Annotated in this window: 50 protein-coding genes, 2 tRNA genes and 1 pseudogene (2 of these 53 cut by a window edge); 32 read left to right on the top strand and 21 right to left on the bottom strand. The window is 71.0% G+C overall.

Features of this window, described 5'->3' with window-relative positions:
• The 7 genes from ENC19_RS31510 to rpmH form a co-directional block, all read right to left on the bottom strand.
• Positions 1 to 1,158 carry the 5' portion of a ParA family protein gene (locus ENC19_RS31510; RefSeq protein ID WP_164448769.1) on the bottom strand. 126 nt of this gene lie to the left of the window's left edge, so the window shows 1,158 of its 1,284 coding nt (coding positions 1-1,158); the start codon lies at positions 1,156 to 1,158; its stop codon lies off the left edge, out of view.
• Between the two features lie 348 nt (positions 1,159 to 1,506).
• Positions 1,507 to 2,187 (bottom strand): 16S rRNA (guanine(527)-N(7))-methyltransferase RsmG, encoded by a 681-nt coding sequence (gene rsmG, locus ENC19_RS20690; protein WP_166458925.1) that lies wholly within the window; start codon positions 2,185 to 2,187, stop codon positions 1,507 to 1,509.
• Between the two features lie 111 nt (positions 2,188 to 2,298).
• Positions 2,299 to 2,886, bottom strand: coding sequence for a Jag family protein (locus tag ENC19_RS20685; RefSeq protein WP_164448767.1), 588 nt, complete (start codon positions 2,884 to 2,886; stop codon positions 2,299 to 2,301).
• A 213-nt stretch (positions 2,887 to 3,099) separates the two neighbouring features.
• Entirely contained in the window at positions 3,100 to 4,086 is a 987-nt protein-coding gene (gene yidC, locus ENC19_RS20680) for a membrane protein insertase YidC (protein ID WP_164448766.1), read from the bottom strand.
• A gap of 3 nt (positions 4,087 to 4,089) precedes the next feature.
• Complete coding sequence (gene yidD, locus ENC19_RS20675; RefSeq protein WP_164448765.1) at positions 4,090 to 4,377, bottom strand: membrane protein insertion efficiency factor YidD; 288 nt, start codon at positions 4,375 to 4,377, stop codon at positions 4,090 to 4,092.
• Positions 4,374 to 4,787, bottom strand: coding sequence for a ribonuclease P protein component (gene rnpA, locus ENC19_RS20670; RefSeq protein ID WP_164448764.1), 414 nt, complete (start codon positions 4,785 to 4,787; stop codon positions 4,374 to 4,376). The genes yidD and rnpA overlap by 4 nt, the downstream gene beginning before the upstream one ends.
• 34 nt (positions 4,788 to 4,821) lie before the next feature.
• Positions 4,822 to 4,959, bottom strand: a complete 138-nt coding sequence (gene rpmH, locus ENC19_RS20665; RefSeq protein WP_013736606.1) for a 50S ribosomal protein L34 — start codon at positions 4,957 to 4,959, stop codon at positions 4,822 to 4,824.
• Positions 4,960 to 5,578: 619 nt separating this feature from the next.
• Here rpmH and dnaA point away from each other — a divergent pair.
• The 5 genes from dnaA (at position 5,579) to ENC19_RS20640 (ending at position 12,058) form a co-directional block, all read left to right on the top strand.
• On the top strand, positions 5,579 to 7,387 hold the full coding sequence (gene dnaA, locus ENC19_RS20660; protein WP_164448763.1) for a chromosomal replication initiator protein DnaA: 1,809 nt from the start codon (positions 5,579 to 5,581) through the stop codon (positions 7,385 to 7,387).
• Positions 7,388 to 8,163: 776 nt separating this feature from the next.
• A complete protein-coding gene (gene dnaN / locus ENC19_RS20655) occupies positions 8,164 to 9,297 on the top strand; it encodes a DNA polymerase III subunit beta (RefSeq protein WP_164448762.1) in 1,134 nt (377 codons plus the stop codon).
• 38 nt (positions 9,298 to 9,335) lie between these two features.
• Positions 9,336 to 10,208: a phosphogluconate dehydrogenase (NAD(+)-dependent, decarboxylating) gene (gene gnd / locus ENC19_RS20650; RefSeq protein WP_164448761.1), complete on the top strand. Its 873-nt coding sequence runs from the start codon at positions 9,336 to 9,338 to the stop codon at positions 10,206 to 10,208.
• A gap of 16 nt (positions 10,209 to 10,224) precedes the next feature.
• Positions 10,225 to 11,358, top strand: a complete 1,134-nt coding sequence (gene recF, locus ENC19_RS20645) for a DNA replication/repair protein RecF (protein ID WP_164448760.1) — start codon at positions 10,225 to 10,227, stop codon at positions 11,356 to 11,358.
• Positions 11,359 to 11,530: 172 nt separating this feature from the next.
• On the top strand, positions 11,531 to 12,058 hold the full coding sequence (locus tag ENC19_RS20640) for a DciA family protein (RefSeq protein WP_328824316.1): 528 nt from the start codon (positions 11,531 to 11,533) through the stop codon (positions 12,056 to 12,058).
• A 31-nt stretch (positions 12,059 to 12,089) separates the two neighbouring features.
• Here the strand turns inward: ENC19_RS20640 and ENC19_RS20635 are convergent, their stop codons facing one another.
• The gene (locus ENC19_RS20635) at positions 12,090 to 12,671 is read right to left on the bottom strand and encodes a hypothetical protein (protein WP_164448759.1); all 582 of its coding nucleotides are present in this window, start codon (positions 12,669 to 12,671) and stop codon (positions 12,090 to 12,092) included.
• A 537-nt stretch (positions 12,672 to 13,208) separates the two neighbouring features.
• On the opposite strand from ENC19_RS20635, the gene gyrB reads away from it, so the two are divergent.
• From gyrB to ENC19_RS20600, 8 genes and pseudogenes are all read left to right on the top strand, one after another.
• Entirely contained in the window at positions 13,209 to 15,155 is a 1,947-nt protein-coding gene (gene gyrB / locus ENC19_RS20630; protein ID WP_164448758.1) for a DNA topoisomerase (ATP-hydrolyzing) subunit B, read from the top strand.
• A 126-nt stretch (positions 15,156 to 15,281) separates the two neighbouring features.
• Entirely contained in the window at positions 15,282 to 19,058 is a 3,777-nt protein-coding gene (gene gyrA, locus ENC19_RS20625) for an intein-containing DNA gyrase subunit A (protein ID WP_164448757.1), read from the top strand.
• Between the two features lie 4 nt (positions 19,059 to 19,062).
• Positions 19,063 to 19,973: pseudogene (locus ENC19_RS20620) on the top strand (DUF3566 domain-containing protein).
• A gap of 361 nt (positions 19,974 to 20,334) precedes the next feature.
• Positions 20,335 to 20,408, top strand: a tRNA-Ile gene (locus tag ENC19_RS20615).
• A gap of 44 nt (positions 20,409 to 20,452) precedes the next feature.
• On the top strand, positions 20,453 to 20,581 hold the full coding sequence (locus ENC19_RS30465; protein ID WP_210936323.1) for a DLW-39 family protein: 129 nt from the start codon (positions 20,453 to 20,455) through the stop codon (positions 20,579 to 20,581).
• A gap of 37 nt (positions 20,582 to 20,618) precedes the next feature.
• Positions 20,619 to 20,691, top strand: a tRNA-Ala gene (locus ENC19_RS20610).
• Positions 20,692 to 21,091: 400 nt separating this feature from the next.
• Entirely contained in the window at positions 21,092 to 21,724 is a 633-nt protein-coding gene (locus ENC19_RS20605) for a carboxypeptidase-like regulatory domain-containing protein (RefSeq protein ID WP_164448756.1), read from the top strand.
• A gap of 113 nt (positions 21,725 to 21,837) precedes the next feature.
• The gene (locus ENC19_RS20600; RefSeq protein WP_166458892.1) at positions 21,838 to 22,824 is read left to right on the top strand and encodes an L-threonylcarbamoyladenylate synthase; all 987 of its coding nucleotides are present in this window, start codon (positions 21,838 to 21,840) and stop codon (positions 22,822 to 22,824) included.
• 6 nt (positions 22,825 to 22,830) lie between these two features.
• On the opposite strand, the gene ENC19_RS20595 is transcribed toward ENC19_RS20600, so the two are convergent.
• Positions 22,831 to 27,342, bottom strand: a complete 4,512-nt coding sequence (locus ENC19_RS20595; protein ID WP_164448755.1) for a cation-translocating P-type ATPase — start codon at positions 27,340 to 27,342, stop codon at positions 22,831 to 22,833.
• 150 nt (positions 27,343 to 27,492) lie between these two features.
• Here ENC19_RS20595 and ENC19_RS20590 point away from each other — a divergent pair, with 150 nt between their 5' ends.
• The 6 genes from ENC19_RS20590 to ENC19_RS20565 all read left to right on the top strand — a co-directional run bounded on the left by ENC19_RS20590 (position 27,493) and on the right by ENC19_RS20565 (position 31,676).
• Positions 27,493 to 27,753, top strand: coding sequence for a hypothetical protein (locus tag ENC19_RS20590; RefSeq protein ID WP_164448754.1), 261 nt, complete (start codon positions 27,493 to 27,495; stop codon positions 27,751 to 27,753).
• A gap of 54 nt (positions 27,754 to 27,807) precedes the next feature.
• Positions 27,808 to 29,187: an MFS transporter gene (locus tag ENC19_RS20585; RefSeq protein ID WP_235944962.1), complete on the top strand. Its 1,380-nt coding sequence runs from the start codon at positions 27,808 to 27,810 to the stop codon at positions 29,185 to 29,187.
• Positions 29,188 to 29,348: 161 nt separating this feature from the next.
• Positions 29,349 to 29,981, top strand: a complete 633-nt coding sequence (locus ENC19_RS20580) for a GAP family protein (RefSeq protein WP_164448753.1) — start codon at positions 29,349 to 29,351, stop codon at positions 29,979 to 29,981.
• A gap of 70 nt (positions 29,982 to 30,051) precedes the next feature.
• Entirely contained in the window at positions 30,052 to 30,831 is a 780-nt protein-coding gene (locus ENC19_RS20575) for an SDR family oxidoreductase (protein ID WP_164448752.1), read from the top strand.
• Positions 30,832 to 30,868: 37 nt separating this feature from the next.
• Positions 30,869 to 31,066, top strand: a complete 198-nt coding sequence (locus tag ENC19_RS20570) for a hypothetical protein (RefSeq protein WP_164448751.1) — start codon at positions 30,869 to 30,871, stop codon at positions 31,064 to 31,066.
• A 61-nt stretch (positions 31,067 to 31,127) separates the two neighbouring features.
• Complete coding sequence (locus ENC19_RS20565) at positions 31,128 to 31,676, top strand: YbaK/EbsC family protein (protein WP_164448901.1); 549 nt, start codon at positions 31,128 to 31,130, stop codon at positions 31,674 to 31,676.
• Positions 31,677 to 31,731: 55 nt separating this feature from the next.
• Here the strand turns inward: ENC19_RS20565 and ENC19_RS20560 are convergent, their stop codons facing one another.
• The 6 genes from ENC19_RS20560 to ENC19_RS31505 all read right to left on the bottom strand — a co-directional run bounded on the left by ENC19_RS20560 (position 31,732) and on the right by ENC19_RS31505 (position 37,080).
• Entirely contained in the window at positions 31,732 to 32,367 is a 636-nt protein-coding gene (locus ENC19_RS20560) for a DsbA family oxidoreductase (RefSeq protein WP_164448750.1), read from the bottom strand.
• A gap of 51 nt (positions 32,368 to 32,418) precedes the next feature.
• The gene (locus ENC19_RS20555; RefSeq protein WP_164448749.1) at positions 32,419 to 32,847 is read right to left on the bottom strand and encodes a SufE family protein; all 429 of its coding nucleotides are present in this window, start codon (positions 32,845 to 32,847) and stop codon (positions 32,419 to 32,421) included.
• A gap of 25 nt (positions 32,848 to 32,872) precedes the next feature.
• Positions 32,873 to 33,298, bottom strand: a complete 426-nt coding sequence (locus ENC19_RS20550; RefSeq protein ID WP_164448748.1) for a CBS domain-containing protein — start codon at positions 33,296 to 33,298, stop codon at positions 32,873 to 32,875.
• Positions 33,299 to 33,375: 77 nt separating this feature from the next.
• Entirely contained in the window at positions 33,376 to 35,118 is a 1,743-nt protein-coding gene (locus ENC19_RS20545; RefSeq protein ID WP_164448747.1) for a proline--tRNA ligase, read from the bottom strand.
• Positions 35,119 to 35,182: 64 nt separating this feature from the next.
• Positions 35,183 to 35,842: a response regulator gene (locus ENC19_RS20540; RefSeq protein WP_164448746.1), complete on the bottom strand. Its 660-nt coding sequence runs from the start codon at positions 35,840 to 35,842 to the stop codon at positions 35,183 to 35,185.
• Positions 35,839 to 37,080, bottom strand: coding sequence for a sensor histidine kinase (locus tag ENC19_RS31505; protein WP_164448745.1), 1,242 nt, complete (start codon positions 37,078 to 37,080; stop codon positions 35,839 to 35,841). The genes ENC19_RS20540 and ENC19_RS31505 overlap by 4 nt, the downstream gene beginning before the upstream one ends.
• Positions 37,081 to 37,211: 131 nt before the next feature.
• Between ENC19_RS31505 and ENC19_RS20530 the strand changes: the two genes are divergently transcribed.
• Positions 37,212 to 37,649, top strand: a complete 438-nt coding sequence (locus ENC19_RS20530; protein WP_164448744.1) for a hypothetical protein — start codon at positions 37,212 to 37,214, stop codon at positions 37,647 to 37,649.
• A 135-nt stretch (positions 37,650 to 37,784) separates the two neighbouring features.
• A complete protein-coding gene (locus ENC19_RS20525; protein ID WP_235944961.1) occupies positions 37,785 to 38,681 on the top strand; it encodes an alpha/beta fold hydrolase in 897 nt (298 codons plus the stop codon).
• Between the two features lie 17 nt (positions 38,682 to 38,698).
• On the opposite strand, the gene ENC19_RS20520 is transcribed toward ENC19_RS20525, so the two are convergent.
• The 3 genes from ENC19_RS20520 to ENC19_RS20510 form a co-directional block, all read right to left on the bottom strand.
• Positions 38,699 to 38,887, bottom strand: coding sequence for a DUF397 domain-containing protein (locus ENC19_RS20520; RefSeq protein WP_164448743.1), 189 nt, complete (start codon positions 38,885 to 38,887; stop codon positions 38,699 to 38,701).
• Positions 38,872 to 39,684, bottom strand: a complete 813-nt coding sequence (locus ENC19_RS20515; protein ID WP_164448742.1) for a helix-turn-helix domain-containing protein — start codon at positions 39,682 to 39,684, stop codon at positions 38,872 to 38,874. Before ENC19_RS20515 ends, ENC19_RS20520 begins: the two co-directional genes overlap by 16 nt.
• Positions 39,685 to 40,051: 367 nt before the next feature.
• Complete coding sequence (locus ENC19_RS20510; protein WP_164448741.1) at positions 40,052 to 41,278, bottom strand: COG1361 family protein; 1,227 nt, start codon at positions 41,276 to 41,278, stop codon at positions 40,052 to 40,054.
• Positions 41,279 to 41,483: 205 nt separating this feature from the next.
• Between ENC19_RS20510 and ENC19_RS20505 the strand changes: the two genes are divergently transcribed.
• Positions 41,484 to 42,251, top strand: a complete 768-nt coding sequence (locus ENC19_RS20505) for an SGNH/GDSL hydrolase family protein (RefSeq protein WP_164448740.1) — start codon at positions 41,484 to 41,486, stop codon at positions 42,249 to 42,251.
• 127 nt (positions 42,252 to 42,378) lie between these two features.
• On the top strand, positions 42,379 to 43,269 hold the full coding sequence (locus ENC19_RS20500; protein ID WP_164448739.1) for a sulfurtransferase: 891 nt from the start codon (positions 42,379 to 42,381) through the stop codon (positions 43,267 to 43,269).
• Positions 43,270 to 43,345: 76 nt separating this feature from the next.
• On the opposite strand, the gene ENC19_RS20495 is transcribed toward ENC19_RS20500, so the two are convergent.
• Positions 43,346 to 43,957 carry a TetR/AcrR family transcriptional regulator gene (locus ENC19_RS20495; RefSeq protein WP_164448738.1) on the bottom strand — a complete coding sequence of 204 codons (612 nt, stop codon included), beginning with the start codon at positions 43,955 to 43,957 and terminating at the stop codon, positions 43,346 to 43,348.
• A gap of 106 nt (positions 43,958 to 44,063) precedes the next feature.
• Here ENC19_RS20495 and ENC19_RS20490 point away from each other — a divergent pair, with 106 nt between their 5' ends.
• From ENC19_RS20490 to ENC19_RS20460, 7 genes are all read left to right on the top strand, one after another.
• Positions 44,064 to 45,215, top strand: a complete 1,152-nt coding sequence (locus ENC19_RS20490) for an FAD-dependent oxidoreductase (RefSeq protein ID WP_164448737.1) — start codon at positions 44,064 to 44,066, stop codon at positions 45,213 to 45,215.
• Between the two features lie 75 nt (positions 45,216 to 45,290).
• Positions 45,291 to 45,917: a TetR/AcrR family transcriptional regulator gene (locus tag ENC19_RS20485; RefSeq protein WP_164448736.1), complete on the top strand. Its 627-nt coding sequence runs from the start codon at positions 45,291 to 45,293 to the stop codon at positions 45,915 to 45,917.
• 126 nt (positions 45,918 to 46,043) lie between these two features.
• Entirely contained in the window at positions 46,044 to 47,411 is a 1,368-nt protein-coding gene (locus ENC19_RS20480) for an acetyl-CoA carboxylase biotin carboxylase subunit (protein WP_164448735.1), read from the top strand.
• 190 nt (positions 47,412 to 47,601) lie between these two features.
• Positions 47,602 to 48,516, top strand: coding sequence for a hydroxymethylglutaryl-CoA lyase (locus ENC19_RS20475; protein WP_164448734.1), 915 nt, complete (start codon positions 47,602 to 47,604; stop codon positions 48,514 to 48,516).
• A gap of 187 nt (positions 48,517 to 48,703) precedes the next feature.
• A complete protein-coding gene (locus tag ENC19_RS20470) occupies positions 48,704 to 50,236 on the top strand; it encodes an acyl-CoA carboxylase subunit beta (protein ID WP_164448899.1) in 1,533 nt (510 codons plus the stop codon).
• A gap of 78 nt (positions 50,237 to 50,314) precedes the next feature.
• Positions 50,315 to 51,469 carry an acyl-CoA dehydrogenase family protein gene (locus ENC19_RS20465; RefSeq protein ID WP_164448733.1) on the top strand — a complete coding sequence of 385 codons (1,155 nt, stop codon included), beginning with the start codon at positions 50,315 to 50,317 and terminating at the stop codon, positions 51,467 to 51,469.
• 168 nt (positions 51,470 to 51,637) lie between these two features.
• A complete protein-coding gene (locus ENC19_RS20460) occupies positions 51,638 to 54,121 on the top strand; it encodes an ATP-binding protein (protein ID WP_164448732.1) in 2,484 nt (827 codons plus the stop codon).
• 295 nt (positions 54,122 to 54,416) lie between these two features.
• Here ENC19_RS20460 and ENC19_RS20455 read toward each other — a convergent pair whose 3' ends face one another.
• Positions 54,417 to 54,968, bottom strand: a complete 552-nt coding sequence (locus ENC19_RS20455; RefSeq protein ID WP_309246251.1) for a MarR family winged helix-turn-helix transcriptional regulator — start codon at positions 54,966 to 54,968, stop codon at positions 54,417 to 54,419.
• Positions 54,969 to 55,071: 103 nt separating this feature from the next.
• Between ENC19_RS20455 and ENC19_RS20450 the strand changes: the two genes are divergently transcribed.
• Positions 55,072 to 55,653: a YceI family protein gene (locus ENC19_RS20450; protein WP_164448731.1), complete on the top strand. Its 582-nt coding sequence runs from the start codon at positions 55,072 to 55,074 to the stop codon at positions 55,651 to 55,653.
• 318 nt (positions 55,654 to 55,971) lie between these two features.
• A complete protein-coding gene (locus ENC19_RS20445) occupies positions 55,972 to 57,450 on the top strand; it encodes a glutamate--cysteine ligase (protein WP_164448730.1) in 1,479 nt (492 codons plus the stop codon).
• 71 nt (positions 57,451 to 57,521) lie between these two features.
• Here ENC19_RS20445 and ENC19_RS20440 read toward each other — a convergent pair whose 3' ends face one another.
• Positions 57,522 to 57,671, bottom strand: the 3' portion of a protein-coding gene (locus ENC19_RS20440) for a hypothetical protein (protein WP_164448729.1). The gene runs 1,329 nt beyond the window's last position; the window shows 150 of its 1,479 coding nt (coding positions 1,330-1,479); its start codon lies beyond the right edge, outside the window; its stop codon occupies positions 57,522 to 57,524.

Here is a 57,671-nt window from a genome sequence, read left to right as displayed (position 1 = left end):
CTCGGAGACCCGCACGTTACGCGGGATCACCGCCTCGAGCACCTTGTCTCCGAAGTGGTTCCGGACGTCCTGCTCGACCGCGTCGGCGAGCCGGGTACGGCGGTCGTACATGGTGAGCAGGATCGTGGAGACCTCAAGCTGCGGGTTGAGGTGCTGACGAACCAGGTTGATGTTGTTGATGAGCTGATTGAGCCCTTCGAGCGCGTAGTACTCACACTGGATAGGTATGAGCACCTCCTGCGCTGCCACCAACGCGTTGACGGTCAACAGACCGAGCGAGGGCGGGCAGTCGATGAACACGTAGTCGAAGTGCCCCGGGTAGGCGGTGATGGCGCGGTCCAACCGCGACTCACGGGCCACCACGGAGACCAGCTCGATCTCGGCACCGGCGAGATCGATGGTGGCCGGCACACACCAGAGGTTGGGAATGCCCTCCACCGCCTGGGTCACATCCTCCAGCGGCACACTGTTGATCAGGCAGTCGTAGACGTCGGGCACGCCGGTGTGGTGTGGCACGTTCAGCCCGGTCGAGGCGTTGCCCTGCGGGTCGAGGTCGACCACGAGCACCCGGTTGCCATGCAGGGCCAGCGCCACCGCGAGGTTGACCGTGGTCGTGGTCTTACCCACGCCGCCCTTCTGGTTCGCGACGCACATGACCCGGGTCCGGTCGGGCCGAGGCATGGTCACCTCGCCACTGGGATTCAGGATCTGCACGGCGCGCATCGCCTCCATAGCCAACGGTGGGTCATCCTCTTCGCGCGTCGGGGTTTCACGTGAAACGTACGCGGCCTCGGTCGCGGCTGTTGCGTAGGAACCATCCGCAGGTGCGGGCGTGTCGGAAGCCGGTCGAGGATCCGGCACCATCGCGGAGGTCGGGGGGTTTGCCGCCGCCGCCTCGAACCGTGCGGAGGCGGAGGTGTTCCGGCGAATCGGAATCACCCGCGCGTCCGGGGACGCGTTGATCGGGCGACCACTCGCGTCCGCTCCCTCGCCGGCCCCCGACCACGGAACACCCGACGTCGGCGCGTTACGACCGGGTTCGGGTGGGCTCTGCGACACCTCGGAGGGCCGCCAGTTCGGATATTCGGTTTCACGTGAAACAGGGTCACCCGGTGACCCGGTCACGCGCGGATCGTCGTACCTGCCGTCGTCATGCACCTGTCATCCCTGCCCGCTTCGGATGGTCGGTCCGCACCCGTCAACCGGGCCACTCGCGTGCTCTCCGCAGAGGTACCGCCCGGCGGGAGCGGTCAGGCCCCGGAGGGAAATCCATCGCCGCCCGCTCCACACTATCGACGCGCGGCCAGCCTACGGCGCACGGGCGCGGCCGGTCCACGTCGGGTTCGTAACCCGCCGGTCGCATGTTGCCCGGGGAACCGGCCAGGACCGCCCCGAAACCCCGCCCCACACGACGGGGACGGCGTGAAGACGCAGGTCAGCAGCAGGAACGACGAGCCGAAGTCAGCTGCGACAGCCGCAGCACCAGAGGCCAGGTCCCGACCCGGCTCACCGGCGACGCGAACGCGACTTCCTCGACGAGGTACGGGGAGCCGGACCGGCGGTCCGTTCCCGGACGATCTCGACCACGGTGGTCGGCGGATCCACCACGCCCGCACCACATCGGTGCAAGACGGGTCGACCACCACCGAGGCGGTGCACCGCCTCGGCATGCTCGGCGATCTCCTCCGCCGCGGAGGCACCCTTCAGGGCGAGCAGTCGACCACCCACCCCGGTCAGCGGCAGGCACCAACTCGCCAGCCGGTCCAGCGGCGCCACCGCCCGGGCGGTGACCACCTCGCCCGGCACGGCATCCGCCCTCCCGACGGCCTCCTCGGCCCGGCCGCGAAACACCCGCACCGAGTCGGTCAGTCCGAGCGCCTCCACCGCCTCCTCCAGGAAGGCGGTACGGCGAGCCAGCGGCTCGATGAGGGTCACCGCCAGGTCGGGCCGGGCGATGGCGAGCACCAGACCGGGCAGCCCGGCACCCGATCCCACGTCCAGCACGCTGGCGCGCGGCGGGATCAGCTCGGCCACCGTCGCGCAGTTCAGCAGGTGACGGTCCCAGATCCGGGGTGCCTCGCGGGGGCCGATCAGCCCGCGCACCACACCGTCGGTCGCGAGCAGCTCGGCGTACGCGGCCGCGACGTCGAGGCGTACGCCGAACAGCTGGCGAGCCGCCGGGGCCAGTTCGGGCGGTAGCACGGCAGTGCTGGGGTCCGGCGGGACAGCCGGCGGCCCGGGCGGCGTACCACCCGGGCCGGACGCGGCGCTGCCGCTGGCGTGCTGTCGAGTCACCCGTCAGTCCGCGGGACGGACGACGATGCGCCGGCTGGGCTCGACGCCCTCGGACTCGCTCTCCACCCCGTCGATCGCGTTGACCACATCGTGAACGCACTTGCGCTCGAAGGCCGACATCGGCTCCAGCCGCACCGGCTCCCCGTGCTCCTTGACCTTCTCGACGGCGTTGCGGGCAACCGCCGCCAGTTCCTTCCGCCGGTTGGCGCGGTACCCGCCCACGTCGAGCAGCAGGCGGCTCGGTGCGCCGGTCTGCCGGAACACCGCGAGCCGGGCCAGTTCCTGAAGTGCCTCCAGAGTGGCGCCGCGCTGGCCGACGAGGTTCTGCAGGCGTCCGCCGACGACCTCGACCACCGGGCGGCCGCCCGACACCAGTTCGTCGATGTCGCCGTCGTAGTCGAGGATGTCGAGCAGCCCCTCCACGTAGTCGGCCGCGATCTCGCTCTGCCGGAACAGGTCACTCTCGCCGGCGGTCTTGCTCGGTGCCGCTTCGGCGTCGGTCTCCTCCGGCTCGCCCCTGACCGGAGCCGCCGCGGTCGGCTCCTCGTCGTCCAGGGGCTGGTCGGCGCGGGGGATGCTGGTGTCGGTCACGGTGTCATCTCCGTACTCGCTCGGCCGGACCTCGGGTCCGCTGGTTTCCCGGGGCCGGCGGGACGTCGCCGGTGCCCGCGGGCACGTCTGTAGGGGCAGTCTCGCCCGTCCGCCACCGCACGGGTGACGCTTCGCGCACCTGCGCCGGCCATACGGCGGCCGCACGGCGTGCAACGGGCCGCCACCGGTCTTCCGGCGGCGGCCCGGACGTATTCAGCCCTGCCGCTTGGCGGGGCGGCCCTTCTTCGGGTTGACCGGCTTGGCACCCGGCTTCGGGCCGGCGATCTTCGGCGCGGCCGGCGGCGGTGCCGGGGTCGGCTTGCTCCGGCCGAACAACCCGCTGGTCTTTGCCGGCTGTGCGCCGTTACGCGCCGAGGTGCCCGGCTTTGCGCTGGTCGCGGTCACCGGCGGCGGGAACTTGCGCAGCACCCACTGCTGCTGCCCGAGCGTGAACAGGTTGTTGGTGACCCAGTAGATGATCACACCGATCGGGAAGATGGCGCCGGAAACCAGCAGGGACAGCGGGATGCCGTAGAGCATCAGGCGCTGGATCATGCGCTGCTGTGGGTCCTCCGCCCAACCCGTCTTGAGGATCATCTGGCGGCTGGTGAGGTAGGTGGTGCCCATCATCACCAGCACCAGGACACCGGCCATGATCTTCACGACGGTGCCGTTGGCACCGAGCTGTGCCAGCTCCGCCGCGGTCGAGCCGAACTTGCTGGCGATCGGGGCGGTGAACAGGGTCGCGTCCGAGGCGCTGTTGAACTGGTCGACCGTCCAGCCGTAGATGTCCTTGTTGTTCTTCGCCGGGTCCGGGTTCAGGCGACGCAGCACGTGGAAGAGGCCGAGGAAGACCGGGATCTGGAGGAACATCGGAAGGCAGCCCATGAGCGGGTTGGCCTTTTCCTTCCGGTAGAGCTCCATCATCTCCTTCTGGAGCGTCTCCCGGTCACCCTTGTGCTTCTCCTGGAGGGCCTTGACCTGCGGCTGGAGCGCCTGCATCGCCCGCTGCGACTTGATCTGCTTGACGAAGACCGGGAACAGGATGACCCGGACCGTGACCACCAGGAAGACGATGGCGAGGATCCACGCCCAGTTGGTGCCGAGGACCGCGCCGTCCGGAATGCCGATGGCGTCCCAGGCCGAGTGCCAGGCCAGCAGGATCCACGAGATCGCGTAGTAGATCCAGTCGAGACTCAATTCTCAGGCTCCAGTCACGTCGGCAGGTCGACGGTCGCCCGGCTCCGGCACCGGGTCGTATCCGCCAGGATGGAATGGGTGACAGCGCGACAGCCGCCGGACCGTCAGACCGGCTCCCCGGAGCGCACCGTGCCGGGCCACGGCCTCCAGGGCGTAGGCGCTGCACGACGGGTAGAACCGACAGCGGGCCGGCAACGCCGGGCTTATCCACCGACGGTACGCGATGATGGGCAGGGTCAGCACCCGGGCACCGGGCGTAGCCGGGCCGGACGGTGTCTGCTCGGCACTCATCGGGGCCGCCGTCTCCGACCGGCCCGGGCGGCCTCGAGCGCCGCGTCCAGGTCGGCGCCGAGTCGCTGGTAGGTGGCGTCGGCCGCAGCCGGCAGGGCGCGTACCACGAGGGTGCTTCCGGCCGGCAGGTCGACGAGGCGTTCGCGGGTCAGATGCCGCAACCGGCGGCGGACCCGGTTGCGGACCACCGCCGGTCCGACCGCCTTGGAAACGACGAAGCCGGCGCGGGACACTGGCGTGGAGTCTGCCTCCGCGCTGTCCCGCGCCGGCTTCGGCGCTGCGTTGTCGGATCCGGTTGTGCCCGGCACGGTCAGATGGACGGCCAGGGCACCGCGACCGGCTCGACGACCACCACGAACCGCTGCGGCGAAGTCGCTGCTGCGCCGCAGTCGTTGGGCGGCCGCCAGCACGACGTCACGTCCTCCGGAGCGGACCTGACCGGCCTCAGGCCGACAGGCGGGCGCGGCCCTTGGCGCGACGGGTCGAGATGATGGCGCGGCCGGCCCGGGTGCGCATGCGCAGCCGGAAGCCGTGGGTCTTCGCGCGCCGGCGGTTGTTCGGCTGGTAGGTGCGCTTGCTCACGTCAGGCTCTCCGTTGTCGGACGCCCCGGACGAGTGGATCGCCGGGTCGTGGTGGTCCGGGCCGCCGCTGCGGCAGCCCCGATCGGTGCTGCCCTGCGGGTGCGTGACCTCGGTTGTGCGGTGCGCGACCGCGGGCAGCGAGCACCCATCACCCTAGCAGAGGGCGTGAGAGCAGCCCCTCCAGCCTAGGCCGGGGGGCAATCAGCGTCAAACCCGGTCACGGCGGCGGTGAGCTGCGACGGGAGACGACCGAAGCGGCGGTTTTCACGGATGCCGACAGGGGCGACCCGCGCTGGCGGTTGAAGACGCGGCGACAACGCTGTTACCGTGCCCGATTGCGGTCAGCGTCGGAGTTTCGCCGATGTCGCCGGCAGGCAAGACCGGACACGGTGGTGAATCGTTCGGCACGGTGAACCCCGCTTCAGTGCCCGGCCACGGCAGGGGGCAGGTCCGACCCGCGATCGGCGGGCGGCCACAATCGGTCGGTACACAGGCTGTGGATAACTTGTGGAGAACGACCGGGTGCGGCGATCGGGTGGGTGGCGTCATCTCGCCCGCCGGTATCGGGCCACCGGAAGACGGCGGCGTCCGGGAGCAGAGGCGAGGGGGTGGCACGACGGTGGCCGGTACGACCGACCTTGCCGCGGTGTGGACGGCGACGACCGACGAACTCGCTGACGAGATCATTTCCGCGCAACAGCGGGCATACCTGCGGCTGACCCGCCTGCGCGCGATCGTCGAGGACACCGTCCTGCTCTCCGTGCCGGACGCCTTCACCCGGGACGTGATCGAGTCCCGGCTGCGCCCGGCCATCACCGAGGCGTTGACCCGCCGGCTGGGCCGACCGGTCCAGGTCGCCGTCACCGTCCGGGTACCGGAGGACGGCCGGGCCACCGGCACCGTCTACCGCAGCACTCCGGAATCGGACCCGATGGACCACGGTCCCGGCGAGTCGGCCGACCGGTCGACCGGTCCCGACAGCGGGCGGCAGCTCCCACTGATTCCCGAGCAGCCCCACCCGGGCCGGTTCGACCGGCCGGCACCGCCGGACGCACCACCCGTCGAGGACGATTCCCGTACCGCTGGCCCCGGCGGACAGGAGAGCCTCTTCGGTGCCGGGTTCGGCGAGCCCGTCCCACCGGCGGAGAGCACAGGACGGCGCGCGTCGGAGCGGTTGGGCTTCGCCGATCAGGGTGGACACCTGGACCGAGGGACCACCGGCCCGCGCGGGTACGCGTCGCGCTACGGCGACGACTCCGGCGTTTCGCCCCGCGACCAACACGTGATTCGGGCCATACCGGCCGACGGCGCCACCGACAGCGGACCCGGCCGCGGCGGTCCGGATCACCGACCGGTCGGCCGAGACGATCGGCGACTGCCCACCGGCGCGGACAGTGGCGGCAACCGGCTCAACCCGAAGTACATGTTCGAGACGTTCGTCATCGGGTCGTCCAACCGCTTCGCGCACGCCGCCTCCGTAGCGGTGGCCGAGTCACCGGCGAAGGCTTACAACCCGCTGTTCATCTACGGCAGCTCGGGACTGGGCAAGACCCACCTGCTGCACGCGATCGGCCACTACGCCACCACGCTGGGCAACGCCCGCTCGGTCCGGTACGTCTCCACCGAGGAATTCACGAACGACTTCATCAACTCGCTGCGGGACGACAAGACCAGTGCCTTCCAACGCCGCTACCGCGACGTCGACATCCTGCTGATCGACGACATCCAGTTCCTGGAGAACCGCGAGCGGACCCAGGAGGAGTTCTTCCACACGTTCAACACCCTGCACAACGCCAACAAGCAGATCGTGATCACCTCAGATCGCTCGCCCAAGCAGCTGGCGACGCTGGAGGACCGGCTGCGGACCCGGTTCGAGTGGGGCCTGCTCGCCGACATCCAGCCACCGGACCTGGAGACGCGGATCGCGATCCTGCAGAAGAAGGCCGCACAGGAGAGACTCTTCGCCCCACCGGACGTGCTGGAGTTCATCGCCTCCCGGGTGTCGAACTCGATCCGGGAACTGGAGGGGGCGCTGATCCGGGTCACCGCGTTCGCCAGCCTGACCCGGTCGAACGTGGAACTGTCGCTGGCCGAGGAGGTGCTACGGGACTTCATCCCGGACGGCACCGGGCCGGAGATCACCGCCGACCAGATCATGGTCTCCACCGCCGACTACTTCGGCGTCAGCCTGGAGGACCTGCGCGGGCACTCCCGGTCGCGGGTGCTGGTGAACGCCCGCCAGGTCGCCATGTACCTGTGTCGCGAGCTGACCGACCTGTCGCTGCCCCGGATCGGCCAGGCCTTCGGTGGGCGCGACCACACCACCGTGATGCACGCCGACCGCAAGATCCGCCAGCAGATGGCCGAACGGCGCTCGCTCTACAACCAGATCGCCGAGCTGACCAACCGGATCAAGCAGAACACCTGAGGGGTACGCCCCCCGCACGACCACGGTGAGGGTCCGGCCGATCACGGTCGGACCCTTCTTCGTGCTCACCGGGTTGACCCTCGACGAGGTATAGGCCACACGATCGAAGGCGTGTCCACACCGCGCGCCACTCGTTGTCCACAGCTTGTTGTCCACCGTCGGTGGATGAACACGCGCCGTCAACACCCAGTTACCCACAGCCTGTGGAGAAACCCTGGGGACAATGCTGTGGACCGCTGTGGACGCCTGGGGACAACCACCGCCGTTGTCCACCGCCGACCGGTCGCCTGTGGGGAAGCTGTTGAAGGTTCTGGGGATGACGGCGGACGAGACGCGCGCGGCGATCCACAGGTCTGGGGAGAAAGTCGGTGGATTACCGGTGGACAACCGGTGGACGACGGTGGACAACCGTGTGCACGGGAGCCACCTGTGGATCGCCAGGCGGGTTTTACCCCCGCTCATCCACAACGAACCCACCTGTGGAGAACGCACCTGACCTGCCCGTACTCGGGTTCTCCACAGTTTGCACAGGTGCGATGAAGACGATGAGTTATCTCTTCTGAAAGAACAAAAACCAATCATCACCGTTGGACTTCCTGTGGATCGGTCGACAGCTGCCGGACAGACCCGTCAGCAGCGACACGAACCATGGGGTCGGACACACAGCCGATACGCTCGCGCCCTAAGGTGCGAGGGGTACCCGCACGCCAGGCGGGTCGGTGGGCAGCGTCCGGCATGAGAGAGTTGACGACGTCGACGTCGACGCGGAGGCATTGATGAAGTTCCGAGTGGAGCGCGACGCGCTCGCCGAGGCCGTGGCCTGGACCGCGAAGAGCCTGCCCAACCGGCCGTCCGTACCGGTGCTGGCCGGGGTGCTGCTGCGGGTCACCGAGGGCAGTCTGCAGGTCTCCGGCTTCGACTACGAGGTCAGTAGCCAGGTGACCGTCGAGGTGCAGGGCGACGCCGACGGCGCCGCGCTGGTCTCCGGGCGGCTGCTCGCCGAGATCACCAAGGCGTTACCCGCCAAGCCCGTCGACATCGCCGCCGTCGGCGCGCATCTCGAACTGGTCTGTGGCAGCGCCCGGTTCACCCTGCCCACCATGCCGGTGGAGGATTACCCCACCCTGCCCGAGATGCCGGCCAGCGCCGGCACCGTCGATGCGGCGGCGTTCGCCGCGGCGGTGGCACAGGTGGCGGTCGCCGCGAGCCGCGACGAGACGCTGCCGATGATGACCGGCGTACGCATCGAACTGTCCGGCGGCAACCTGGCCATGCTCGCCACCGACCGGTACCGGCTGGCCCTGCGCGAGATGGAGTGGAACCCGGACGACCCGGAGATCAGCCTCAACGCGTTGGTCCCCGCCCGGACGCTCAACGACACCGCCAAGACCCTCGGCCCCCTCGGCGGCCAGGTCGTCCTGGCCCTGTCCCAGGGCGCCGCCGGCGAAGGCATGATCGGTTTCTCCGGTGGCACCCGACGCACCACCAGCCGGCTGCTCGACGGCGCCAACTACCCGCCGGTCCGCTCGCTCTTCCCGGCCAGCCACAACGCCGAGGCACGGGTGCCGGTCAGCACCCTCATCGAGGTCGTCAAGCGGGTCGCCCTGGTCGCCGAACGCGCCACCCCCGTGCTGCTCAGCTTCAGCGCCGACGGGCTGGTGGTGGAGGCCGGCGGCACCGAGGAGGCCCGGGCCAGCGAGGCCATGGAGGCCAGCTTCACCGGCGAACCGCTGACCATCGGTTTCAACCCGCAGTACCTCATCGACGGGTTGTCCAACCTCGGCACCCAGTTCGCCGTGCTGCACTTCGTCGACGCCTTCAAGCCTGCGGTCATTTCTCCCGCCGGGGAGGATGGCGAGCTCATCGGTGGGTACCGGTACCTCATCATGCCGATCCGCGTGTCCCGCTGACCGGCAGAGCCAACCGCACCCACGAAAGGTCACCAGAGATGCAGCTCGGCCTGGTAGGACTCGGCCGGATGGGCGGCAACATGCGCGAACGGCTGCGCACCGCCGGTCACGAGGTGGTCGGTCTCGACCACAACCTGGAACGCAGCGATGTCGCCAGCATGGCTGAACTGGCCGAGAAGCTGGACGCGCCACGGGCGGTCTGGGTGATGGTGCCCGCCGCCGTCACCGACGCCACCATCGACGAGGTGGCCGCCGTGCTCGACGAGGGCGACCTCATCATCGACGGCGGCAACTCGCGGTTCAGCGAGGACGCCCTGCGGGCGGAGCGGCTGCACGAACGCGGCATCGGCTACGTCGACGTGGGCGTCTCCGGCGGGGTGTGGGGCCGGCAGAACGGCTACGGCCTGATGGTCGGCGGCGCACAGGACCACGTCGACCGGCTCATGCCGATCTTCGACGCGCTCAAGCCCGACGGCGACTACGGCTTCGTGCACGCCGGGCCGGTCGGCGCCGGCCACTACGCCAAGATGGTGCACAACGGCATCGAGTACGGCCTGATGCACGCCTACGCCGAGGGCTACGAGCTGATGTCCGCCTCCGAACTGGTCACGAACGTGCCCGGTGTGATCAAGTCCTGGCGCGAGGGCACCGTGGTCCGCTCCTGGCTGCTGGACCTGCTCGACCGGGCCCTCGACGAGGACCCCGAGCTGACCCAGCTCAGCGACTACACCGAGGACACCGGCGAGGGGCGCTGGACGGTGGACGAGGCGGTCCGGCTCGCCGTGCCGCTGAACGTCATCACCGCCTCGCTGTTCGCCCGGTTCTCCTCCCGGCAGGAGGACTCTCCGGCGCTCAAGGCCGTCTCCGCACTGCGGCAGCAGTTCGGCGGGCACGCCGTACGCAAGCCCTGACCGGCGCCGCGGCCCCGTGTACGTCCGCCGGCTCGAACTTGTCGACTTCCGCTCCTACGAGCGGATCGACGTCGACCTCGAACCGGGCCCGAACGTCCTGATCGGCGCCAACGGCGTCGGCAAGACGAACCTGGTGGAGGCGCTGGGCTACGTCGCGACACTCGACTCCCACCGCGTCGCCACCGACGCCCCGCTGGTGCGGATGGGCGCCGCCGCCGCGGTGATCCGCTGCGCGGTGGTGCACGACGGCCGCGAACTCCTGGTGGAGCTGGAGATCGTCCCGGGCAAGGCCAACCGGGCCCGCCTCGGCCGCTCCCCGGCCCGCCGGGCCCGCGACGTGCTGGGCGCGCTACGGCTGGTCCTGTTCGCCCCGGAAGACCTCGAACTGGTCCGGGGCGACCCGGCGGAGCGCCGCCGCTACCTCGACGACCTGCTGGTGCTGCGCCAACCCCGCTACGCCGGGGTGCGCGCCGACTACGAGCGGGTGGTCAAACAACGCAACGCGCTGCTGCGCACCGCGTACCTCGCCCGAAAGACCGGCGGATCGCGGGGCGGCGACCTGTCCACCCTCGCCGTCTGGGACACCCACCTGGCCCGACACGGCGCCGAGCTGCTCGCCGGGCGGCTGGAACTGGTCGCCGCCCTCGCGCCCCACGTGACCAAGGCGTACGACGCGGTGGCCGCGGGCCGGGGCGCGGCGGGAATCAGCTACCGGCCCTCGGTGGACCTCGTCGAACCGACCACCGACCGGGACGCCCTCGCGGCGGTGCTCACCAGCGCGTTGGCGGAGTCCCGCCCCGCCGAGATCGAACGTGGCACCACCCTGGTCGGCCCACACCGCGACGACCTCACCCTCACCCTCGGCCCGCTGCCGGCCAAGGGCTACGCCAGCCACGGCGAATCCTGGTCGTACGCGCTGGCGTTGCGGCTGGCCGGCTACGACCTGCTGCGCGACGACGGCATCGAGCCGGTCCTGGTGCTCGACGACGTCTTCGCCGAACTGGACGCCGGCCGGCGGGACCGGCTCGCCGAACTGGTCGGCGGCGCCAGTCAACTGCTGGTGACCTGTGCGGTCGCCGACGACGTGCCAGCCGCCCTGCGGGGCGCCCGGTACGAGGTGACGGAGGGGGCGGTACGTCGTGCCGACTGAACCACCGCAGCCGGACAGCGCGCCCCCGGGGCAGCCGCGTGGGTCGACTGGGCGACGCGGTGCGCGTACCGCGGGAAAGGGCGGCACCGGCGACGGCGGCCGAACCGACAAGCCCGCCGGCCGCCCGACGGAGCCGACAGCCGCAGCGCCCACGGCGGCGTCCGGCGACACCGTGCCGGTGACCGACGGCGGCGAGGGTGTCACCGGGCCGCAGTTGGCCCGCGCGGTGCTGGACGCGGCGAAGGCGCGGCGCGAAGCCGCCGGCCGTCCCCGGCGGCGCACCGCGACCGGTGCCGGCGACGGTGAGCGTCGGTTGCGCGGCTACTCCGGCCCCGGCCCGGACCCCCGCGATCCGCAACCCCTCGGTGCCGTGCTCAACCGGCTGGTGAAGGCCCGGGGTTGGCAACAGCCGGCCGCCGAGGCCACCGTCTTCGGTGCCTGGGAACGGGTCGTCGGCGCGGAGGTCGCCCAGCACAGCCGGCCGGTGAAGCTGGAGAACGGCGAACTGACCGTCGAGGCCCGCTCCACGGCCTGGGCGACGCAGCTACGGCTGCTCGCCGGCTCGCTGTTGCAGCAGATCGCCCGCGAGATCGGCCACAACGTGGTTCGCAAACTTCACATTCACGGCCCGGCGGCGCCCTCCTGGTCACGTGGCCCGCGCCGGGTACGTGGCCGGGGCCCCCGCGACACCTACGGCTGACCGGCCAGCCCGCCCGGTGCCGGCGCGACCGCTACGACTGCGCCGCCCGGCGAGGCGCCGCCGACTCGGCGTAGATGGCGAAGCCGTTGTCGGCGCAGCGCCGGTAGAAGGCGGCGAGCACGCTCAGCTCCGCGCAGGTGAAGGTCCACTGGGGCGCGGCACCGCTGTCGTCGCGCAGCGCGTCCAGCCGGCTGTCCAGCCACCGCAGCTGCTGCTCGGCCAGGCGACCGTCGGCCAGCAGCGAGCGCAGCACCGTACCCACCGAGTCGAAGGTGACCGCCTCACCGTGCGGACGGTGCGCGGCGACGAAACGTTCGATGCCGCCCGCGATCCAACCGCACCCGTCCGGGTCGATCACCGGATCCTCGTCCTCGGCGGCCGCGTCTGTGGCGTACAGCACACCATCGAGGCCGAGGATCAGATCCACCACCTCCGTGTACGCGGTGGCCCGGACCGTGCCTGTCTTCGCGATCAGCTCGGCGAGCGCGGCGGTCGGCGCCGAGATTCCCGGCACCTCGACGATGTCGCCGAAGTCGACGAACTCGGCCGGCGCGACCGGGTCGTAGAAGCGGCCGGTCCGCGGCCACTGAACCGCGACGTTGTCCAGCCCCATCTGGTGTCACCTCTCAAGGCACGGGCGAGTGGATCGGGTCGATCGTCCGGTTCCAACGGTGAAAGATCAAGGCCGCTCCGGCAACCCGAGGGTCGAGGATCGCCCGTCCCGGGTCGTACCGACCATTACCGCCCAGCGCTCACCGCCGCGCCCGGCAGCGCCGTCACGCGACAGATCCGTTGATCATGCCGTGGCGTGTAGGGGGAGTCGCGGACAGCGCGATTCGGCCCGCTACGGAGATCTGAGCCGCTGCGAAGGGGTGCCGAGTGGTGGTTCTATCGCCCGCGCACAGTAAGATTGGCGTGAGACGAAGACCCGGTGCGGAGTGACGGGTCACGGGTCCGGTGCGGGCCCGCGATCATCCGTCCGACTCGGGTCGAGCCGATCGCGATCCGCGGGCGACCGCGGCGACCGGCGCGTTCGACCCGTACCCCGGATTTGTCCCCGGTGCCGGTCCGCGTGCCGACGTCGTGTCTGTCCGCCGAACCCGCGTTCGACGTGCCCTGTGGCGCGCCGGGCGCGAGAAAGTGGCCGAGGGTGGCAGCGCAGGACAATCAGCAGTACGGCGCCGAGTCGATCACCGTTCTCGAGGGGCTGGAGGCGGTCCGCAAGCGGCCCGGTATGTACATCGGGTCCACCGGCGAACGCGGCCTGCACCACCTCGTGTGGGAGGTCGTCGACAACGCGGTGGACGAGGCGCTGGCCGGCTACTGCGACACCATCGACGTGGTGCTGCTCGCCGACGGCGGCGTCCGGGTCACCGACAACGGCCGGGGATTCCCGGTCGACCTGCATCCCAAGCTCAAGAAGCCGGGTGTCGAGGTGGCCCTGACCGTCCTGCACGCGGGCGGCAAGTTCGACGGCAAGGCGTACGCGGTCTCCGGCGGTCTGCACGGCGTCGGCGTCAGCGTGGTCAACGCCCTCTCCACCCGGATGGCGGTGGAGATCCACAAGGACGGCTTCGTGTGGCGGCAGCAGTACCACCACTCCAAGCCGACCACCCTGGAGAAGGGCGAGCCGACCGACCGCACCGGCTCGGCGGTCTCCTTCTGGCCCGACCCGAACGTCTTCGAGACCGTCGACTTCGACCTCCAGACGATCTACCGCCGGCTCCAGGAGATGGCGTTCCTGACCCGTGGCCTCACCATCCACCTGCTGGACGAGCGGGTCGCGGAGGGCGAGGAGGGCAAGCTCCGCGAGGTCACCTTCAAGTACGACGGCGGCATCGCCGACTTCGTCCGCCACCTCAACGCCTCGAAGACCCCGATCCACAAGACGGTGATCGAGTACGGGGCCGAGGAGGAGGGCATGTCACTCGAGATCGCCATGCAGTGGAACGAGTCGTACGGCGAGTCGGTCTACACCTTCGCGAACAACATCAACACGCACGAGGGCGGCACCCACGAGGAGGGCTTCCGGGCCGCGTTGACGAGCGTCGTCAACCGCTACGGTGCGGAAAAGAAGCTGCTCAAGGGCGACGAGAAGCTCTCCGGCGAGGACATCCGCGAGGGCCTCGCCGCGATCATCTCGGTCAAGCTGACCAACCCGCAGTTCGAGGGCCAGACCAAGACCAAGCTCGGCAACACGCCGGTCAAGAGCTTCGTCCAGCGGGTCTGCAACGACCGGCTGGTCGACTGGCTGGACCGCAACCCCGCCGAAGCGAAGATCATCATCACCAAGGCCTCCCAGGCCGCCCGCGCCCGGATCGCCGCCCAACAGGCCCGCAAGCTGGCCCGACGCAAGTCGCTGCTGGAGTCCGGCTCGATGCCGGGCAAGCTGGCCGACTGCCAGTCCACCGACCCGCGCGAGTCCGAGGTGTTCATCGTCGAGGGTGACTCGGCCGGCGGCTCGGCCAAGCAGGGACGCGACCCGCGTACCCAGGCGATCCTGCCGATCCGCGGCAAGATCCTGAACGTGGAGAAGGCCCGGATCGACCGGGTGCTGAAGAACAACGAGGTGCAGGCGCTGATCACCGCGTTGGGCACCGGCATCCACGACGACTTCGACATCGAGAAGCTGCGGTACCACAAGATCGTGCTGATGGCCGACGCCGACGTCGACGGCCAGCACATCCAGACGCTGCTGCTCACCCTGCTGTTCCGCTTCATGCGCCCACTTGTGGAACTGGGCCACGTCTACCTGGCCGCCCCCCCGCTCTACAAGATCAAGTGGAACCGGAAGGGCGACGACGCGCAGTACGCGTACTCCGACCGGGAGCGCGACGGGCTGATCGCGCTGCGCCAGCAGAAGAAGGCGAGCGCCAAGCCGGACGACATCCAGCGGTTCAAGGGTCTCGGCGAGATGAACTACCCGGAGCTGTGGGAGACCACGATGAACCCGGCCACCCGTACGCTGCGCCAGGTGACCCTGGACGACGCGGCAACCGCCGACGAGCTGTTCAGCGTGCTGATGGGCGAGGACGTGGAGGCGCGCCGCTCGTTTATCCAGCGCAACGCCAAGGACGTGCGCTTCCTGGACATCTGACGGACGCCGTACCGGGCCGGAGCGTTCCGGCCCGGTACGGGTCCACAGAGTTATCCACAGCTTGGCCGGTATCCACAGCCGTTATCCACAGCGCAAAAGCGACACTCAGTCTGATAAGGGTTAACAGTGACCGATTCCCCCGAGTCCACACCTGACACGCCCGAGGTCCCCGAGCCGCTGGCCGCCGTCGTCTCGCGCGACCGGATCGAGCCGGTCGGGCTCGAGGTGGAGATGCAGCGCTCGTACCTCGACTACGCGATGAGCGTCATCGTCGGGCGGGCGCTGCCGGACGTCCGGGACGGGCTCAAGCCGGTCCACCGCAAGATCCTGTACGCCATGTTCGACTCCGGCTACCGGCCGGACCGGGGCTACGTGAAGTGCTCCCGGGTCGTCGGCGACGTGATGGGCCAGTTCCACCCGCACGGCGACTCGCCCATCTACGACGCGCTGGTCCGGATGGCCCAGCCCTGGTCACTGCGCTACCCCCTGGTCGACGGCAACGGCAACTTCGGCTCGCCCGGAAATGATCCGGCTGCGGCCATGAGATATTGCGTTACGGCAGATGCCCGTATTCGTACCGCAATGGGAAGCGTGCGGATCGGCGACGTGGTGCCGGGCGCCGCGTCGAGCAGCGAGACCGACATCGACCTCAAGGTCCGCGACCGCAACGGCGACCTGGTCCACGCCTCGAAGTTCTTCCACTCCGGCGAGCACCCGACGCTGCGGCTGCGTACCCGCGAGGGGTACGAGCTGACCGGCACCCACAACCACCCGGTGCTCTGCCTGGTGGACGTGGCCGGCGTGCCGACCCTGCTCTGGAAGCTGCTCGCCGAGATCTCCCCCGGTGACCGGGTGGTGCTCCAGCGCAGCGTGCCGGACGAGATCGGCTACCCGATGCTTGAGCACGTCGAAGCCGCCGTTCTCGCCGGTGCTTATGTCAGTGAGGGCTGGACATCTGCTGATCGCGTCGGCTTCGACAACTGCGATCGGGAGTTCTTTGTCCGCGTCCTGGCGGCTTACGACCTCGCCGTGGGTGGTCGACGTTGGGTCGGAACCGAAACGACCATCACCGGCAAGACGCTGCACAAGCTACGCGGCTGGATTTCCGACTTTTCGGGATCGATCCTCGGTGAGTTGGTTGGCGCGCGCAGCGCTGACAAGTTCGTGCCGGAGTTCGTCTGGCAGGGTCCGGCGGCCATCAAGCGGGCCTTCCTCCAGGCGATCTTCGAAGGTGACGGCTCGTCCTCGCTGCTGCCGCGCCACACCATCCAGATCTCGTACTCCACCCGCAGCGAGCGGCTCGCCCGCGAGGTGCAGCAGTTGCTGCTGGAGTTCGGCGTGATCAGCCGGCAGTGCCGGTACGACGACGGCGAGATCAAGGTTGTCGTCACCAACCGCCGGGACGCGCGGATCTTCGCCGCCCAGGTCGGTTTCCTCGGTCGCAAGCAGGCCAAGCTGGAGTCCGAACTGGCCTCGGTGCCGGCGAGCAGCACCGCCCTCTCCAGCGATCACGTGCCGTTGGTCGGCGACTTCATCCGCGAGCACGGCGCCAGCCGGTGGACCGAGCGGGACTGGCTGCGCCGGCACAACGTGGACCGGGTCGAGCGGTGGGAGCGGGACCGCGACGAGATCGCCGCTCGGATCACCAACGTCGAGGTGCTCGACGTGGTCGAGCCGCTTGTCGACGGGCGTTTCTACTACGCCGAGGTGGCCGAGGTAGCGGACGCCGGTGTGCAGCCGGTCTACAGCATCCGGGTCGACACCGACGACCACTCGTTCGTCTCCGACGGGTTCGTCAGCCACAACACCGAGTGCAAGCTCGACCCCCTCGCGATGGAGATGCTGCGGGACATCGACGAGGACACCGTCGACCTGCAGGACAACTACGACGGCCGGGCCAAGGAGCCCACCATCCTGCCGTCGCGGATCCCGAACCTGCTGGTCAACGGGTCCGAGGGCATCGCGGTCGGCATGGCCACCAAGATCCCGCCGCACAATCTGCGCGAGATCGGCGCGGCGGTGCAGTGGTGCCTGGAGAACCCGGAGGCCGACGAGGCCACCACTCTCGAAGCCCTACTGGAGATCGTCAAGGGCCCGGACTTCCCCACCCACGGTCTGATCGTCGGACAGTCGGGGATCCAGGACGCGTACCGCACGGGTCGCGGCTCGATCCGGATGCGGGCCGTGGTCGAGGTGGAGGAGGACAAGCGGGGTCGGCCGGCGCTGGTGGTCAGCGAGCTGCCGTACCAGGTGAACCCGGACAACCTGGCCGAGCGGATGGCGGAGCTGATCAAGGAGGGCAAGCTCGGCGGGATCGCCGACATCCGCGACGAGTCCTCCGGGCGTACCGGCATGCGGATCGTGCTGGTGCTCAAGCGCGACGCGGTTGCCAAGGTGGTGCTGAACAACCTCTACAAGCACACCCAGCTCCAGGAGACCTTCGGCGCCAACATGCTGGCGCTGGTCGACGGGGTGCCACGCACGCTGAACCTGGCGAAGTTCATCCGCTACTACGTCGAGCACCAGATCGAGGTGATCCGGCGGCGGACGGCGTTCCGGCTGCGTAAGGCGGAGGAGCGGGCGCACATTCTGCGCGGCCTGGCCAAGGCGCTGGACGCGCTCGACGAGGTGATCGCCCTGATCCGGCGCTCGCCGACGGTGGAGGACGCCCGGCAGGGTCTGATCCGGCTGCTGGAGATCGACGAGATCCAGGCGACCGCGATCCTGGACATGCAGCTGCGCCGGCTCGCCGCGCTGGAGCGGCAGAAGCTCCTCGACGAGTTGGCCAAGCTGGAGGTGGAGATCGCCGACCTCAAGGACATCCTGGCCAAGCCGGAGCGGCAGCGTCGGATCGTCTCGGAGGAGTTGGGGGAGATCGTCGCCAAGTGGGGCGACGAGCGACGCACCAAGATCATTCCGTTCGACGGTGAGGTCTCGATGGAGGACCTCATCGCGCGGGAGGACGTGGTCGTCACCATCACCCGGACCGGGTACGCCAAGCGAACCAAGGTTGATCTCTATCGCTCGCAGCGGCGGGGCGGCAAGGGTGTCAGTGGCGCCTCGTTGCGGCAGGACGACATCGTCAGCCACTTCTTCGTCTGCTCGACGCACGACTGGATGCTGTTCTTCACGAACAAGGGGCGGGTGTACCGGGCCAAGGCGTACGAGCTTCCGGAGGCCAGTAGGGTGGCCAAGGGTCAGCACGTGGCCAACCTGCTCGCCTTCCAACCGGACGAGCAGATCGCACAGATCATCGAGATCCCGAACTACCAGGTGGCTCCCTACCTGGTCCTGGCGACGAAGAACGGTCTGGTGAAGAAGACGCGGCTTGAGGAGTTCGACTCCAACCGGTCCGGCGGCATCATCGCGATCAACCTGCGCGATGAGGACGAGCTGGTCGGTGCTGCGCTCGCCGGCCCCACCGACGACCTGCTGCTGGTCTCCAAGAACGCCCAGGCGATCCGGTTCAACGCCACGGACGAGGCCCTGCGCCCGATGGGTCGGGCGACCTCCGGCGTGATCGGCATGCGCTTCAGCGAGGAAGATGAGCTGTTGGCCATGGAGGTCGTCCGGGAGGGTCTGGACGTTCTCGTGGCCACGAACGGCGGGTACGCGAAACGTACCCCGATCGAGGAATACCCGGTGCAGGGCCGGGGAGGTAAGGGTGTGCTGACTGCGAAGATCACCGAGCGACGCGGTGGTCTGGTCGGCGCTGTCGTGATCGACCCGGACGATGAGCTGTTCGCTATCACCAGCAACGGTGGCGTCATCCGGACTCCGGTGAAGCCTGTACGCCGTACGCGTGACCGGAACACAATGGGGGTCAAGCTGATGGACCTTCCGGACGGCGTGACTATCGTGGCGATTGCTCGAAATGCCGACGAGCCTGACGAACAGGACTAGTTGAATGACGGAGACACAGGCGAAGTCGGGGAACGCGGGGACCTCGGCCAACCCGGTCGACGAGGAGGCCGCGAAGAGCGGCACGCCAACGACCGGCCGCGCGGCCGTGGGTCGGGCCACCGTCCCTGCCGACGCGCCTGCCCCGAAATTCACCCGGGCTCCCGGTATGGCCCCGCCACCCGACAAGCCGACGGAGGGGCCGGAGGGCGACGACGCCGAGGCGAAGTCGACCGACGGGGGCAGCGCCACGGAGGCCAGCACAAGCCCCCTCGGCAAGCCGTCACCTACCCAGTCCGCGGCTGTTCCTGCCGGCAAGCCTTCGGCGGGCACCACCGGGGTTCTGCCTGCGGCCAGCACCGGCACGACCGGCACCCAGCCCCGGGTGACCGGGGTCGGTCCGAAGCCGGACGCGACCCGGTCGTTCGGGCTCGGCCGCCCGGCCAACGGTGGCGGGCTGCCGCCGGGGTCAGCTCCGCGGTGGGTGCCGCACGGGTCGGTGAGGCGGTACGCGCGGCGCGTACCTCGGTCAGCTCGGCCGCCTCGCGCGGGCCGCGCCGGGCCCGGCTGAACCTCAAGCGGATCGACCCGTGGTCGGTGATGAAGTTCGCCTTCGCGGTGTCGGTGGTGCTGTTCATCGTCATCGTCGTGGCGACCTCGGTGCTGTACCTGGCGTTGGACGCGATGGGCGTGTTCAGCAGCGTGAACGACAGCCTCGGTGACCTGGTCAACGCGGGTGGCGGGCAGGGCACGGAGGGCTTCCAGATCACCGCACGTGGTGTGATCTTCAGCTCGGCGTTGATCGGCTTGGTGAACGTCGTGCTGTTCACCGCGCTGGCCACCCTCGGTGCGTTCGTCTACAACGTCTGCGCCGACTTGGTGGGCGGCATCGAGCTGACCCTCGCCGAGCGGGACTGACCCGATCGTCGACGCCGGCCCGCGCCGCCCTCTACGGCGATGCGGGCCGGCGTTTCCGTACCCGTAGCGCCCGCTCTGCCGGTGCGGACGCCGCATACCGACGTCTCCGGCGGCCAGGTCCGCACGGGGTCGGCGGCTGGGTCCGACGTGGGATGCCGCATGCGGGGGTCTGCGGCGGCCGGGATCGCGCGGGATGCCGCATCCGGCGGGAGGGGTCCGCCGGGGGGCGTGCGCACGGTTAACCCGGTGTACCGGGTCCTGCTACTCGGGTAGGTTCAGGGGGCGGCGTGGGGTGGCTGGTGGGCCTGGCCCCGATTTGGGGGGCGCTGGGCGGATGGGTTAACCTTGCTCGTCGCTACGCGGGGCTATAGCTCAGTCGGTTAGAGCGCAGAGCTGATAACTCTGAGGTCGCTGGTTCGATTCCAGCTAGCCCCACCGCACATGGTCCGACGGCACGTCGAGCGTGAGGGGCAGCCCCGATGTTCAAGAAGCTGTTGATCCTGGTCGGTGTCGTCGGCGTGGCCGCGGTGGTGGCCAAGAAGGTCAAGGAAGCCAACGACGAGCGCGCCCTCTGGCACGAGGCGACCACCTCGCCGGACCTGCGCTGACACCGTCCGCTCCGACCTGCGGCACCAGCGCCGCGCCGGGGCCCTAGCTCAACTGGCAGAGCACTGCCTTTGCAAGGCAGGGGTTAGGGGTTCGAGTCCCCTGGGCTCCACGCATCTTTCTGGCCTGCTGTATGTGGCGATATCTGGTCTCATGTGAACCATCGGGCTTTCTGAGCTGGTGGGGCGGGTACACGACCACCACGAGCGGGTGACGCGCACGGCCGTCCGTCCGCCGTGCTGGTTTCGGTGGAGGATCTGGCCCGAGGTGTAGAGGTCTCCGCTGGGCAGCGGAGACCATTCGCGTCCGTCGCGCCTAGGCCACTGAGCCCTCCCCCGCCAGTAGCTCTGGCGAGGTGCGGTTCGAGCAGGCGGCGCCTTCCAAAAGCATTGACGGGTGGCATTCTCTTGGCTAAGTTGATCTTTCCATGACGTATTGACGCGGGGGCTCGGATGTCTGTCGATTCAACGTTGGGTGCACGCACCCGTTCAACTCGCCGCAGGCTCGTCGGGATGGCCGCCTCCCTGCTTCTGCTCGCCACCGGCTCGACTCTGATGGCGTCGCCGGCGTCGGCGGCTGTCGAGGCGAAGGTGCCCGGTCCGCCAGTAGTCGACTTCCCGGACGGGAACAGCGTTTCCGCAGGTGGTCAGCTTGCCATCCGGTTCGGCGTGAGCGGTGAGCGACCGGTGACCCGGTTTCGGTACAGCGTCGGCAACACCACCCTGGGCAGCGAGGTGCCGGCTGCGCAGGACGGAACAGCCACTGTGACGATCGACGTAGGCAACGTGACCGGTGAGCGTCCGGTGTACGCGGTGTCGGTCGACCGCAGAGGTCGGATCAGCCCCATGACGCAGGGCGCCTTCACGGTCTACGCCGTCTGGAGCCTCCAGGGCCGAGCCATTGACGCGAACACCTGGTTGCCGGTGGAGGGGGCGACGATCCGACTGGAGCCGGCTGGGGTAGAAATTGTCACCGGCCCGGACGGCATCTTCCAAGTCGCCGTCGACCCGGGCCTCTACACCCTCACCGGCACCTACGCCGGCCCGCCCAGCCTCTCGGGCAGCAGCCAGCCGTTGGAACTCGACGGTCAGGGACTGTGGTTCGACCTGCTCCTGTTTCCGGATGACCAACAACCGCTGCGATGAGGGTTCCCTCTCTGCGGGAGGAGCCGACGTTGTCAGCGCTGAAATCAGCGAGCGGTGGTCCGGGGTGACGCAGGGCAGGTGGTCGGCGGCAGGCTAGCGTCGGAGGGGTGAGCATGGGATCTCCTCGTGTCCTGCCTGCCGATGGTGACCTCGGCGAGGCGTCTGCCGTGTTGCGTACGGGTGGCTTGGTGGCCTTTCCGACGGAGACGGTCTACGGGCTGGGTGCGAACGCGTTGGACGCGCGGGCGGCGGCCCGGATTTTCGAGGCCAAGCAGCGGCCGAGTTTCGATCCGCTGATCACCCATCTCGCCGACGCGGCGGACCTGGAGCCGCTTGTGGGGCCGGTGTCGCCGGCCGTGGCGGCGTTGGCCGCCCGGTTCTGGCCGGGGCCGTTGACCCTGATCGTGGATCGACCGGCCGAGATTCCGCCGATCGTGACCTCCGGGCTGGACAGCATGGCGGTGCGGGTACCGGATCACGAGCACGCTCGGCGGCTGATCGCCGCTGCCGGGGTTCCGGTGGCCGCGCCTAGCGCGAACCGGTTCGGCCAGCTCAGTCCCACCCGTGCCGAGCACGTGGTGCGTGGGCTGGGTGCGGCCGTGGACATGGTGCTCGATGGCGGGCCGACCCGCTGTGGGATCGAGTCGACGATCGTGGACGCCCGGGGGGATCATCCGGTGGTGCTGCGGCTCGGTGCGTTGCCGGTCGAGGAGTTGGAGAAGGTGACCGGGCCGGTGACGGTGCGGCCAGGTAGCTCGGGGCAGCCGGTCGCACCGGGCACCTTGGCCGCGCACTACGCGCCGCGTACGCCGTTGCGGCTGGTGTCCGGCGCGGGGCCGGTGGGTGCGGGGCGCGGGTATCTGGCGTTCCGGGACCGGCCGGCGGGCGACTGGGCGGCGGTGGAGGTGCTCTCCGCCTCCGGTGACCTGACCGAGGCGGCGGCCCGCCTCTTCGACGCGCTGCATCGACTGGACGCCGCCCGGGTGACCGAGATTGTCGCGGAGCCGGTACCGGACACCGGTGTGGGGCGGGCGGTCAACGACCGGCTGCGCCGCGCCGCAGCCACCTGGGATCCCGCCGCCCACGAGCAACAGGTCTGACGCGGGTCACCCGGGGTGCGCAGCGGCTTCCCGTCCGCTGTCGGTCGGCCAGCCGACGTGCGGCTGGTCGTCCGCTCGCCCGCCGTCGACTCCGTCGCCGTCGTCCCGCTGGTCGCCGGCCTGCTCGCCTTCGGCCTGCTCGCCTTCGGATTGCGGGAAGCGTGCGACGAGGCGGGTGAGGGCGCCGTTGGCGAGGGTGGCGCCGAGCGCGGATCCGGTGGCGATGGTCCAGCCGACCGGTCCCAGCGGGGTGCAGCCGAAGAACTGGCTCAGTCCGGGGGTCTGCACGACCGCGGCCAGCACGCCGAAGGACGCGGCGGTGGAGGCGAGCACGGTCGGGCTGGTGCCGCCGGCCAGCACGGTCTGGCCGAGCTGGGTGCCCACCAGGGAGACCAGGGCGACGGTGCCGGCGCGTCGCCGGGTGCCGGTGTAGCGGGCGAGTGTCCAGCCGGTGGTCGCACCGAGGGTGGTGGCGGCGGCCCGCAACCCGATCTCCCGGGTCATGGTCTGACCGAGTGAGCTGTCCGGTCCTTCGCGGAGCAGCCCGTCGGCGTGGTCGCCGGCGGGCGGCCGCACGGCGATGGCCAGTGCGGGTGCCAGGTCGGTGAGCAGGTTGACCAGCAGCAGTTGGCGTCCGTTGAGCGCGGCTCGGCCGGTGGCGGCGGCGGTCAGCACGCTGAACGCGATCTCGCCGAGGTTGCCGCCGACGAGGATGCTCAGCGCGTGGCGGACCGAGGACCACATCGCCCGCCCTTCGACCAGGGTGGCGATGATGGTCTCCAGCCGGTCGTCGGTGACCACCAGGTCGGCGGCGGCACGCGCCGCCGGGGTGCCCCGTTGGCCGAGGGCGATGCCCACGTCGGCCAGCCGGATGGCGGGGGCGTCGTTGGCGCCGTCGCCGGTCATCGCGACGGTCCGACCGCACTTCTGCAACGCCTGGATGATGCGGACCTTGTGGGCCGGGGTGCAGCGGGCGACCACGTCGGTGCCGGCCAGCCGCTCGGCGAGGGCATTGTCGTCGAGTTCATCGAGTTCGGTGGCGGTGACCACCCGTTGGGCGTCGCCGTCGCTGATGGTGGCGGCGATCGCCTCGGCCGTTGCCGGATGGTCGCCGGTGATCATGATGGTGTGCACGCCCGCCTGCCGGATCCGGCGGACGGCCGGCGCGGCGCTGGCGCGTACTCCGTCGGCGATGGCCAGGAACCCGGTGAAGACCAGGCCGCGTACGCCCTCGTCGGTGATGTCCGGGTCGGTGACGGTGCACTCGGCGACGGCGAGGATCCGGTGTCCCGCACCGGCGCGTTCGCCGAGCAACCGGTGCAGTTCGGCGCGGCCGGCGTCGTCGAGCGGTTCGTCGCGTCCGGCGACGCGGTTCGCGGTGCAGCGGGGCAGGACCGCCTCCGGTGCGCCCTTGACGCTGAGCAGGAACCCACCGTCGGTTCTTCCGACGCTGGCGTGGTAGCCGCGCGACGGTTCGAACGGGAGACCACCGACGGCCCGCCAGCCGGCCGCCCCGTCGTGTTCCTCGACACCGGCGGCGCGGGCGCCCCGCAGCACCGCCCGGTCGGTCTGCATGGAGAGTTCCTCGGGGTCGTCGGCCGCCGGGGTGGCCCGCAACGCCGCGGCCAGGGTGCGTCGCAACCGGTCGTCGAGGTGTTCCAGCGGGGAGTACGAGCCGGCGTCACCCACCCCGGCCAGCATCAGGTGCCCCTCGGTGAGGGTGCCGGTCTTGTCGAAGCAGAGCACGTCGACCCGGCCCAGCGCCTCGATGGTGCGCGGGTTGCGGACCAGCGCACCGTGTTCGGCGAGTCGTCGGGCGGCGGCCAGTTGGGCGGCGCTGACCAGGAACGGCAGTCCCTCGGGCACCGAGGCGACGGCCAGGTTCGCGGCGGTCGCGGCCGTCTGGGCCAGCGGTACGCCCCGCAGCAGCCCGGCGCCGGCCACCGCGACCGCCGACCCGGCGGCGAGTGGGATGGCGGTGCGGGTCAGCTTGCCCAGGCGGGCCTCGACCCCGCTGACCGGTGGTGCCTGCCCGGCCAGGGAGAGGCTGCGTCCGGCCTCGGTGTCCGCGCCGGTGGCCACGACCACGGCGTCGCCCCGGCCGGCGGCGATGCTGGTTCCCTCGTAGACCATCGAGGAGCGCTCGGCCACGGCGGCGGCGACCACCGGTTGGTCGGTCTTGGCGACCGGCAGGGACTCACCGGTCAGGGAGGACTCGTCGGCTTCCAGTCCGACGGAGGTCAACACCCGGCAGTCGGCGGGTACGGCGTCGCCGGATTCGAGCACGATCACGTCGCCGGGGACGAGGTCGTCGGCGGGTACCACCCGTTCGACGCCGTCGCGGCGGACCCGGGCGGTCACCGCTGAGCGGGACAGCAGCTCGGCCAGCGACTTCTCCGTGTTGCGCTGGTGTACCGCGCCGACCAGCGCGGACGCTCCGACGACCCCGCCGACCAGGGCGGCGTCGACGAGGGAGCCGAAGCTGGCGGAGAGCACCGCTCCGGCGGCGAGCACCGGGGTGAGCGGGTTGGCGAGTTCGTCGACGAAGGCGCGGAGCAGCCCGCCGGGGCCGGCGGCCTGACCCGGGCGAGCGGAGTGTCGCCGTTCGGCCTCGGTCTCGGTCAACCCGTCGCGGCCGGTGCCGAGTTGGTCGATGACGGTGGGCACCGGCATCAGATGCCAGGCGGTGATCGCGGGTGCGGGCGCGACGTTCGTCTCGGTCAACCGACCGGCCCGCCACACACCGTGTGCGAAGGCCAGCGCCGCCGCACCGTTGACCGAGGCGAGCGCACGGCCGGGCAGCAGGGCCGGGTCGGCGGTGAAGGCACCGAGGGCGCCGAGGCCGGTGCCGGCCAGTCCGATGCGCAAGTTCTGTGCGGTCATCCGCCGGGCCACCCCGGCCGCTTCGATGAGCAGGGAGACGACCCGCAGGTCGGTACCGACCAGCAGGTGTGCCCCCCAGGGCGGTGGATCGTCGGGGTCGGCGAGGCCCAGGCCGCAGTCGGCAGCGGCGAGAGCGCTGCGGTCGCCGCTGACGAGCATCACCACCGCGCCCTCCCGTTGCAGGGCGCGTACCGACTCGGTGAGCTGGTCGTCGCCGGGCATCAGCGCGTCGGCGGAGGCGTACCGCTGCGGGTCGTCGCCGGCCACGACGAGTCGCAGGCCGGCCTGTCGGGCGACGGTCGGCAGGGCTTCGACACCGGGTGCCGGCTCCGGCTCGACCCGCAGCACGGCCGTGAGGGCGTCGGCCCGGGCCAGGCCGAGCAGGGTGCCGCCGCGTGCGCGGAGCCGTCGGCTGTCGTCGGTGTCGCCGGGGTCGTGCACGTCGAGCCGGTCCAGCGGGCCGAGCCGCCAACCGTCGAGCTGGTGTACGTCGTGCGGTGCGGCCGGTTCGAAGAGGGTGAACGCCTGGGCGGCGACCTGGGACGTGTCGACTCCGGGTAGCGGGGCCAGGTCGGCCAGGACGCCCCGGTCGGAGCCGAGGATCCGGGCGTCGAGTACCAGCGTGTCGATGCGGTCGAGTTCGCGCAGCACGCTGCGGTCCATCGCGATGACGCCGCGTCGGGCGAGGATCCGGCCGAGTTGGGCCGCGTACCCCTCGCGTCCGCTGCCGGGCGCCTTGGGCAGCGCGGACAGGCCCAGGGCGGCGGCTCGTTTCGGGCCGACCACGGGCGTCGCGGCGGCGAAGGCGGCCGCGCCGCCGGCGAGCATCCGGTTGATGTACCGCTCGACGGAGCCGTCGGGCTTCGGGCAGGGCCGCTCGTAGTCGGGGGTACGCGCGACGGCGCGGTCCGGGTCGCCGGTGAGCCGGGGTTCGGCCTTCTCCCAGGCACGCAGCTGGGCCAGCCCCTCACCCCACTGCACGATCCGTTGTGCGCCGTCGAGCACTATTCCCGTCCAGCCGCCGGTGAGGCCCTGCACCACCGCCTCGGCGAGTGGGAAGAGGACTTCGGCGCGGGGGTCGCGGCGTAGTCCGAGGCCGGCGAGGGCGTGCAGCTTCGGGTGCAGGTCGATGGCGGTGAGCAGTCCGGAGACCTCGCCGGGGACCGGGGTGACGGGCAGGATCCGGGTGGCCGCGGAGATGGTCAGGCCGAGCGCGTCGGAGGCGAGGGCGCCGAGGGTACGCGGGGTCCGTGGACCCTCCTCGGGTGGGTGCGGCGGTGGGATCTCCGGATCCGGTTCGTGTGGGCAGGTCCGTTCGACGCGGGAGATGGTGGCGACCAGCTCCCGTACCTTCGGTCCCGGTGTGTCGACGGCGACGACCACGCGGCCGGAGGGGGCGTTGACCCGCGCCCAGGTGACTCCCGGCATTCGTTCCAACGCCGTCTCGACCTGACGGGCGAGGGTGTCGCCGCCGTCCTGGCAGACACCGTGGACCTCGATGTGGTGCCGGCCGGGACGGGACCACACCCGCCGGCTGGTCAGCCCGGCCGCCCGGGCCAGCCGGGTCGCGGTGGCACCGACGCGGTGGGAGGCGGCTTCCACCACCGGAGGTACTCCGACGGCGCCAAACCGCATTTCGCCTCCCACCGTTCGTGCCCGGCGGCCTGGCTTCCCGGCCGGACGTCCCTTATGCCCCTCGGAGCTGGGAAAAGTTTCCTGCCCGGCCGGGCATGGACGGCTGCGGCGGAGGAATCCGAGGTGGGCGTCATCGGTAGGGGAGGCGAGATGAGTGCGCTGACACGACAACTCAGTGGGACCCGGGAGACGTTGCAGGCGTTCACCCGCCGGGTGAACGTGCCGTGGCTGGGGGAGGTGGCGGTGCCGCCCCCTGACAAGCTGACCTACTACGCCGGCATCGGGGTGCTGACCGCGTTCCAGGTGATCGAGTGGCCCTTGGCGCTGGTGATCACGGCCGGGCACCTGCTGGCCGACCAGCACCTGTCCGGTCTGGCCAAAGGGCTAGGCGAGGCGCTGGAGTCGGCCTGAGGTAAGCCGCGTCACCCTTGACCTGAAGGCGGGTTGAGGTCCGAGGCTTGCCCCATGCTGATCGCCCCGTCCCCGGTCCCCGCCGAGTCGCTGTTCGCCCCTCGACTGCGAGCCATGACGGTGGGCAGCGTGGCGCTCGTCTCGTTGCTGGCGTTCGAGGCGTTGGCGGTCGGCACCGCCATGCCCACGGTCGCCCGGGCCCTGGACGGTCTCGCGTTGTACGGGATCGCCTTCGGTGGTCCGTTCGCGGCCGGCGTGGTGGCGATGGTGCTCTCCGGAATCTGGTGTGACCGTCGTGGTCCGCGTGCGCCCATGTGGGCAGGTCTCGCCGGGTTCGTCGCCGGGTTGCTGCTCGCCGGCGCGGCCACCGACATGGCGACGCTGGTGGTGGGTCGGATCGTGCAGGGCTTCGGTTCGGGCCTGCTGTCGGTGGCGTTGTACGTGATCGTCGCGCAGGCGTACCCGGAGCGGTTGCACCGCCGCATCTTCGCCGCGTTCGCTGCGGCCTGGGTGGTTCCGTCGCTTGTCGGTCCGGTGGTGGCGGGGTTGGTCGTGGAGCACGTCGGCTGGCGGTGGGTGTTCCTGGCGGTGCCGGTGGTGGCGGTGCCGGCGGTGCTGTTGATCCATCCGGGGCTGCGGTCGATCGGGGTGGCCGGTCCGGTCCGCCGCTCCGTCGGGGCGCTGGCGCGGATCGGCTGGGCCTGCGGGGCGGGGGTGAGCGCCGCTCTGTTGCACATCGGGGGTCAGCAGCGTGGCGTCGCCGCCGCGTCGCTGGTCGGGCTCGCCTTGGTCGGCATGCTGGGCTGCGTTCCGCGACTGCTGCCGGCCGGGTTCCTGCGTGCCGGTCGCGGCCTGCCCACCGTGGTCGGGCTGCGCGGGCTGGCCTCGGCCGCGTTCGTCGGTGCCGAGGTGGTGATCCCGTTGATGCTGTCGCGGGAGCGGGGATTCACGCCGACGGCGGCGGGGCTGGTGCTGACCACCGGGGCGCTGTCCTGGTCGCTCGGCTCGTGGTTGCAGGCGCGGATCCGGTCACCCCGGTCCCGGGGCACCCTGCCGAGGGCCGGCCTCACCTGCATCACGGCCGGTACCGCGGTGGTGGGCGGCTGCGTCGTCCCGGCGGTGCCGGTATGGGTGGGCATTCTCGGCTGGGCGGTCGCCGGGCTCGGCATGGGTCTGCTCTTTCCGTCGCTGTCGGCGCTCACCCTCGAATTGTCGGCTCCCGGCGAGCAGGGGCGTAACAGCTCGTCGCTGCAACTGTGCGACTCGCTCGCGTCGGCGACGGTGCTGGCGCTGACCGGTGCGGTGCTCGCCGCCGGGGCGGCACCGGGCCGCTTCGACTACGGGCTGACTCTCGCCGTGGCGGCCGGACTCGCCCTGGTTGGTGCGCTGCTCGCCGGTCGGGTCGTGCCGGCGCCGCGTCCGGTCTCGGTCTGACGGCCGGGTGCCTGCCGATCGGTGTCGGTCCGACCGGGCCGGGTGTCTGCCGGGAGCGGTGTCGGTCTGACCGGACCGGGTGCCTGCTGACCGGGCCGGGTGGTGGGCGGATTGTGGAAGTGGCGGTGCGCGGTCGGGGTAGCCGGCAGGATGGGCTGGCGATGACCTTCCTGACGCTGCTGCCGTTGGCTGTGGTGATGGTCGCCGGCACGCAACTGGTGGCGGCGGTCTTCTTCGCCTCGTCCGACCGGCCACGGGCTGCCTCGCTGGGCTATCTGGCGGGTGCGGCGCTCGTCGTCCTCGGTGGCACGACGCTGGCCTGGCTGGCGGTCCACCTATTCAAGATCAATTTCACCGGTGCGGGTCGGGGCACCGTCGAGCGGTGGATCGACTGGTTCGTGCTGGCGCTGCTCGCGGTGCTGGCGGTGGTGGTGTTCCTGCGCCGGCACGCGGGGCCGCCTCGGTGGATGGGTCAGCTCCAGCACGCTGGCCCCGGGTACGCGGCGAAGGTGGGTCTGCTGCTGTTCCTGGGGATGCCCTCCGACGACCTGACCATGGCCACCGTCGGAGCCAGCGCCGCTCGGCACGATCTGCCGTGGTGGCACCTGCTGCCCTTCGTGCTGCTCACGTTGGCCCTGCTCGCCCTTCCGCTGCTGGCGTTGCTGCTGCTCGGTCGCCGGGCGGCGGCCGTGCTGCCGCGTCTGCGGGACTGGGCGAACAGCCATTCCTGGCTGGTCAGCGAGGCGGTCATCGGGCTCTTCGTGGTGATCACCGTGCTCGACCTGGCGAAGTGAGTCCGCTCACAGCCGGTCACGTCGAGGACGGCTCGTTCCGTCGAGCGGGCAGGTGACGAGGGAGGTCGACATGCGCGTACTGGTGACCGGGGCGGGCGGCACGCTGGGCCGGGAGGTGCTGCCCCGGCTGGTCGACGCGGGCTACGAGGTGCGGGCCACCAGCCGCCGGCCGCGTACCGGATCGGGGGTGCGGTGGGTGGTGGCGGACCTGGCCACCGGCGACGGGATCGCCGCGGCGGTGACCGACGTGGACGCGGTGCTGCACCTGGCGTCCTCGCCGACCCGGCGAACCCACCAGATCGACGTGCTCGGCACCCGCCGTCTGGTCGATGCCGCCGCCGATGCCGGAGTGCAGCACCTGGTGTACGTCTCGATCGTCGGCGTGGACCGGGTGCCCTACTCGTACTACCGGCACAAGCTGGTCGCAGAGCGGGTCATCGCCGACGGCACGGTGCCGTGGACGGTGCTGCGGGCCACCCAGTTCTTCCCGTTCGTCGACGAGTTGCTGCGGCTGTCCAGCAAACTCGGCCCGGTCATCGGTGACCGGGCGGTGCTGGCCCAGCCGGTCGACGCCGGCGAGGTGGCGGACAAGCTGGTCGAGCTGCTCCGGGCCGGAGCACGCGGCGGCATCGTCGAGTACGGCGGCCCCGAGGTGCAGCGCTTCGACGCTGCGGTGCGGGCCTGGCGGCAGGCGCGCGGCTCCCGTCGCCCGATGCTGCCGATCCGTTTCCCCGGCCGACTCGGCCGGGAACTGCGCGGCGGTGGCCTGGTCACCGACGCCCGACCGGCGGGCCGGCGGACCTGGGCCGACTACCTGTCCGACACGTACGGGCGAACAGCGGCGCGATGACACCTGCTCGGGTTCACGTTCGCCCTACCGTCGAGCCATGCTCACGTTCGTCATCACCAGTCTCCTGTACGTCTGCGGGTTCGTCTTCCTCTACGGCGTGATCCGACTCGCGGTGCGGCACGCGATGGAGGACATCGAGGTGCGCCGGGTCCAGGCCGCGCGGGCGGAGGAGATGGCCGCCTCCCGGGACCGGGCGATGCTGGAACGACACGGCTTCCTGACCAGCGAGGGCTGAGTTGCCGGCCTCCGGTCCCCGGTCCGCGTCGCCGGCTGCGGATGCGACGATCACAGGCGTGATGGGAACGCTGAAGACCGAGCCCGCCCGCACCCGCGCCGACCTGTTGGCCGCGCCGGTCGCCGCCGCGCTGGACCGGTGGCCGGCCGACGCGCCGGTGGACGTCGACGCGGTGCTGGTCGCGCCGATCGACGCCGACCTCGCCGACACCGCGGCGTTCTGCGCCGCGTACGACGTCGGGCTGGACGAGTCGGCCAACTGCGTGGTCGTGGCCGGTAAGCGCGAGGGAGTGACCCGGTACGCGGCCTGCCTGGTGCTCGCCACCACCCGGGCGGACGTGAACGGGGTGGCGCGCCGGGCGCTGGACGTCCGCAAGGCGAGCTTCGCGCCGATGGCCGACGCGGTGGAGTTGACCGGCATGGAGTACGGCGGGATCACCCCGATCGGGCTGCCGTTGCAGTGGCCGATCCTGGTCGACGCGCGGGTGGTGACCACGCCGTACGTGGTGATCGGGTCGGGCGTACGGCACAGCAAGATCGCGCTGCCGGGTGCGGCGCTGGCCGCGCTGCCCGGCGCGCGGGTGGTGGAGGACCTGGCCAGACCGGCCTGACCGTCGACCGGAATCGATGTCGTTGCACGTGAAACATCAACGACGTCGATGGCTGTCAGTGTGTGGCGGCCTCGCGCTGCGCCACCTCGGCAAGAGCGGCGAGCAGGGTTTCCGGTTCCTGCGCCCCGGTGACGCCGTACCTGCCGGCGAGCACGAAGGTGGGCACGCTCGTCACCCCGAGCTGCCGGGCGGCGGCCAGCTCGGCCCGCAACTCGGCCACCCCTTCGTCGGAGTCGAGGAAGCGGCGGGCCTCGTCGCCGTCCAGCCCGACGGTCGCGGCCACCCCGGCCAGCGCCTCCCGCGAGCCGATGTCGACGCCGTCGGTGAAGTGGGCCCGGTGCAGAGCCTCGACCAGCTCACCGTCCCGGTCCCGCTGACCGGCCCAGTTGGTCAGCCGGTGCGCGTCGAAGGTGTTCGCCGCGATCGCCCGGTCGAAGCGCAGGTCCAGACCCACGCTCGCGCCCACCTCGGCGACCCGGGCGACCATCTGCCGGGCCTGCTCCGGGCCACCGAACTTCTCGGCCAGCACGTCGAGCGTCGGACGCGGCGTCGGGACCGGCGACGGGTCCAGCTGGAACGGCCGGTGCCGGACGGTCACCGTGCCGTCGTACGACGCGAGTGCCTGCGCCAGTCGGCGGCGGCCGATCCAGCACCAGGGGCAGACCACGTCGGCGTAGATGTCGATCTCCATGACCGGGAACAACCCGCTGACCGGCAGGTCTGTTCCCGACTGCCGCCCGGCTCACGCCGTCTGTTCGCGCACCTGCCGCTTGAGCCGGGCGAGGATGGCGGTGCCGCCGCGTACCCGCAGCGGGCTGATCGCCTGCGCCAGACCCATCCGCTGGTACAGGTCGTCCGGGACGGCGAGGACCTGTTCCGGGGTGGCACCGGCCAGCCCTTCGGCGAGGATGCCGGCGAACGCCCGGGTGGTGGGTGCCTCCGGCGGGCAGTCGAACAGGGTGTCGACGGTGCCCTCGGACGTCACCTCGGCGCGCAGGAAGAACGGGGTCTGGCACTCCACGACCTGCTCCATGCCCTCGTGCCCGGGATGCCCGGCGGGCAGCGGCGGCACGGCGTCGGAGTACTCCAGCAGCATCTCCAGCACCACGTCACGTGGCGCGGCGGCGAACTCGTCGACGATCTCGGCCAGCTTGCTCGGCATCTCGGGCATCCCGCCAGGCTACCGGCGGCCTTCCTCACACCGTGGGCGACTGCTCGCTGATCTCGCCGAGCGCCGAGGTGGGGTCGAGCTGCATGGCGAGGTCGCCGAGGGAGACGATGCCGACCAGCTTGCGCTCGTTGTCGCAGACCAGCACGCGCCGAATGCCGCGCTCACGCATCAGCGACGCGGCCTCACCCGCGGTGCAGAACTGCTCGATCATGACAACCTCGCGGGTGACGATCGAACCGATGGTGGTGGTGCTGGCGTCGGCGTTCTCCGCCACCGCGCGTACCACGATGTCGCGGTCGGTCAGGATGCCGGCCAGGTTCGCGCCGTCGGTGACGACGACGTCGCCGATGTCGGCCTCCTTCATCACCCTGGCCGCCTCGTCGAGGGTGGTCTCCGCCGGCAGGTAGATCACCTGCCTGGTCATCACGTCAGCGACCCGGTAACCGGTCATCAGAGAGCCCTCCAGAGCAACGTTGAGCCGATCGGGATGCGTTACCCCGTCACCTGACGGCTACACCATGTTTCCGCTTACCCGTGCAACAGTTTCTCCAGCACGTCCGCCACGGGTAGCTCGGTGCGCTCCCCCGTCGCCCGGTCGCGCACCTCGACGTACCCGTCGGCCAGGCGGCGTCCGACCACGACGGTGCGGGGGATGCCGATCAGCTCGGCGTCGGTGAACTTCACCCCGGCGGAGACGGCGGTCCGGTCGTCGACAAGCACCCGCAGCCCCGCTTCGGCGAGCCGGGCGCCGAGGTCGAGCGCGGCGTCGAGCTGCGGACCCTTGCCGGCGGCCACCAGATGGACGTCGCACGGCGCGACCGACGTCGGCCACACCAGGCCCCGATCGTCGTGGTGCTGCTCGGCGATCGCCGCCACCGCCCGGGACACCCCGATGCCGTAGCAGCCCATGGTGGGCCGGACCGGCTTGCCCTGTGGACCGAGCACGTCCACCGCGAAGGCGTCGGTGTAGCGGCGACCGAGTTGGAAGATGTGTCCGATCTCGATGCCCCGGCGCATGGTCAACCGGCCGGTGGCACAGGCCGGGCAGGGGTCACCGGGACGTACCTCGGCGGCCTCGACCGTGCCGTCCGGGGTGAAGTCCCGGCCGCACACCACGTTCGTGGCGTGCCGGCCCGGCTCGTTCGCCCCGGTCAGCCAGGCCGTGCCCGGCACGACCCGGGGATCGACCAGGTAGCGGACGCCGAGCTTGCCGAGGATCTGCGGTCCGAGGTAGCCCCGCACCAGCTCGGGATGCTCGTCCCAGGCGTCGAAGACGTCCACCGTGGCCGGTGCCAGCGCGGCGGCCAGCCGTTTCAGGTCGACCTCCCGATCTCCGGGCAGCCCGACCACCAGCAGTTCCGGCGCTTCGGCGCCGGGCCGGCGTACCGTCAGCACGACGTTCTTCAGGGTGTCGGCGGCCGACCAGTCGTCCCGGCCGGCCAGCCGGCGGTCGTTCGCCAGCGCGACCAGGCTGGCGATGGTCGGCGTCTCCGGCGTGTCGTGTACCTCGGGCGCCGGCTGCGCCTGCGGGTCGCCGGCCGCCGGTGCGGGCGTGGTCACCGCCTCGGTGTTCGCCGCGTAGTGGCAGTCGGTGCAGCCGACGTAGGTGTCCTCGCCGACCGCCGTGGTGGCCAGGAACTCCTCGGACGCGGAGCCACCCATCGCGCCCGACATGGCGTGCACCACCGTGTAGTCGAGGCCGAGCCGGTCGAAGATCCGCTGGTACGCCGCGCGGTGCCGGCCGTACGCGGCCCGCAGGCCCTCGTCGTCCAGGTCGAAGGAGTACGCGTCCTTCATCAGGAACTCGCGTCCGCGCAGCAGACCGGCGCGGGGACGGGCCTCGTCGCGGAACTTGGTCTGGATCTGGAACAGCGTCACCGGCAGATCGCGGTACGAGGTGAACAGCTCCTTGACCAGCAGCGCGGCCAACTCCTCGTGGGTCGGTGCCAGCAGGTGCTCGGCACCGCGCCGGTCGGCCAGGGTGAAGATGTCGTCGCCGTACTCGGTCCACCGCCCGCTGGTGCGGTACGGCTCGGCGGGCAGCAGCGCCGGAAAGTGCACCTCCTGGTCGCCGATCGCGGCCATCTCGGCCCGCACGATCTCGGTGACCCGCTCCAGGACCAGCCGGCCCAGCGGCAGCCAGGTGTAGCCACCCGGTGCCGCCCGCCGGATGTACCCGGCCCGCAGCAGCAACCGGTGGCTCGGCACCTCCGCGTCCGCCGGATCCTCGCGCAGGGTCCGAATCAGCGACGTCGACATCCGCAGCATCACCCCCGCACCCTAGAACCCCACCCCCCACCCCACCGACCCATTTCCCCACCGCCCCTGGGGGTGGTTACGGCTGGGGGGTGGTCAGGCCGGCGCGGTGGGCGATGACGGCTAGGGCGGTGCGGTCGCGGGCGTTGAGTTTGGTGAGCAGGCGGCTGACGTAGGTGCGGGCGGTCGCCGGGCTGATGAAGAGGGCGCGGCCGATTTCTTCGTTGGTCTCGCCCAGGCCGACCCGGGCGAGCACCGCCCGCTCCCGGTCGGTGAGCACGGAGAGCCGGGGATCGGGCGGCGGTTGCTTCGGCGTGGCGGCGAGCCGTTCCATGACCCGGCGGGCGACCGTCGGCGAGAGCAGGTTCCCGCCGGCGGCGGCCGTGTGCACCGCCCGCCGCAGGTCGTCCGAGGGGGTGTCCTTCAGCAGGTAGCCGGCGGCACCGAGACCGACCGCCTCGACGATGTCCTCGTCGTCGTCGAAGGTGGTGAGGATCAGCACCCGGGTGGCGGCCAGGGCATCGTCGGCGCGGATCGCCGCGGTGGCGGCCAGGCCGTCCATCACCGGCATCCGGATGTCCATGAGTACGACGTCCGGCCGCAACTGGCGAGCCAGGCGCAGCGCGGAACGACCGTCGGCGGCCTCCCCGACCACGGTGAGCTGCGGGTCGGCCGCCAGCAGGGTGCGTATCCCCGCGCGCACGAGATCCTGGTCGTCGACCACCAGCACGGTCGTCATGTCGGCTCCCGCAGGGGCAGCACCGCGCGTACCTCGAATCCCGTCTGCCGGTGCCCGGCGGCGAGCGTACCGCCGAGACTCTCGGCCCGTTCCCGCATACCGGCGATGCCGTGCGCGGACCGGGCCGTCGCCGGCGGCTCGACCCGGCCGTTCGCGGTTTCGGGGTAGGTCGACGGCTCGGCCGACCCTGCGCCGCGCGTCGGTTCTGTGCCGGGGGCCGGGTCGGAGCCGGTGTCGGTGACGGTGACGGTGACGGTGAGCTGGTCGCCGTGCTGCTCGGCACGGATCTGGACGCGGCTGCCGGCGGAGTGCCGGACCACGTTGGTGACCGCCTCCTGCACGATCCGGAAGGCGGCCGCCTCCACCGGCGCCGGCAGCGGCGTGTCGACGACCACCCGCACGTCGACGTCGAACCCGGCGGCCGAGGCGGCCCGGGTCACCGCGTCGAGGTTGGCCAGCGAGACCACCGTGCGTGGCGGGTCACCGGGTGACCGCAGCAGGGCCACCGTCCGCCGCAGGTCGTCCATGCTGCGGCGGGCGGTGGACCGGATCAGCTCCAACGCCGATCGGGCGGCGGTCTCGTCCCGGCCCAGCGCCTCCCGGGCGACGTCGGCGTGCAGCGCGATCACCGAGGTGGTGTGGCCGAGGGAGTCGTGCAGGTCGCGGGCGATCGCCATCCGCTCGTCCCGCAGGCGGGCCTGCGCCTCCTGCCGGTACCGGGCCTCGGTCAGCTCGGCGATCCGGCGGGCGTCCGCCTGGGCGGCGCGGCGGGAGCGCAGGCTGTCGCCGAGGGCGATCGCTGCACCCATCAGCAGGACGTGCCCGGCCAGCTCGTAGCCGACGACGAAGGAGAAATCCTGTCCCTCGGCGAGCCGGAAGACCACCGACACCACGACCACCAGCACGGCGGCGACGATCGAGGCGGCGATCCGGCCGTGCTCGGCGGCGGAGAACAGGGCGGCGGCGACCGGCACGGCCAGCCCGATGGCCGGGTAGCCGGCGGCGTAGTAGGCGAACAGGCCGAGCACGCTGACGGCCAGCACCAGCACCGGGTAGCGCCGCCGGACCAGCATCAACGCGCCCAGACCCACCGCCCACAGGTACGCGAGCTGGTCCGGTCCGTGCCGGCCACCCTCGTTCGCGGTGATGACGATCGACACGGTGCCGGCCACGCCCGCGCCGAGGAGCGCGTCGGTGACCCAGGGACGTACCCTCCGCTGCGTCGACTGGCCGGCCACGAAATCAGCGTACGGCGAGGTCGGGGCCACCGGAGTCGTCGGAAGGCGACACCGGGGATCGCTCACCGACGTACCGTGACCGCGATCCGGGGCCGATGGCACGGTCACCGATCGTTCCTAGCGTTGCCGGCATGACCATGTCACCTCGCCCGGCTCTCGGGCTTCCGTTGCTCACCCTGCTCGGGTTGGCACTGCTCGGCCTGCCCCGGGTGGTGCTGCACGACCTGGATCTGGTGCACGAGGGCACCTTCGTCAACCTGCTGCTGGTGGTGGTACCGCCGATCGTGTGGATCACCGTGGCGCTGGTGAAGCGGGTGCCCAACCCGTTTCTGACCCTGCTCGTCGTCGGCCTGCTGTACGGCGTCCTGCTGGCCCTGACCCATCAGCTGCTCTGGCACGTGGCCTTCGACGAGCAGCCGACCCTGGGCGGCAACCTGACCGATCTCGCGCCCGAGGCGCAGGCGGTGATCGTGCGGTTCTTCGCCGCGATCAGCAGCCTGTTCACCGGCGTCATCGTCGGTGTCGTCACCGGCCTGCTCGCCTGGGTAATCTCCCGTATCCGTCCCTGATGCGGATCTTGGTACGGCGGCGCCCGCGACGGGGCGTCCCCGAACCAAGATCTGTGGAAGTTCGCTCAGTGACGAATTCGACGTTCTAGGTTCGGGTATGGGGTGGGCGCGTTGACCGGTGTGGGGGTGGGAGCGTTGTTCACTGACGTGCGGAAGGTCGAGGTCGGTGTGCTCGACGTCGGTTATGTCGACGCCGGTCCGCCGGACGGTCCGGTGGTGCTCCTGCTGCACGGCTGGCCGTACGACATCCACAGCTTCGCCGAGGTCGTACCCCTGCTGACCAGCGCCGGTCACCGGGTGCTGGTGCCCTACGCGCGTGGCTACGGCAGCACCCGGTTCCGGTCCGCCGATGCGATGCGGAACGGCGAGCCGGCCGCCCTCGCGGTCGACACCGTGGCGTTCCTCGACGCGCTGGGAGTCGAGCGGGCGACCCTGGCCGGGTTCGACTGGGGTGGCCGCAGCGCCGGCATCGTGGCCGCGCTCTGGCCGGAGCGCTGCCATGGTCTGGTCGCGGTGAGCGGCTACCTGATCGACGGTCAGGCGTCGGGTCGGGTGCCGCTGTCCCCGACGGCCGAGTACGCCTGGTGGTACCAGTACTACTTCGCCACCGAGCGCGGCCGGGAGGGCTACGCGCGCAACACCCGCGACTTCGCCAGGCTGATCTGGCGGACGGCCTCGCCGAGGTGGGACTTTGACGACGCCACCTTCGACCGGAGCGCGGCCGCGCTCGACAACCCGGACCACGTCGACATCGTCATCCACAACTACCGGTGGCGGCTGGGCCTCGCCGACGGGGAGCCGCAGTACGCGGACGTGGCGGAGCGGCTGGCCGACCGGCCGCCGATCACCGTGCCGACGATCAGCCTGGAGGGGGACGCCAACGGTTCACCCCACCCGGAACCCGAGGCGTACGCCAAGCAGTTCACCGGCCCGTACGAGCACCGCGCGGTCGGTGGCGGGGTGGGGCACAACTTTCCGCAGGAAGCACCGCAGGCTTTCGCCGACGCCGTGCTGACGATCGCCTCCCGCTGAACCAGTGGGTCAGTGGGTCAACTGAGCTTGGCGTGGGCGACGAAGCGACGCCAGGCGGCCGGGGCGAAGGTGAGCACCGGGCCGGTCGCGTCCTTGCTGTCGCGGACGCCGACCACGCCGGGCAGGTTGTCGGCCACCTCGACACACTCGCCGCCCGCGCTGCGGGTGGACTTGCGCCAGGTCGCGCCGGTCAGATGGTGGACCACGACTCCATCACTTCCTTCATCAGCAGCTCGGACTGTCCCTTGGGGAGGGCGACGCTGCGAATGCCGTCCCACCTGGCGTGCAGGGTAGCGAGTTCCTCGGCCCTGTCGATGGTCGCGCCACCGAGGTGGTTCTCCAAGTGGCCGACCCAGTCGCCGTCGGCTCCACAAGCAAGGGTGAACGGACCGGCATGGCCCACATGCACGCTGACCTCGGCCGGGATGACGAGGATCAGCACGCCACCTCGTTGCACGCAGTCGAGCAGGTGGCTGATCTGCTGCGTCATGATGCCGCGGAAGCTCTCGTCGACCCGGCGCAGCGTGGCCTCCTCGATCACCGCGATCAGAATCGGTGGGTTGTCGGGCCGGGTCAGGATCGCCTGCCGGTCCATCCGGACCGCCACCCGCCGCTCCACCTCGTCGTCGGCGAGCAGGTCGTCGGACCTGATCACCGCACGGGCGTAGTGCTCGGTCTGGAGCAGACCGGGGACCAACGTCGGGTGGTAGCAGCGCAACTGCTGGGCGACGCGCTCGGCGTCCAGCCAGGGCCGCAGGAAGTGTGGCTGGCGGTGCAGCTCGGCGATGCGCAGCAGCCCCAGCAGCAGGCCGTCGCTGTTCAGCACCTCGTCGGCCCGCTTGAGGAACAGCCGGTCGAACGGGCGCTGCCCCAACTCGATCGCGGAGATCTGCGAGCCGGAGAAGTGCACCTGCTTGCCGAAGTCCTCCTGGGTCAGATTGGCGGCCAGCCGCAGCCGACGCAACTGGGCCCGGATCAACTCGGCGGTCGGCTCGGATTCCACACTGCCTCCACGATCGATCGGCTGCTCAGGTGGGCTTCCCGGCCGGGCGGCGGTCGCGCCACGGCCGATGTCGATGCCTTCCGAGAGTAGTCGTCCGGTCACCACACTGTCACTCGGCGGTCCTGCTCCCATCCATCGGGGACGGGGTGGGGCTGCACCGGGGCGGCCCCGCCTTCCCCCCTGGCGGGGCGGCCCCTCCCGTCACCACAGGAGGTGGAGATGCCCGACCCTAACCAGCCACCGCGTCATGACGGCTGTCGCGTTGCCGCCGGCCTGCACCGGCCGCTGCCGCGGAGCCTGACGTGCTTTGGGTTCGGGCCGACCGACCTGAGGTCGGCCGGCCCGGCGTGGGCTGAGATTGAGCAGATCAGGAAGCGGTGGTGTCGTCCCCGGAGATGAACGCGACCGAGCGGCGGCGTCGGGCGAGCAGCAGCACGATGCCCGCAGCGACCATGGCGAGGCCTGCTCCGGCGATCAGCCCGGCCTGCGGCCCGGTGACCGGCAGGCCACCCCCGCCGCCGTTGTCGTCGTCCTTCTTCGCGGCGACCACGACGGCGTACCCGTCCTGGTTGTCGCTGGCGTCGACGTCGGCCGCCGGTACGGCGACGGCGTTCGCCGGCAGCACGGCCGGCTTCGGGGCGGAGCGGGCGCTGATGCCTTCGGTCAGGCCCTCGACCTGCACGGTCCCGTCGGCCAGGGTGACCGGTGCCGTGATGTCGGCCGGCACCGTCACCAGGTTGTACAACTCGACAGCGGAGTGGACGTCGTCGTTGGGCTCGGTGTCCTCACCGACCGGCACGAGCGCGAGCGAATCGTAGGTGCAGACCGCCGACCGCCCATCGTCGTCGACCGCGCACTCCTGCGGCGGTCGGGTGAAGGTCACGCCCTCGGGCAGGCGCAGGTCGACGGTGACGCCGCTTACCGCCTTGCGGCCGTGGTTGACGATCCGGTACCGCACCGCGCCCGTCTCACCCGGATTCAACGTTCCGGTGGACTCCAGCCGGCCGCCGGCACCGACGCGCACCGACTGCCTGACGTCCGGCGCCACCACCGCCAGGTCGGCTTCGGCATCGTCGACGAGCGTGACGGTGAACTCCCTGGTCTCGGTGACCCGCTCGCCGTCCTCGCCCCAGATCATGTAGACCTCGATCTGGACCTTGCCCTCGAAGGGTTCCTTTATCGATCCGGTACTGATGGAGATGGGGTAGTCCACCGTGCCGCCGGGCGCCGGCAGCAGCTCCGCAGCCGTGGACGTGCCGGCGCCGGCGCGGCAGTACCAACCCGCAGAGTCGCCATCACACTCGCCGGAACCACCGCCCTCCCCCCAGAGGAACCAGGCTCTGTCCCGCCAAGCCAATTCGTCGGGCCGGACGTCGTACTGGATCACACTCGGGGTCTCGTCGGTCAGGTTGGTCACCTTCAGGTGGAGCGTCTTGCTGGTGAACCCGACCGGAATCGTCGTGCCGGTCAGCTCGAAGGTGAACTTCGGCTCCGGGTCGACCGCCGAGGCGGGACCGGCGGGAACAGCGATCCCGCCAATGAGAAGCAGCGCGGCAGCGGCTGTGCGTGACAGCCAGCGACGACCAACGGCCACAGCAGAATCCTTCGGGTGAACGAAGCATGAACGAAGCGTGTGGTTCGGGACACTACTCGCGATGGAGCCGGCGCGTGGACCCCACTCACCTCGATGATGTCCGCCACGTTCACCCGCGCGGGGCACCGCCACGCGGACGACCGGTGCAAAACTTCCGGTGGTAGGCAGGAGTTCCTTCCCTACTCGCACGTCGGAGGAGTGAGCAGTGCGCTGGCGCAGTTACGTCGCGGTCGGGGACAGCTTCACCGAGGGCCTGGACGACGCCTACCCGGACGGCAGCTTCCGGGGCTGGGCGGATCTGGTGGCCACCCGGCTCGCCGCCGAGGCCGGCCCCCACTTCGCGTACGCCAACCTGGCCATCCGGGGGCGGACCTTCCCGAGCGTGGTGGCCGAGCAGGTGCCGGCGGCGTTGGCGATGAAGCCCGACCTGATCAGCTTCGCGGCGGGCGGCAACGACGTGCTGCGGCGCAACTTCGACCCGGACGCCCTGGTGACCCGCTTCGACGAGGTGGTCCGCCGGCTGCGCAGCGGTGGTGCCGACGTACTGCTGTTCCGGTTCGCCGACGTGATGGCGCGGCTGCCCGGCCAACGGCTGATCGCGCCCCGGGTCGCACTGCTCAACCGTGCGGTGGGAGAGACCGCCGAGCGGCACGGCGCCATCCTGGTCGACCTGTACGCCGACGACACCTACCTGAACCCGTTGCTCTGGAGCACCGACCGGCTGCACCTGTCCCCGGCCGGGCACCGCCGCGTCGCCGGTCAGGTGCTCAACGCCCTCGGTGTCGGCTGCGACGAGGAGTGGCTGCTGGTCCCGCCGATTCCGGAGCCCACCCCGTGGCTGTCCGCCCGCACCGCCGACCTGCGCTGGGCCGGCCAACACCTGGCCCCCTGGATCAAACGCCGCCTCACCGGCCGCTCGTCCGGCGACACCCGCACCGCCAAACGCCCCACCCTCACCCCCCTAACCGACTAACCCCCACCCGCACCCCCGCCGCGTTGATCAAGAAGTTTCGGTCGGGATCAGCGGCTACGCAGACCAAAACTTCTTGGTCAACGAGAACACGTTCGGGGCGAGCGGAGCGCGGCGTACGTTGGGGAACATGTCTGTGCCGAACGATCCCGATCCCCGACTTCAGTCGTACGCGGACCCGCAGCGACTGGTCACCACCGACTGGCTGGCCGAGCATCTGGGCGACGACGGTCTCGTGGTCGTCGAGTCCGACGAGGACGTGCTGCTCTACGACAGCGGTCACATCCCCGGTGCCGTCAAGGTCGACTGGCATCTGGAGCTGAACGACCAGGTGACCCGGGACTACCTGGACGCCGAACGGTTCGCCGAACTCTGTGCCGCCAAGGGCATCGGCCGTGACGACACGGTCGTCTTCTACGGCGACAACTTCAACTGGTGGGCGGCGTACGCCCTCTGGGTCTTCACCCTCTTCGGTCACCAGGATGTGCGGCTGCTCGACGGCGGCCGGCAGAAGTGGATCGCCGAGGGGCGGGAGCTGACCCGCGACAAGCCGAACCGGCCCCGGGCCGACTATCCGGTGCCGCAGCGCGACGACGCGCCGGTGCGGGCGTTCCGCGAGGAGGTGTCGGCGCACGTCGACGCCGGTCGGCCGCTTGTCGACGTGCGGTCGCCGGGCGAGTACACCGGCGAGATGCTGCACATGCCGGACTACCCGCAGGAGGGTGCGCTGCGCGGCGGTCACATCCCGGGCGCGGTGAGCAAGCCGTGGAAGTCCGCCGCCAACGACGACGGCACCTTCAAGTCGGCCGACGAGCTACGGGCCATCTACGCCGACCAGCTCGGCCTGAGTGCCGACGACGACATCGTCGCCTACTGCCGGATCGGCGAACGCTCCAGCCACACCTGGTTCGTCCTGCGACACCTGCTCGGCTACCCGAAGGTCCGCAACTACGACGGCTCCTGGACCGAATGGGGCAACCTCGTCCGCGCCCCCGTCGTAAAGGGCCCCAACCCGAAGTGACAGGGTGTTGATCATGAGGTTAGCGGCAGGGATAAAGATCATCTTCGCCGCTAACCTCATGATCAACGGGGTGGGTTCAGTGCGAGGCTGGGTCGGGGTCGGTTAGGTAGCGGTGGATGGTGGGGGCCAGCCAGGTGATCAGGTCGGCGGGGGAGATGTCGACCATCGGAGGTAGTCGCAGGACGTAGCGGGTCAGGGCGACGCCGAGCAGTTGGCTGGCGACCAGGCCGGCGCGCCGGGGGGCCTCGGTGGGGTCGGCGACCACCCGGCCGACCGCCACGCCGAGCTGGGTGGTGAAGATGGCGCGTACCCGTTCCGCCCCGCTGGGGTTGGTGCTCGCCGTGCGCAGCAGCGCCGGCAGAGTGGCGTCGCCCTCCCAGCGGGTGAAGAAGTAGCTGACCAGCTCCCTGCCGAGGCGATCGGCCGGCACGCCGCTGAGGTCGGGCAGCCGCAGGTCGAACTCGGCCGCCGTGGCGAACAGGTTCTCCTTGCTGCCGTAGTACCGCATCACCATCGACGGGTCGATCCGGGCGTCCGCGGCGATGGCCCGGATCGTCGCCCGGTCGTACCCGTCGGCGGCGAAGCGGTCCCGGGCGGCCCGCAGGATGGCCGCGCGGGTCGCCTCCGCGCTGCGCCGCCCGCCGCCCGCCGCCGGCCCAGCGCCGCGTCGCCCGCCGTCCTCCGTCATGTGACCGACGGTATGCCAACGCCTGTTGACTTCCCAATCCGGGGCGGCCTACCGTTGCCAATAAATGTTGGCCAACGCTTGTTGGCAAGATGTCGAGGAGGTCGTGATGCTGCCCGAACGAACGGACGTCCTGGTCGTCGGCGCGGGCCCGACCGGGCTCACCGCCGCACTCACCCTGGCCCGGCGTGGAGTCGAGGTGACCGTGGTCGACAAGCGGGAGAGGCCGGCGGAGACGTCGCGGGCCGCCGTGGTGCACGCGTACACCCTGGAGGTGCTCGACCGGATCGGAGCCGGCGGGGCACTGGTGGCCCGGGGGCTGCGGTCGGCCCGATTCAGTGTCCGCGACCGGGACCGGGTGCTGGTCACCGTGCCGTTCGGCGGGTTACCGAGCCGCCACCGGTACGCGTTGATGGTCTCCCAGTCGGTGACCGAGGAGGTGCTCACCGAGCGGCTGGCCGAGGCCGGCGTGCCGGTGCTGCGCCCGTACCGGCTCACCGGTCTGCACCCCGACGGCGACGGCGCGGTGGCCGACCTCGACGGCACGAACGTGCGCGCCCGATGGGTGGTCGGTGCCGACGGCATCAACAGCACCGTCCGTGAGCTGGCCGGCATCACCTTCACCGGGCCGGCCGGCTCCGAGGAGTCGTTCGTGCTGGCCGACGTACGCGTCGACAGCGGCCTCCCCCGCGACGGCGCGTCGATCTTCCTCGCCCGGGGTGGGCCGCTGGTCTGGGCGCCGCTGCCCGACGGGCGGGTACGCCTGGTCGCCACCGTCACCGATCCACCCGCCGAGCCGGACGCGAGCTACCTGCAACGCCTGCTCGACGAGCGCGGCCCCCGACAACGGCCGGACCAGGTGCGCGAGGTGCTCTGGTCCTCCCGCTTCCGGCTGCACCGACGGGTCGCCGGGACGTTCCGCTCCGGACCGGTGCTGCTGGCCGGCGATGCCGGACACGTGCACAGCCCGGCCGGCGGGCAGGGCATGAACCTCGGCATCAGCGACGCGGTCGACCTCGGGGAGACCCTGGCGGACGTGCTCGCCGGAGCCGCGGAGACCCGGCTCGACGAGTACGCGGCCAGACGCCGCCCGCTCGCCCACGAGGTGGCCAGCTTCGCCGACCGGCTGACCCGGCTGGCCACCGTGCCGTCGTCGGTCCGGCCGGCCCGGGACCTACTGCTCCGCCTGGTCTCGATGCTCCCGCCGGTGCGGCACCGGATCGCGGTGCGGCTCTCCGGCCTCGACCAACGCCCGACGTGAGGCATCGTTCCCGGCAGTCGGACCGGCGGGTAACCACGGCCGCACGCTGTCGACGGTCGGGTCTAGGCTGGCCCGGTGACGGTGGAGCAGCAGGCCCGGGGCGCGTCCGGCGGGGCCACGGGGGCGGGACGACGCCGATCCCGCAAGGACGAGATTCTTGAGATCGCCGTAGGTCTCTTTGCCGCCCGCGGCTACCACGGTGTGTCGATGGACGACATCGGCGCGGCTGCCGGGGTGACCGGCCCGGCGCTCTACCACCACTTCGCCGGCAAGGAAGCGATGCTCGTCGCCGCGCTGACGCCGGTGAGTGAGGGACTGCTCGACGGCGGACGGCAGCGCCGCGCCGCCCATCCCGACGACCCGCGCGCCGCGCTGGAGTCGCTCATCGATTTCCACGTCGACTTCGCGCTCGCCAATCCGGCCGTCATCGCGCTGCACCTGCACGAGCTGGACCGGCTGCCGGAGGAGCCCCGGCGGCGCATCCGCCGACTTCAGCGGCTCTACGTCGAGGAGTGGGTCACCGTGCTGACCGCCCTGCATCCCGGGTTGCCCGACGGTGAGGGACGGGTGCTGGCGCACGCCGCGTTCGGCCTGATGAACTCCACCCCGTTCCTCGGCGGCGAGGTCGACCACCGGCGGCGGGCCGAGCTGTTGCGGGCCGCCACGCTGGCCGCTTTGCTCGCCCCCACCGAGCCCGCCTGACCTGTCGCCGTCGGCGTCCGGCTCGTCCCGCCGCCGAACCGAGGCGTCGGCAGGGGGCCTTTCACGGGTCCGCTGTGACGTGATTGGCTAGCCCGCGTCCCACACAATGGAACGCTCGGAGGAGCCATGATCGAGTCGCTGCTGGTCGCCAACCGGGGTGAGATCGCCCGTCGGATCATCCGCACCGCCCGGCGGCTCGGGGTACGTGCGATCGCGGTGCACTCGGAGGCCGACGCCGACCTGCCGTTCGTCGCCGAGGCCGACGAGGCCGTCTGCGTCGGGCCGGCCAACCCGGCACAGAGCTACCGGAACACCGAGGCGATCATCGCCGCCGCCCGGTCGACCGGCGCGCAGGCGATCCACCCCGGGTACGGCTTCCTGTCGGAGAACGCCGACTTCGCCCGTACCGTCGAGGCCAGCGGGCTGATCTGGGTCGGGCCCGGCGCGGACGCGATAAGCGCGATGGGCGACAAGATCAATGCGCGGAACCTGATGGCGGCGGCCGGCGTGCCGGTGGCGGCCGGGACCACCGAGCCGGCGGCCGACCTGGCGGCGGCGGTCGCGGCGGCGGCGGAGATCGGCTACCCGGTGATGGTGAAGGCCGCCGCCGGTGGCGGGGGCATGGGTATGGGGGTGGCGGTCGACGAGGCCGCGCTGCGTACCGAGTACGACAAGGTGCGTGCCTTCGCCGAGCGGATGTTCGGCGACGGCTCGGTGCTGCTGGAGCGGTACTTCCCCCGGGTGCGGCACGTCGAGGTGCAGATCCTCGGTCTGGCCGACGGTCGGGTGGTGGCGTTGGGTGAGCGTGAGTGCTCGGTGCAGCGGCGTAACCAGAAGCTGGTGGAGGAGTCGCCCTCCCCGGCGGTGTCGCCGGAACTACGCACCCGCCTGCTGGCCGCGGCGGTTCGGGCGGGCGAGGCGGTGAACTACCGCAACGCGGGCACCGTCGAGTGCCTGTTGGTTCCGCGTCAGCGGGACTTCGAGGGGGATGGCTCCGGCGCTGACGAATTCTTCTTCCTGGAGATGAACACCCGGCTCCAGGTGGAGCACCCGGTGACCGAGCTGGTGCACGGCATCGACCTGGTGGAGGAGCAGTTGCGGGTGGCCGCCGGCCTGCCGCCGACCTTCGACCCGGACGCGCTGACCGTGCGTGGTCACGCCATCGAGCTGCGGGTCAACGCCGAGGACCCGAAGCGGTTCCTGCCCGGCCCCGGCACGATCAGGACCTGGGTGGAGCCGACCGGCGAGGGCGTCCGCGTCGACTCCGGCTACGCCGAGGGGAACACCGTCACCCCGTTCTACGACAGCCTGATGGCGAAGCTCATCGTGCACGGCGAGGACCGGACCGAGGCCATCGCCCGCGCCCGCGCCGCAGTGGCCGCCTTCGACCTGGCCGGCCCCAAGCACAACCTCCCCTTCTTCGCCGACCTGCTGGAGAACCCCGAGTTCCTCTCCGGCAACTACGACACCACCATCGTCTCCCGCCTCCGCTAACCGTCCCCCTCCCGTCCCCCTCCCCTCCCACCTCCCTCGGCCGGTTGATCATGAAGTTGTTGTGCCTCGCCCGGCGTGGCGTGGACAACAACTTCATGATCGCCGGGGGGAAAGGGGTGGGGGTGAGGTGGGGTGGAGCGTGACATGCTGGGGGTGTTGGCGACGGGACGTGTCACAGTGAGGTGGCTGGATGGCGGAGATGCCGGAGTACGTGTCCATCCGTGAGGTCGGGCCGCGCGACGGGTTGCAGAACGAGGCACCGATCCCGACCGACGCCAAGGTTCGGCTGCTCGACGCGCTCTCGGGCACCGGGGTGCGCCGGATCGAGGCGGTGTCGTTCGTGCACCCCCGGGCGATTCCGCAGATGGCCGACGCCGACGAGGTGTGGCGACGGGCGCGGCGGGTGGACGGGGTGCGTTACTCGGCGCTGGTGCCGAACACGCGCGGTGCGCAGCGTGCCCTGGCCGCCGGCTTCACCGAGATCGAGGTGGTCGTCTCGGCCAGCGACACGCACAACCGGCGCAACGTCAACCGGTCCACCGACGAGTCGCTCGACGACATCGCCGAGCTGATCGACCTGCTGCACGGTGCCGGTGCCCGAGCCGAGGTGATCGTCGCGACCAGCTTCGGCTGCCCGTACGAGGGAGACATCGACCCGGCGCGGGTGGCTGCCATCGTGGACCGGGTGGTCCGCGACGGCGCCGACCGCGTCGCGTTCGGCGACACCACCGGCATGGGTACGCCCCGACGGGTCCGTGACCTGCTCACCGCCGTACGGGACCGCAACGCCGACGTGCCGGTGCTGCTGCACTTCCACAACACCCGGGGTACCGCGTTGGCCAATCTGCTGACCGCCCTGGAACTCGGGGTCACCGAGTTCGACGCCAGTGTCGGCGGGCTGGGCGGCTGCCCGTACGCGCCCGGTGCCAGCGGCAACCTGGCCACCGAGGAGGCGGTGCACATGCTGCACGACATGGGCATCGACACCGGCATCGACCTGGACGCCCTGATCGAGGTCGCCGAGCTGGCCGAGCACCTGACCGCCCGTACTCTCCCCTCCGGCGTCCTCCGCGCCGGCCCCCGCACCCGCCAGACCCCCCACTAAACCCCCGCCCCCGCCACCCGCTTCGCGATCTTGCACTTTCGGTCGGGGCAGATCCGCTGTTGTCCGGTATTTCGGCGACCGATAGTGCAAGATCGCGCGGGGCTGGGGAGGGTGGTGGGTGGTGCGGGGGTGGGTGGGAGTGGGGTAGCCTAACGATCGTTCAGGTTGCTTGGGGTGGGGGGCCGTGGTGACGGTTGACGGTGAGGCGCTGGAGCAGCTGCGTAAGCGGATCCGGGCCGGTGGCGCGGAGAAATACCACGCGGCGAACGCCGCGAAGGGCAAGCTGTTCGCCCGCGAGCGGGTCGCGCTGCTGGTCGACGAGGGCAGCTTCGTCGAGGACGGCCTCTACGCCAACGCGCTGGCCGAGGGGCTGCCGGCGGACGGCGTGGTCACCGGCACCGCGACCGTCGACGGTCGTCAGGTCTGCCTGATGGCCAACGACTCCACCGTCAAGGCTGGCAGCTGGGGCGCCCGTACCGTCGAGAAGATCATCCGGATCATCGAGCGGGCGTACGACACCGGCGTACCGATGGTCTACCTGGTCGACTCGGCGGGTGCCCGGATCACCGACCAGGTCGAGCTGTTCCCCGGGCGACGTGGCGCCGGAAAGATCTTCTGGAATCAGGTCCGCGCCTCCGGCTCGATCCCCCAGGTCTGCGCGTTGTTCGGGCCGAGCGCGGCCGGCGGGGCGTACATTCCGGCATTCTGCGACGTGGTCGCCATGGTCGAGGGCAACGCCAGCATGTACCTCGGCTCGGACCGGATGGTCGAGATGGTCACCGGTGAGAAGACCACTCTCGAAGCGATGGGCGGGGCGCGGGTGCACTGCGCCGAGTCCGGCGTCGGCCACTTCCTCTGCAAGACCGAGGCCGAGGCGCTCGACGTGGTGAAGCGCTACCTGTCGTACCTGCCGGCGAACTGGACGCAGCAGCCGCCCGCCGCCCCCGCCGTCGAGGCACCGGCAAAGGCCGACCTCGCCGCGCTGGTGCCGGCGAGCGAGCGGCAGGCGTTCGACATGCGGCGGTACGTCAAGGGCCTGCTCGACGAGGACTCCTTCTTCGAGATCCAGGCCCTCTGGGCCAAGGAGTTGACCATCGGCTTCGGCCGGCTGAACGGCGAGGTCGTCGGCGTGGTCGGCAACAACTCGATGTTCAAGGGCGGGGTGCTCTTCGTCGACTCGGCCGACAAGGCGACCCGGTTCGTGCAGCTCTGCGACGCGTTCAACGTGCCGCTGCTGTTCCTGAGCGACGTGCCCGGGTTCATGGTCGGCAGCGCGGTGGAGAAGCAGGGCATCATCCGGCACGGCGCCAAGATGATCACCGCGATCTCCGAGGCGACCGTACCGAAGATCTGCGTGGTGGTGCGCAAGGCGTACGGCGCCGGCCTCTACGCCATGGCCGGGCCGGGCTTCGAACCGGACGCCACCATCGCCCTGCCCACCGCCAAGATCGCCGTGATGGGTGCGGAGGCCGCGGTGAACGCCGTGTACGCGAACAAGATCGCCGCGATCGAGGACGAGGCCGAGCGGGCCGCGTTCGTCGCCGCCCGGCGCGAGGAGTACGAGCGGGACATCGACGTCGTACGGCTCGCCAGCGAACTGGTGGTCGACGCGATCGTCGAGCCGCAGGAACTTCGTGCCGAACTGGTGCGCCGGTTCGCCGCTGCCCGGGGCAAGCAGCGGCACTTCTCCCGGCGACGGCACGGCGTCACCCCGGTCTGAGTCGTCCGTCCGGCATCAGCACGTTCCCGTCCCGGCGTCACGAGCGCCCGGCGGGCCGTCCACACAGGAGGAAACCCGATGGACTTCCGGCTCTCCGAGGAGCATGAGGCGCTGCGGGACAGTGTGCGGGACTTCGCCCGCGAGGTGGTCGCGCCGGTCATCGCCGAGCACTACGAGCAGCACACCTTCCCGTACGAGGTCATCCGCCAGATGGGCAAGATGGGCCTGTTCGGCCTGCCCTTCGCCGAGGAGCACGGCGGCATGGGCGGCGACTACTTCGCCCTCTGCCTGGCCCTGGAGGAACTGGCCCGGGTCGACTCCAGCGTGGCCATCACCCTGGAGGCGGCGGTCTCGCTGGGCGCGATGCCGATCTACCGGTTCGGCACCGACGAGCAGAAGACGCGGTGGCTGCCCCGGTTGCTCAGCGGCGAGGCGCTGGCCGGGTTCGGGCTGACCGAGCCGGGCTTCGGCTCGGACGCGGGAGGCACCGAGACCCGGGCGGTGCTGGACGAGGCGACCGGCGAATGGGTCATCAACGGCTCGAAGGCGTTCATCACCAACTCCGGCACGGACATCACCGCGCTGGTCACCGTCACCGCCGTCACCGGCACCCGCCCGGACGGTACGAAGGAACTGTCCTCCATCATCGTGCCCAGCGGCACTCCCGGCTTCACCGTCGCGCCCGGCTACTCCAAGGTCGGCTGGACCGCCTCGGACACCCACGAGCTGACCTTCGACGACTGCCGGGTGCCGGCGGAGAACCTGCTCGGCGAGCGTGGTCGGGGCTTCGCCCAGTTCCTGCGCATCCTCGACGAGGGTCGGATCGCCATCGCCGCGCTGGCCGTGGGCCTCGCCCAGGGCTGCGTCGACGAGTCGATCAAGTACGCGAAGGAGCGGCACGCCTTCGGTCAGCCGATCGGCAACTACCAGGCGATCCAGTTCAAGATCGCTGACATGGAGGCGAAGGCGTACACCGCCCGGCTCGCCTACTACGACGCCGCCGCCCGGATGCTGGCCGGCGAGCCGTTCAAGCGGCAGGCGGCGATCGCCAAGCTGCACGCGAGCACGATCGCGGTGGACAACGCCCGGGAGGCGACGCAGATCCACGGCGGGTACGGCTTCATGAACGAGTACCCGGTGGCCCGGTTCTGGCGGGACTCCAAGATCCTGGAAATCGGCGAGGGCACCTCCGAGGTGCAGCGCATGATCATCGCTCGCGACCTGGGGATGTGAGCCAGCCCGGTCGGTGACCGGTTCCGTCCGGGGCGGGCCCCGGGGCCCCACCGCCATCATCGACGGCTGTCCGTGCCCGGCCGGTCGTTGTCGGCTTTCGGCACGGCATCGTCGGGTGGCCGACGATCCCGTGTCCGATGTCGGGCCTGGCCCGTATTGTCCGTGCCCATGGCTCCCGGTCATGATCGTCAATCCGGTCCGCCGCACGCCGGTCTGCCGGAGCTGCTGCGGGCGCATCGGCTGGCTGCCGGCGCCACCCAGGCTGAGCTGGCCGCCCGTGCCGGCGTCGGGGTGCGGACGGTCCGTGATCTGGAACGCGGCCGGTCCACCCGGCCACAGCGCACCACCGTCGAACTGCTCGCCGAGGCGCTCGGACTGACCGGTCCCACCCGCGCGGCATTCCTGGCCGCCGCCCGAGGCGTCGGGCCGGCGACCGCCCAACCCGAGGTCGGTACCCCGCTGGGGCTGCCGCCCCCACCGGAACTGATCGGCCGGGAGCACGACGTCACCGAACTGGCCGCGCTGCTGAACGATCCGCGTGGTCCCCGGGTGGTGAGCCTGGTGGGGTTGGCCGGCGTCGGCAAGACGGCACTGGCGTTGGCGGCGGTGCACGCCGCCGCGTCCACCCACCCCGGCGGCGTCGCCGGCGTCCTGATCGGTGCCGGGTCGGACGCGGCCGACGTGCACGCCGCGGTGATGACGGTCTTCGGCGTCGCCCGGGACGCCGAGCTGGCCGCTCGGCTCGGCGACCGTCGGGCGCTGCTGCTGGTGGACGCCGTGGAGCGGGCACCCGACCCGGTGGCCGGTACCCTGCGGCGGCTCGTCGGTGCGGTGCCGTCGCTGCGGGTGGTGGTCACCGGCCGGCATCCCGTCGGGCTGCCGGGTGAGTGGGTGCGCCCCGTGTCGCCGTTGGAGGTGCCGTCACCGGGCGACACCGATCCGGCCACCCTCGCCGGCTATCCGGCGGTGACCCTGTTCACCTCGCGCCTGGCCCAGGTCCGGCGCGAACCGCCGGACGACACCGAGCTGCCGGCGCTGGCCGCCCTGGTCCGACGGCTGGGTGGGCTGCCGCTGGCCATCGAACTGATGGCGGCGCGCGGGCGGCTGCTCGACCTCACCGAACTGCTCGACCGGTACGGCGACCGGGTACTGGATCTGGACACCTCGGCCGCCACGCACAGCGGTTGGGAGCCACGGCCCCGGGGCGACGACGCTCGCACGGCGGTGGCGGAGACCCTGCGCGACGCGGTGGCCACCAGCTACCGCCTGCTCGCCGTCGAGGACCGGGCGGCGCTGCGCCAGCTCGCTGCCTTCGGCAACCGATGGTCGGTGGAACTGGCCGAGGAGATGCTCGCCGGCACCGGCGTCGATCCGGTGCCGCTGTTGAACCGCTTCCTCGATCTCGGTCTGCTGAGCGTACGGGGTGGCGGCTCGTACCGGTTCCGGCTCGTCGACGCCGTCCGGGACTACGCCGTCGAGCAGGCGTCCGGCACCGGCGAGTCGACGGTGATCCGACGTCGCCACGCGCGGGTGGTGACCCGGCTGGTGGAGCGGACCGCGCCGGGGTTGACGGGCGCCGGTGCCAGTGCCGCCGCGCACCGTCTCGACGAGATCACCGGCGACATCAGCTCGGCCCTGGCGTACGCGGCGGTCGACGACCCTTTGACCGCGTTACGCCTGGCGGTGAGCCTGCCCCGGTGGTGGCGGCTACGCGGGCGGGACGTGGTCGGTCGGCAGTGGCTGCTGCGCCTGCTGGCCGACCCGCGTACCGCCGACGCCGATCCGGCCCTGCGCGCGTGGGCCTCGGTGGGTGTGGCGATGCTCGCCGGGGAGCACGGTGCGGCCGCGACGGAGCTGCCGACGGCCCGCGCGGCGTTGGCGGAGTTCCGTCGGCTCGGTGACGTGCCGGGTGAGTTGGCGGCGCGCACGGTGCTCGGCGTCCTGCTGGCCGCGACCGGACGACCGGACCAGGCGCGGGAGCAGGCGGAGGCGGTACTGGCCCTGGCCACCGAGCATGGACTGACCCGCCAGATGGCGGTCGCGCAGCACCAGCTGGCGTGGCACGAGATGAGAATCGGTGACCTGGCCGCCGCCCGTCGCCGGCTGGCCGTGGTGGACCGGCTCGGTGGGCAGTGCGCGGAGCAGCGGCTGCGGCTGCTGGCCCGGGGCACCGTCGCGGAGGTGTTCCGCCTGAACGGCCGGTACGCCGACGCCGTCGACGAGGCTCGCCGGGTGTTGGCCGCGCTCAGCGACCTGGGTACCCCGCGCGGTCGGCGCGAGGTGCTGGGGACGCTGGGTCTGGCACTCGCCCAGGACGGTCGGGCGGTCGAGGCCGCCGAGGTGCTGGCCGAGTTGCGCCCGCTCGACGGCACCGGCGCGCTGATCGAGGGCCACTTGGCGCTGCACCGGGGCGATCGGGAGGTCGCGGCGGAGTGGTTCGCCGCCGCAGCGGAGCCGGACGAGGCCGGACGAGACCGACGCACGGTGGTGGAGGCTCTGGTGGGGCTGGCGGCGAGCACCTCCGACGCGGGCGTGCTCGACCGGCTGGAGGTGGCCTGCCGGGAGGGCGGTGTCCGGCTGCTCGGACACGAGGAGGAACTGCTCTACGTGCTGTCGGTGACCCGGAACGGCCCGACGGTGGACGGGCGGTGAGCACCACGAACGAAGCACCGGTGGCGGGGACGGGGACGGCGCGGGCGAGGAAGCCCCCTGTTGCCACCCCTCGCTCATCGCCCGCGCCGGTGCCCCCCGCTGCCCCCGCCGCTGCGAGACTAGCGAGGCGCAGCCGGCCCGTCTGTCGGGTTTGGTGGGCTATCGCCTATTGACCCCGTGGTTCTGCCGGTCTTTCTGCCGGTGCCGTGACGCTCGGCTGGTGCCGTGCACACCCAGGGTCCACACCTCGTCGAGGACGGCGGCAACCGCTGGCGCGGACGACACGAGGGGTCTCTCAACGACGCGGCTGGCCACCCGCCGCGGGCGGTTCCACCTCGTCCTCGGCGCACTCGGCCGGTATCTCCCCCGGTGCGGCGGATCGACTGCCGGCGGTCGCGCAGGGGTGCACGGCGTCGCGGATCCGCCGCAGGCCGTCGAGGAGCGCGTCCAGCGCGGCCGGGTCGAGTTGCCCGGTGAACCAGTCCTCGATGAGCTGAAGATGCCCGGGCAGGCTCTCGTCGAGCCGGCGCAGGCCGGCGGGCGTCACCACGGCGTACGAACTGCGCCGGTCGGAGGGGCAGGCGCGGCGGGTGATCAGCCCGTCGCGTTCCATCCGGTCGACCACCCGGGTCACGCCGCTGGTGGACAGTGAGGTCTGGGCGGCAAGATCGGTCATCCGCAGTTGATTCTCGGGTGACCGGGTGAGCCTGGTCAGCACCTCGAACTCGACCGATGACAGGCCGTGTTCCTCCAGCTGGGCGGCGAATCGGGCGGCCAGCCCGGCGTGCACCTCGAAGAGCAGGCCGACAGCCGTGATCCGAGGGTCGTCGAACGTGTTCGCTTCCACCGGTCCATCGTACCAATACTTGACACCAGGAATATTGCCAAGGCTATAGTTGCTGACGCAGCCGTTGGGCTACTAAACAATATCTCCCGGAGGGCAGTCTCTCATGACCAGCAGCACCGAGCCGGTTACCCGCGAGTGGAACGGCCTCACCATCCCGGCGGCCGGTACCTACCTGCTGGATGCGGCGCACAAGCGGGTCGGCTTCGTCGCCCGGCACATGATGGTGAGCAAGGTTCGCGGCGAGTTCGCTGACGCGAGCGCCACCATCACCATCGCCGAGGAGCCACTGGAGTCCACGGTCTCCGCCACCATCCAGGCCGCCAGCATCAACACCGCCCAGGCGGACCGGGACGCGCACCTGCGCAGCCCCGAGTTCCTCGACGCCGAGAAGTTCGCCACGCTGGAGTACCGCAGCACCGGCGTGAAGTCCCACGAGGGCAACGAGTTCGTCCTGACCGGCGAGTTGACCATCAAGGACGTGACCCGTCCGGTCGACCTCAAGGTCGAGTTCGAGGGTGTCGGCCGCAGCCCCTTCGGCCAGGACATCTTCGGTTTCTCGGCGAGCACCGAGATCGACCGCGAGGACTTCGGCCTGACCTGGAACGTGGCCCTGGAGTCCGGCGGCGTCCTGGTCGGCAAGAAGGTCAAGATCGAGATCGAGGGCGAGGCCATCCGGCAGTCCTGATCCGTACGCCCCGACAGGCCCGCGCCCGCACCGCGCGGGCCTGTCGGCTGTCCCGGGTCGGGTTCCGCCCTCGGGTGCCGGTGCGAATTGTCACAACTTGTTTGTCGCTGGTCGGCGGGGGTTCCGCAGGGTGGCTGGGTAGGTACTCCGGCGGAGGCGACCGACCTGGTCGGGGCGACGTGATCGATCGCCGCTGCCGGGCGGACTGCGGCAATGGACCGATCTTCGGGGCGGCCAGGCTCGACGCTTCCAACGAGTATGGTTCACAGTGCGCTGCGGAGCGGCACCGTTCCGTGGCGTCGCGCGCCGGGAGGAAGCATGGGCAGGGACGTCGATCGAGCCTCCTTCTCCCGTGAGGATCGAGTCCGGTACCGGCAGAAGGTCCGTCGCTGCCTGGACGTGTTCGCGCTGATGCTCGACGACTTCGGCTTCGACGCCGACCGGCCGATGACCGGGCTGGAGATCGAGCTCAACCTGGTCGACCAAGCGGCCGAGCCGGCCATGCGCAACGAGGAGATCCTGGCCGCGATCGCCGACCCGTTGTTCCAGACCGAGCTCGGCCAGTTCAACCTGGAACTGAACGCCAATCCCCGACTGATCTCCGGCAACGGGTTCGCCGACTACGAGCGCGACCTCCGCGCCAGCCTCAACCGGGCCAACGAACGCGCGGCACGCTCGGACACCCGGATCGTTCTGGTCGGCATCCTGCCCACGTTGAACGAGCGACACCTGGTGGCGGACAACCTCTCCACGAACGAGCGGTACCGGGTGCTCAACGACCAGATCGTGGGAGCGCGGGGCGAGGACATCGAGCTCGACATCCGCGGCGTCGAGCGACTGCGTACGCACAACGACTCCATCGCGCCGGAGGCGGCCTGCACCAGTCTCCAGTTCCACCTCCAGGTGGCGCCGGACAGCTTCGCCGACTACTGGAACGCCTCCCAGGCGATCGCCGCCGCCCAGGTGGCCGTGGGCGCCAACTCACCGTTCCTCTACGGTCGGCAGCTCTGGGCGGAGACCCGCATCGCCCTGTTCGAGCAGGCCACCGACACCCGGCCGGACGAGCTGAAGGCACAGGGCGTACGGCCCCGGGTCTGGTTCGGTGAGCGGTGGATCACCTCGATCTTCGACCTGTTCGAGGAGAACGTCCGCTACTTCCCGCCGCTGCTGCCGATCTGCGAGAGCGAGGACCCGGTTGAGGTCCTGCACGCCGGCGGCGTTCCCGAGCTGGCCGAACTGCGGCTGCACAACGGCACCGTCTACCGGTGGAACCGGCCCGTGTACGACATCATGAACGGCCGTCCCCACCTGCGGGTGGAGAACCGGGTGCTACCGGCCGGCCCGACCGTGGTGGACATGCTGGCCAACGCCGCCTTCTACTTCGGGCTGGTCCGGGGCATGGCCGAGGCCGACCGGCCGATCTGGAGCCAACTCACCTTCAGCTCCGCCGAGGAGAACTTCCACGCGGCCGCCCGCCGGGGCATGGACGCGATCCTGCACTGGCCGCAGCTGGGCGAGGTGCCGGTGACCACGCTGGTGCTCGACACGCTGTTGCCGCTGGCCGCAGCCGGCCTCGACGGCTTCGGTGTCGAGGCCGCCGACCGGGACCGGCTACTCGGCATCATCGAGCAACGCTGTCGTACCGGCCGCAACGGCGCGGTCTGGCAGACCGCCACCGTGTGGGCCGCCGAGCGGCACCTCGGCCTGGATCGTCGGGCCGCGCTGCACCACATGCTTCAGCGCTACGCGGAGTTGCAGTACACGAACGAGCCGGTGCACACCTGGCCGCTCGACTGAGCGATGCGGCACCTCGCCGGATCCTGGTGCGGGATCGCCCCTCGACGGGCCATTTTGTGCCAAGATCCAGACTAGCGACCTCGCTGCCGGGGACGACCGCGGCGGATCCCGCCCTCGGACGTCTCGTCGCTGCCGGACGACGCGTCGGACGGCGAGGACCCGGATTTCCCGCCCGCCTCCGCCGGCCTTTCCGGCTGCGCTGCCGAGGGCGGTGCTGCCGG

It is taken from the genome of Verrucosispora sioxanthis, from assembly GCF_010560025.1.
In the GTDB taxonomy this organism is placed as follows: Bacteria; Actinomycetota; Actinomycetes; order Mycobacteriales; family Micromonosporaceae; genus Micromonospora; species Micromonospora palythoicola.
This window is presented reverse-complemented; position numbering and strand designations above follow the sequence as displayed.

Excerpts from the sequence above, each read along its gene's own strand:
- ENC19_RS20550 (WP_164448748.1), bottom strand. The coding sequence starts at position 33,298 with ATGACCGGTTACCGGGTCGCTGACGTGATGACCAGGCAGGTGATCTAC.
- ENC19_RS20445 (WP_164448730.1), top strand. The coding sequence starts at position 55,972 with ATGGGCAGGGACGTCGATCGAGCCTCCTTCTCCCGTGAGGATCGAGTC.
- ENC19_RS20565 (WP_164448901.1), top strand. The coding sequence starts at position 31,128 with ATGGGAACGCTGAAGACCGAGCCCGCCCGCACCCGCGCCGACCTGTTG.
- ENC19_RS20480 (WP_164448735.1), top strand. The coding sequence starts at position 46,044 with ATGATCGAGTCGCTGCTGGTCGCCAACCGGGGTGAGATCGCCCGTCGG.
- ENC19_RS20460 (WP_164448732.1), top strand. The coding sequence starts at position 51,638 with ATGGCTCCCGGTCATGATCGTCAATCCGGTCCGCCGCACGCCGGTCTG.
- ENC19_RS20635 (WP_164448759.1), bottom strand. The coding sequence starts at position 12,671 with ATGGGGCTGGACAACGTCGCGGTTCAGTGGCCGCGGACCGGCCGCTTC.
- ENC19_RS30465 (WP_210936323.1), top strand. The coding sequence starts at position 20,453 with ATGTTCAAGAAGCTGTTGATCCTGGTCGGTGTCGTCGGCGTGGCCGCG.
- ENC19_RS20575 (WP_164448752.1), top strand. The coding sequence starts at position 30,052 with ATGCGCGTACTGGTGACCGGGGCGGGCGGCACGCTGGGCCGGGAGGTG.
- yidD (WP_164448765.1), bottom strand. The coding sequence starts at position 4,377 with ATGAGTGCCGAGCAGACACCGTCCGGCCCGGCTACGCCCGGTGCCCGG.
- ENC19_RS20500 (WP_164448739.1), top strand. The coding sequence starts at position 42,379 with ATGTCTGTGCCGAACGATCCCGATCCCCGACTTCAGTCGTACGCGGAC.
- ENC19_RS20600 (WP_166458892.1), top strand. The coding sequence starts at position 21,838 with ATGGGATCTCCTCGTGTCCTGCCTGCCGATGGTGACCTCGGCGAGGCG.
- dnaN (WP_164448762.1), top strand. The coding sequence starts at position 8,164 with ATGAAGTTCCGAGTGGAGCGCGACGCGCTCGCCGAGGCCGTGGCCTGG.
- ENC19_RS20540 (WP_164448746.1), bottom strand. The coding sequence starts at position 35,842 with ATGACGACCGTGCTGGTGGTCGACGACCAGGATCTCGTGCGCGCGGGG.
- ENC19_RS20465 (WP_164448733.1), top strand. The coding sequence starts at position 50,315 with ATGGACTTCCGGCTCTCCGAGGAGCATGAGGCGCTGCGGGACAGTGTG.
- ENC19_RS20530 (WP_164448744.1), top strand. The coding sequence starts at position 37,212 with ATGACCATGTCACCTCGCCCGGCTCTCGGGCTTCCGTTGCTCACCCTG.
- ENC19_RS20605 (WP_164448756.1), top strand. The coding sequence starts at position 21,092 with ATGGCCGCCTCCCTGCTTCTGCTCGCCACCGGCTCGACTCTGATGGCG.
- ENC19_RS20450 (WP_164448731.1), top strand. The coding sequence starts at position 55,072 with ATGACCAGCAGCACCGAGCCGGTTACCCGCGAGTGGAACGGCCTCACC.
- gnd (WP_164448761.1), top strand. The coding sequence starts at position 9,336 with ATGCAGCTCGGCCTGGTAGGACTCGGCCGGATGGGCGGCAACATGCGC.
- ENC19_RS20570 (WP_164448751.1), top strand. The coding sequence starts at position 30,869 with ATGCTCACGTTCGTCATCACCAGTCTCCTGTACGTCTGCGGGTTCGTC.
- ENC19_RS20585 (WP_235944962.1), top strand. The coding sequence starts at position 27,808 with ATGCTGATCGCCCCGTCCCCGGTCCCCGCCGAGTCGCTGTTCGCCCCT.
- ENC19_RS20580 (WP_164448753.1), top strand. The coding sequence starts at position 29,349 with ATGACCTTCCTGACGCTGCTGCCGTTGGCTGTGGTGATGGTCGCCGGC.
- ENC19_RS20490 (WP_164448737.1), top strand. The coding sequence starts at position 44,064 with ATGCTGCCCGAACGAACGGACGTCCTGGTCGTCGGCGCGGGCCCGACC.
- ENC19_RS20595 (WP_164448755.1), bottom strand. The coding sequence starts at position 27,342 with ATGCGGTTTGGCGCCGTCGGAGTACCTCCGGTGGTGGAAGCCGCCTCC.
- ENC19_RS20555 (WP_164448749.1), bottom strand. The coding sequence starts at position 32,847 with ATGCCCGAGATGCCGAGCAAGCTGGCCGAGATCGTCGACGAGTTCGCC.
- ENC19_RS20495 (WP_164448738.1), bottom strand. The coding sequence starts at position 43,957 with ATGACGGAGGACGGCGGGCGACGCGGCGCTGGGCCGGCGGCGGGCGGC.
- ENC19_RS20475 (WP_164448734.1), top strand. The coding sequence starts at position 47,602 with ATGGCGGAGATGCCGGAGTACGTGTCCATCCGTGAGGTCGGGCCGCGC.
- ENC19_RS20590 (WP_164448754.1), top strand. The coding sequence starts at position 27,493 with ATGAGTGCGCTGACACGACAACTCAGTGGGACCCGGGAGACGTTGCAG.
- ENC19_RS20560 (WP_164448750.1), bottom strand. The coding sequence starts at position 32,367 with ATGGAGATCGACATCTACGCCGACGTGGTCTGCCCCTGGTGCTGGATC.